36 protein-coding genes and 1 pseudogene are annotated in these 46,062 nt (G+C 52.4%); 18 read left to right on the plus strand and 19 right to left on the minus strand.

Annotated elements, in window-relative coordinates:
• Positions 1–93: 93 nt before the first annotated feature.
• Positions 94–228, minus strand: a complete 135-nt coding sequence (locus IEV97_RS20145; RefSeq protein WP_262890291.1) for a hypothetical protein — start codon at positions 226–228, stop codon at positions 94–96.
• A 325-nt stretch (positions 229–553) separates the two neighbouring features.
• On the opposite strand from IEV97_RS20145, the gene IEV97_RS10365 reads away from it, so the two are divergent.
• Positions 554–1,024 carry a YbhB/YbcL family Raf kinase inhibitor-like protein gene (locus IEV97_RS10365; protein WP_188501440.1) on the plus strand — a complete coding sequence of 157 codons (471 nt, stop codon included), beginning with the start codon at positions 554–556 and terminating at the stop codon, positions 1,022–1,024.
• Between the two features lie 14 nt (positions 1,025–1,038).
• On the opposite strand, the gene IEV97_RS10370 is transcribed toward IEV97_RS10365, so the two are convergent.
• Positions 1,039–2,340: a hypothetical protein gene (locus IEV97_RS10370; RefSeq protein ID WP_188501441.1), complete on the minus strand. Its 1,302-nt coding sequence runs from the start codon at positions 2,338–2,340 to the stop codon at positions 1,039–1,041.
• A 271-nt stretch (positions 2,341–2,611) separates the two neighbouring features.
• Between IEV97_RS10370 and IEV97_RS10375 the strand changes: the two genes are divergently transcribed.
• The gene (locus IEV97_RS10375) at positions 2,612–7,708 is read left to right on the plus strand and encodes a translocation/assembly module TamB domain-containing protein (RefSeq protein WP_262890293.1); all 5,097 of its coding nucleotides are present in this window, start codon (positions 2,612–2,614) and stop codon (positions 7,706–7,708) included.
• Between the two features lie 7 nt (positions 7,709–7,715).
• Positions 7,716–10,094 (plus strand): translocation and assembly module lipoprotein TamL, encoded by a 2,379-nt coding sequence (gene tamL, locus IEV97_RS10380; RefSeq protein ID WP_188501443.1) that lies wholly within the window; start codon positions 7,716–7,718, stop codon positions 10,092–10,094.
• 63 nt (positions 10,095–10,157) lie between these two features.
• Here the strand turns inward: tamL and arsC are convergent, their stop codons facing one another.
• Positions 10,158–10,499 carry an arsenate reductase (glutaredoxin) gene (gene arsC, locus IEV97_RS10385; RefSeq protein ID WP_188501444.1) on the minus strand — a complete coding sequence of 114 codons (342 nt, stop codon included), beginning with the start codon at positions 10,497–10,499 and terminating at the stop codon, positions 10,158–10,160.
• Between the two features lie 168 nt (positions 10,500–10,667).
• On the opposite strand from arsC, the gene IEV97_RS10390 reads away from it, so the two are divergent.
• Complete coding sequence (locus IEV97_RS10390; RefSeq protein ID WP_188501445.1) at positions 10,668–11,309, plus strand: DUF3347 domain-containing protein; 642 nt, start codon at positions 10,668–10,670, stop codon at positions 11,307–11,309.
• A gap of 216 nt (positions 11,310–11,525) precedes the next feature.
• On the opposite strand, the gene IEV97_RS10395 is transcribed toward IEV97_RS10390, so the two are convergent.
• From IEV97_RS10395 to IEV97_RS10405, 3 genes are all read right to left on the minus strand, one after another.
• Positions 11,526–11,840, minus strand: a complete 315-nt coding sequence (locus tag IEV97_RS10395; protein ID WP_188501446.1) for a DUF6122 family protein — start codon at positions 11,838–11,840, stop codon at positions 11,526–11,528.
• A 106-nt stretch (positions 11,841–11,946) separates the two neighbouring features.
• On the minus strand, positions 11,947–12,216 hold the full coding sequence (locus IEV97_RS10400; RefSeq protein WP_188501447.1) for a hypothetical protein: 270 nt from the start codon (positions 12,214–12,216) through the stop codon (positions 11,947–11,949).
• Positions 12,217–12,426: 210 nt separating this feature from the next.
• On the minus strand, positions 12,427–12,858 hold the full coding sequence (locus tag IEV97_RS10405) for an STAS/SEC14 domain-containing protein (protein WP_188501448.1): 432 nt from the start codon (positions 12,856–12,858) through the stop codon (positions 12,427–12,429).
• 299 nt (positions 12,859–13,157) lie between these two features.
• Here IEV97_RS10405 and IEV97_RS10410 point away from each other — a divergent pair, with 299 nt between their 5' ends.
• The 5 genes from IEV97_RS10410 to mscL all read left to right on the plus strand — a co-directional run bounded on the left by IEV97_RS10410 (position 13,158) and on the right by mscL (position 19,719).
• Positions 13,158–13,418: a hypothetical protein gene (locus tag IEV97_RS10410; protein ID WP_188501449.1), complete on the plus strand. Its 261-nt coding sequence runs from the start codon at positions 13,158–13,160 to the stop codon at positions 13,416–13,418.
• A gap of 350 nt (positions 13,419–13,768) precedes the next feature.
• A complete protein-coding gene (locus IEV97_RS10415; protein ID WP_188501450.1) occupies positions 13,769–16,204 on the plus strand; it encodes a TonB-dependent receptor in 2,436 nt (811 codons plus the stop codon).
• Between the two features lie 139 nt (positions 16,205–16,343).
• Complete coding sequence (locus tag IEV97_RS10420; RefSeq protein WP_188501451.1) at positions 16,344–17,093, plus strand: metallophosphoesterase family protein; 750 nt, start codon at positions 16,344–16,346, stop codon at positions 17,091–17,093.
• A gap of 411 nt (positions 17,094–17,504) precedes the next feature.
• The gene (locus IEV97_RS10425) at positions 17,505–19,094 is read left to right on the plus strand and encodes a SulP family inorganic anion transporter (protein WP_188501452.1); all 1,590 of its coding nucleotides are present in this window, start codon (positions 17,505–17,507) and stop codon (positions 19,092–19,094) included.
• 196 nt (positions 19,095–19,290) lie between these two features.
• Positions 19,291–19,719 (plus strand): large conductance mechanosensitive channel protein MscL, encoded by a 429-nt coding sequence (gene mscL / locus IEV97_RS10430; RefSeq protein WP_188501453.1) that lies wholly within the window; start codon positions 19,291–19,293, stop codon positions 19,717–19,719.
• Positions 19,720–20,421: 702 nt separating this feature from the next.
• Here the strand turns inward: mscL and IEV97_RS10435 are convergent.
• The 3 genes from IEV97_RS10435 to IEV97_RS10445 form a co-directional block, all read right to left on the minus strand.
• Entirely contained in the window at positions 20,422–21,189 is a 768-nt protein-coding gene (locus IEV97_RS10435) for a creatininase family protein (RefSeq protein WP_188501454.1), read from the minus strand.
• Positions 21,190–21,377: 188 nt separating this feature from the next.
• Positions 21,378–21,776: a hypothetical protein gene (locus IEV97_RS10440; protein WP_188501455.1), complete on the minus strand. Its 399-nt coding sequence runs from the start codon at positions 21,774–21,776 to the stop codon at positions 21,378–21,380.
• Between the two features lie 58 nt (positions 21,777–21,834).
• Positions 21,835–22,236: a hypothetical protein gene (locus IEV97_RS10445; protein ID WP_188501456.1), complete on the minus strand. Its 402-nt coding sequence runs from the start codon at positions 22,234–22,236 to the stop codon at positions 21,835–21,837.
• Positions 22,237–22,497: 261 nt separating this feature from the next.
• On the opposite strand from IEV97_RS10445, the gene IEV97_RS10450 reads away from it, so the two are divergent.
• Positions 22,498–22,905, plus strand: a complete 408-nt coding sequence (locus IEV97_RS10450) for a hypothetical protein (RefSeq protein ID WP_188501457.1) — start codon at positions 22,498–22,500, stop codon at positions 22,903–22,905.
• A 1,032-nt stretch (positions 22,906–23,937) separates the two neighbouring features.
• On the opposite strand, the gene IEV97_RS10455 is transcribed toward IEV97_RS10450, so the two are convergent.
• Positions 23,938–24,150 (minus strand): hypothetical protein, encoded by a 213-nt coding sequence (locus IEV97_RS10455; RefSeq protein WP_188501458.1) that lies wholly within the window; start codon positions 24,148–24,150, stop codon positions 23,938–23,940.
• Between the two features lie 30 nt (positions 24,151–24,180).
• Positions 24,181–24,306 (minus strand): annotated as a pseudogene (locus IEV97_RS20280) (DUF7149 domain-containing protein); the annotation flags it as partial.
• A 407-nt stretch (positions 24,307–24,713) separates the two neighbouring features.
• Between IEV97_RS20280 and IEV97_RS10460 the strand changes: the two are divergent.
• The 3 genes from IEV97_RS10460 (at position 24,714) to IEV97_RS10470 (ending at position 29,172) form a co-directional block, all read left to right on the plus strand.
• Entirely contained in the window at positions 24,714–26,267 is a 1,554-nt protein-coding gene (locus IEV97_RS10460; protein WP_188501459.1) for a S8 family serine peptidase, read from the plus strand.
• A gap of 294 nt (positions 26,268–26,561) precedes the next feature.
• On the plus strand, positions 26,562–28,799 hold the full coding sequence (locus tag IEV97_RS10465) for a PAS domain-containing sensor histidine kinase (RefSeq protein ID WP_188501460.1): 2,238 nt from the start codon (positions 26,562–26,564) through the stop codon (positions 28,797–28,799).
• Positions 28,774–29,172, plus strand: a complete 399-nt coding sequence (locus IEV97_RS10470; protein WP_188501461.1) for a response regulator — start codon at positions 28,774–28,776, stop codon at positions 29,170–29,172. Before IEV97_RS10465 ends, IEV97_RS10470 begins: the two co-directional genes overlap by 26 nt.
• Here IEV97_RS10470 and IEV97_RS10475 read toward each other — a convergent pair.
• The 3 genes from IEV97_RS10475 to IEV97_RS10485 all read right to left on the minus strand — a co-directional run bounded on the left by IEV97_RS10475 (position 29,169) and on the right by IEV97_RS10485 (position 33,208).
• Positions 29,169–30,245: a PAS domain-containing sensor histidine kinase gene (locus tag IEV97_RS10475; RefSeq protein WP_188501462.1), complete on the minus strand. Its 1,077-nt coding sequence runs from the start codon at positions 30,243–30,245 to the stop codon at positions 29,169–29,171. The genes IEV97_RS10470 and IEV97_RS10475 overlap by 4 nt on opposite strands.
• 268 nt (positions 30,246–30,513) lie before the next feature.
• Positions 30,514–30,996, minus strand: a complete 483-nt coding sequence (locus IEV97_RS10480; RefSeq protein WP_188501463.1) for a hypothetical protein — start codon at positions 30,994–30,996, stop codon at positions 30,514–30,516.
• Between the two features lie 280 nt (positions 30,997–31,276).
• Positions 31,277–33,208 carry an ABC-F family ATP-binding cassette domain-containing protein gene (locus IEV97_RS10485; protein ID WP_188501464.1) on the minus strand — a complete coding sequence of 644 codons (1,932 nt, stop codon included), beginning with the start codon at positions 33,206–33,208 and terminating at the stop codon, positions 31,277–31,279.
• Between the two features lie 219 nt (positions 33,209–33,427).
• Here IEV97_RS10485 and IEV97_RS10490 point away from each other — a divergent pair, with 219 nt between their 5' ends.
• The 3 genes from IEV97_RS10490 to IEV97_RS10500 all read left to right on the plus strand — a co-directional run bounded on the left by IEV97_RS10490 (position 33,428) and on the right by IEV97_RS10500 (position 39,715).
• Positions 33,428–33,979 carry a 2'-5' RNA ligase family protein gene (locus tag IEV97_RS10490; RefSeq protein ID WP_188501465.1) on the plus strand — a complete coding sequence of 184 codons (552 nt, stop codon included), beginning with the start codon at positions 33,428–33,430 and terminating at the stop codon, positions 33,977–33,979.
• Between the two features lie 255 nt (positions 33,980–34,234).
• On the plus strand, positions 34,235–36,427 hold the full coding sequence (locus tag IEV97_RS10495) for a catalase (RefSeq protein WP_188501466.1): 2,193 nt from the start codon (positions 34,235–34,237) through the stop codon (positions 36,425–36,427).
• Positions 36,428–37,126: 699 nt separating this feature from the next.
• Positions 37,127–39,715: a M1 family metallopeptidase gene (locus tag IEV97_RS10500; protein ID WP_188501467.1), complete on the plus strand. Its 2,589-nt coding sequence runs from the start codon at positions 37,127–37,129 to the stop codon at positions 39,713–39,715.
• Between the two features lie 75 nt (positions 39,716–39,790).
• Here IEV97_RS10500 and IEV97_RS10505 read toward each other — a convergent pair whose 3' ends face one another.
• The 5 genes from IEV97_RS10505 to hslV all read right to left on the minus strand — a co-directional run bounded on the left by IEV97_RS10505 (position 39,791) and on the right by hslV (position 43,902).
• The gene (locus IEV97_RS10505) at positions 39,791–41,062 is read right to left on the minus strand and encodes a hypothetical protein (protein ID WP_188501468.1); all 1,272 of its coding nucleotides are present in this window, start codon (positions 41,060–41,062) and stop codon (positions 39,791–39,793) included.
• Between the two features lie 246 nt (positions 41,063–41,308).
• Complete coding sequence (locus tag IEV97_RS10510) at positions 41,309–42,280, minus strand: deoxyhypusine synthase family protein (protein WP_188501469.1); 972 nt, start codon at positions 42,278–42,280, stop codon at positions 41,309–41,311.
• A gap of 113 nt (positions 42,281–42,393) precedes the next feature.
• Complete coding sequence (locus IEV97_RS10515) at positions 42,394–42,711, minus strand: DMT family transporter (protein ID WP_188501470.1); 318 nt, start codon at positions 42,709–42,711, stop codon at positions 42,394–42,396.
• Positions 42,712–42,772: 61 nt separating this feature from the next.
• Positions 42,773–43,342, minus strand: a complete 570-nt coding sequence (locus IEV97_RS10520) for a Crp/Fnr family transcriptional regulator (protein WP_188501471.1) — start codon at positions 43,340–43,342, stop codon at positions 42,773–42,775.
• A 17-nt stretch (positions 43,343–43,359) separates the two neighbouring features.
• Complete coding sequence (hslV, locus tag IEV97_RS10525) at positions 43,360–43,902, minus strand: ATP-dependent protease subunit HslV (RefSeq protein WP_188501472.1); 543 nt, start codon at positions 43,900–43,902, stop codon at positions 43,360–43,362.
• A 342-nt stretch (positions 43,903–44,244) separates the two neighbouring features.
• Between hslV and IEV97_RS10530 the strand changes: the two genes are divergently transcribed.
• Both IEV97_RS10530 and IEV97_RS10535 read left to right on the plus strand, forming a co-directional pair.
• Positions 44,245–45,078 (plus strand): FkbM family methyltransferase, encoded by an 834-nt coding sequence (locus IEV97_RS10530; RefSeq protein ID WP_188501473.1) that lies wholly within the window; start codon positions 44,245–44,247, stop codon positions 45,076–45,078.
• Between the two features lie 66 nt (positions 45,079–45,144).
• Positions 45,145–45,987, plus strand: a complete 843-nt coding sequence (locus tag IEV97_RS10535) for a 1,4-dihydroxy-2-naphthoyl-CoA synthase (protein WP_188501474.1) — start codon at positions 45,145–45,147, stop codon at positions 45,985–45,987.
• The last annotated feature ends 75 nt before the right edge of the window (positions 45,988–46,062 follow it).

Raw genomic sequence — 46,062 nt, forward strand, 5'->3', positions numbered from 1 at the left:
AAAGGTGCAGGATAAAGTCCTGCACCTTTTTTAATGGCGTAACAGTTGCGGACAATGCCCGGTCGCTGCATACACAAACAGTTTGATTCCCCCTTATACCTGGTAGCGGTCGTACTTCTTATAGCGGTCGTACTTCCGTTCACTTCGCTCTTCTTTGCCATACATGTAGTACAACAGGTAGCCTACTGCATAAATCGCCAGTACCGTCAAGATGATAAATATCTCCATAACCCATGCTTTTTTATCCGAGTTGCCTTATATACGAAAGTTAATAGGTTCTGACTAATTTTCAATTATTTACGAAAGAATCTTCAAAAAAAAATATCGGAGGATATCAAATCTGAAAATTTGAAGTGCTGAAACTTAAAATAAGTTAAATTTATAAAATTATTAGTAAATATATACTTTTTTTTATTTGAAACCCCAACCTTTATAAGTAAACAAAGTTATAATATAAATATTAAATTCAATTCTGTTCCACGCTTTTTCCTTTCCACCCCCTTCCAACCCATGAACGACAGTTACACTTTCACTTAACCGGAACTGAAACACTATGCAGCCTAGAATACAAGGAAAGCTATACCTGACAAGTCCCGCTTTTTCGCAGGGGGAGCGGATACCGACCCGCTATACCTGTGACGGCGAGAATATCAGTCCGCCGCTTGAAATCAGAAACCTGCCTAAGTACACGGAGAGTGTGGTGGTGGTTGTAGAGGACCCTGATGCACCGCGGGGCATCTGGACGCACTGGCTGGTGTGGAACATACCTCCCACCAACCTGATTGAAGAGGGTGATGTGCCAGGTATACAGGGCACCAACGATTTTGGAAGACTCCATTACGGAGGCCCCTGCCCGCCGCAGGGTTTGCACCACTACTATTTCAGAATTTATGCCCTGGACGTGATGCTCAACATCAAAGAAGGCACCGGCCGTCAGGCCCTGCTCCGCGTGCTGGGTCCGCACGTGCTGGCTATGGGCGAACTGATGGGTGTGTACAGTCGCTACAACGTGATGATGGCCTGATGGAAGCCATTATGCTATTTCGGTAGCACAAGCTCCGGATGCCACCGCTCCATATGATGAGCATGTGTATGCAGATAGGCACCTGGCTGGTAAAACTTATTATAAAAGTCCAGATCGAGGTGGTGTGCCTGCAAGTAAGGGCAAATGAAGACCGAAGGCACCGTACCGGGGAATTTACCAAAAGTATCATATACGTACTGCGCCTGCAGTGCCACGCACTCCCTAAAGTCGGCATCATGCACCTGGGCAGCGCCCCTTACGCCAGCGGTATCTTTCCAAGGGCCAGGGGTTGCCGGATGAAAGGGCCCCCCCTTCCCAAACTTTCTATCACAGACTGCTTCCACAGCAGCACGCATATCAGGATAGTGCGGCGGGCAGTACGCCTCCATCACCCCTGCCAGTCCGGTCGGATTGGGGTAGGGCCAGCGATTATCGGTGTCGTAGCGAAAACCCAGCCCCTCAGCGCCAGCTACCCCACTCGCCCCTAACACGCTAAATGGATCGATGCCGTCGTACAGCCAACCCCCCAAACCCATGGCCTGCAGCATCAGCGAGCCCGCGTAGCAGGAAGTAGACAGCTCCACGGTAACCTCGGCCATGCACAATTGCTCCACAAAGGTAATCGGCCAGGTGCTGTCCGGCTTTGCAAGGGTCTTGAAACGGTCTATACCTGGTATGGGGCGTTTGTTAATATCATCGTACAATACGAGTCCGTTCTGCAGCATGTAGCATAGCCCCAGCAGCACGTGTTGCGTCAGATCAGCCACCGGAATCACCAGCAGTGTACCCGGTTTGTTGCTTACCCAGGTGTTGTGCGCCTCTACAAAGGGCACCTCTGATGGCAGTTTCAGGCGGCCGTCCTGCAATTTGGTGATATGGCGCTGCAAGGCTTGCACTACGTCACCCAGTTCCAGCGAACCATCTTGTTTGCGATCAGCTGGGGCAGGAGCATCGCGGTTGTTAACCGCATACACACCGGTGTCATCTGTAAAAAAGGTCATGGAAGTATGAAAGCCTGCTGCCGAAGGAAAAGTGCGCCCTCCTGCTGCGGCAGCATAGTTAGAAAGGTGTGGTGCATAACGCTGCGCGCGGTAGATCATGTTGTGCCAACCTGTATTGCCGGCACAGGCTGTCACCACAAGCAATTTCTCCAGCTCTGAAAGCGGCATGGGGGCATGTTCAGATTTGTAGGCAAAGACACCATCCGGAATCTCCGCCCCCATGAAAAAACGACGGGAACGGCGACCCAGTAAGGCCTCCACCAAGCCAAATCCTAACATTTCTTCAAAACCGGGAGGTATAGCTGACAATGCCATGACTCAAACAAATTGGTTGCTATCTTTATTTACTCTGAAAGCATCCAGTTGTTTGGAAATTAGACAGTTACCTAGTCCCCTTCACTAAAAAAATGATGCAGCCTTGTTCAACTGGTAAAACAATGTAAGTATAGTATTGTCATCCTCCTGCAGACTTCTGTTTCGTGTCCGATCGCCATTAGCAAAAATTTCTATCCTTGTTAGCAATCCTGCGTAAAGTCAAACTGTAAATACGACACCTATCGCATCAGCCAAACATATCGGAAAGACCATTGCCAAGGTAATACTGTGGTTCCTTGCCATCGTAGTGGGTCTGCTATTGCTCATTATCATTGCGTTGCAGATCTCCAAAGTGCAAAACTTCGCCGCTCAGAAGGGAGCCTCATACCTGGCTGGCATGCTCGACACCCGGGTGGAGATCGGGCGCTTTAAAACAGACTGGCGCAATGCCATTGTCCTGGAAGATGTGTACATGGAGGACCAGCAGCACGATACGCTCTGGTATAGCCAGCGCCTCGGGCTAGACCTAAAGGTATGGTCGCTGTTAAGTGGCAAAGTCAATATCAGCAAAATAGACCTGCAGCAAGCCACCCTCAACCTGCACATCCGCCCTGACTCCACGTCCAACTTCGACTTTCTGATGGAGGCCTTTGCCACCGACACCACGGCAGCCCAGCCTGCCGACACGACCGGGGCCATGCAGTTGGACCTGGGCCTGATCAACCTGGAAAACGTGTACGTCAACTTCAACGACGAGGCGGGCGGCAACCACATCCGGGCACGGGTGGGCCAGCTGACCACCACCATGGAAGAACTGAACCTGGAAGAGGAAATCTACCGGTTGGATGAAATTGAACTGCGCAACACAGGTATAAACTACGTGCAGTCCAAACTGCCGCCTGAAACTGAGCCCGAGCCTATTACTTTTGAATTTGACATGAACGGCGTGGAAGTGGAGAACTTCGCCCTGAACTACGTCAGCATACCGGCAGACCAGCGCATCGAGCTGAAGCTGGGCAAATCGGAGCTGGCCGTGGAGGACATTGACCTGCCCAATGCCCGCATCGACCTGCGCAGCTTCGACCTCCACGACTCCAAGGTGCTGTATGTGCAGAAGAAAATGGTACCGACTGACTCGCTGGCGGTGAACCCGGCCGAGACGGTGCGCAAACTGGACGAATCGGTAGAGAAGACACAGGGGCAGCCGGTGAAATGGGTCCTGAACCTGGGTAAGCTCAACGTGAGCGGACTGGAAGCAGGTATGGAGAATGCCGATGCGCCCCGGCAAGCTCGTGGGATGGACTACAATCACCTGCGCTTCACTAATATCGAACTGGATGCCGAAGACATCAGGTATAGCCTGAACCAAATGGGCATGCAGCTCAACCAGCTCAAACTAAAAGAACAAAGCGGCTTCCGGATTAACAATTTCCAGTCTGACATCACGCTCGATTCCACGCACGCCAGGCTCGCCAACCTTGACCTGCAGACCGGAAACAGCCGCATCAGCAAAGATCTGGCATTAAACTATACCTCCTGGGCTGATCTGACCGATAACCTGGATGCCGTGCAGCTGGACCTCGACATCGACAACAGCCGCATTGGCATGCAGGATATACTGCTTTTTGCGCCCGACCTCGCCGAAAATCCCTCGTTCCGCAAGATCGCCAACTCCACCATTCGCCTCGACGGGCGGGCACAGGGGCCATTGGACAACATCAGCATACAGCAGCTGCAGGTAGCGGGTCTGCAAGGCACCACCGTGAACGTGACTGGCAATGTACGCAACGCCATGGACCCGGACCGACTGGCGATGAATCTCAACATCAACCGCCTGGCCACCACCCGCACCGACATCCTGGCATTGGCTCCTCCAGGCACCATACCGCCTGAGATCCGGATACCGAACAACCTGAGCATGACGGGCAGGTATAGCGGCACCCTCACCAATTTCGATCTGAACGCAGCCATCAAAAGCTCCTTTGGCAACCTGAACGCCGTCGTGGACATGGACGAGGGACCTGCCGGAGCAGAGCCTTTCCGGGCGACAGTCAAAACAGCAGGCTTCGATCTGAAGCAGCTCTTTACAGAAGACTATGGCGTAGGCCGCGTCGCTTTTGAGGCAACGGCAAAAGGCACCGGCTTAAGCCCCGAAACCATGCGCGCGGATGTGAAGGCCCACATTACAGAAGCCAACTATAATAATTACGCCTACAACAATGTGGACGTGGATGCCCGCATCGACCGCAACCTATACCAGGTGGCAGCCCGCGCCCGCGACGAGAACCTGAACTTCGATCTGAAAGGCGACTTCAATATGCGCAATGCCCAGCGGGGTGAGTATGTGTTTGACCTGGACCTGAAGGGCGTCGACCTGAAAGCACTCAATTTCTACGAAGAGGAACTCGGCGTGCGGGGGCAGCTGCGCGGTCGTTTTGCAGGCAAGGATGCCAGTGATATCAGCGGCACTCTGGAGGGCGACAATGTACGCGTGCGTCTGCAAGGCGTCTCCTACCCCATCGACTCGCTGCAGCTGACCGTGAACCAGAAAATGCCGGGTGCCGCCATCGCACTCAACTCCAGCATACTCAACGCCGACATGCGGTTTGACAATGACTTGGGAGAGCTTCCTACCGCGCTGGCCAAACACTTCTCCGCCTACTTCGACCTGCAACCCGATCCGCCCTACCCGGCCAACGTCAACCTGGGCAGTTTTGAGGCTACCATGCTCGTTCGCCGTCCGGACATCATCGCCTCCTTTGTACCCGATCTGGGAGAGCTGCAGGTGAACGGTCCGATCACGGCTTCCTACAACGGGGAAACACAGCTTTTCGCCATGGACGCGAATGTGAGTAAGCTGACCTATACCGAATACAACGTCCAGGATATGGCACTGCAGGTACGCGGCAACCGGGAGCAAATGGGCTACAACCTGGGCGTGCGCGAGATCAGGTCCCCTTCCCTGCTGCTCAACAATGTGCGCCTGAACGGGGCGGCCCGCGACAATGACATGAGCGTGCGACTGGCCATGGCTGACGCAGATAGCGCGGAGCAATTTGTGATTGGCGGGGTGCTCAACAGCCTGGGCCCCGGCTATCGTTTCGCCTTTAATCCGGAGCAGCTCGTCATCAACGGCGAGCCCTGGTCGGTTCCGCAGGATAACTACCTGCAGTTTGACACCAACCTGCTCTATGCGAAAAACATCCGCCTGGAGCGAAACGGAAATTACGTGTCGCTCAACAGCACCGGACCGGTGAGCCCGAATGCACCGCTGCAGGTGGAGTTCGGCAACTTTGAGATCGGCCACATCATGGCTTCTTTTCAGCAGCAGGACAGCGTGATGACGGGCGTGCTGGACGGAACCGCCACGCTGACGGACCTGCTGGCCGGTAATCCGGCTTTTACGGCCGACCTTACCTTGTCAAAATTCGCCTACACAGGTATACCGATCGGCGACATCGCCCTGAAAGCCAACACGGCGGGCGCCAACCGCTACAACCTGAACCTGGGGCTGACCGGCAACGGCAACGAAGTGCTTGTGAGTGGCACCTATGAAATGCAGCCTGAAACGAGTCTACTCAACCTGGATGCGAATATTGCCAACCTGAACCTGGCCTCGTTCGGCGGTTTCACCCAAGGTATGGTAGACAGACTGGCCGGCAGCGCCAATGGCAAGCTGCGCATCACAGGCACGCTGGCGCAGCCTGCTATCCGCGGTGGCCTTGATTTTAACCAGGCACAGTTCAACCTGACCATGCTCAACTCGCTCTATTCCTTGCAAAACGAGCGGTTAGAGTTTACGGAGAAAGGCATCAGCATGCGCGACTTCACCCTGACCGACACGCTGGGCAACACCCTCGACATCAATGGCAACATCCTGACGCAGAACTACACGGACTATACCTTCGACCTGCGTGCGCGAACGGACCGCTTCCTGGCGATGAACTCTACTGCGAACGACAACGACCTGTTTTATGGCAACGTGCAGATGGCCATGAAAGCCAGTATAACGGGCAATATGATGGCACCGAACATTGAAGTATTCGTGACGGTGCTCGATGGCTCCACCTTCACCACGGTCATCCCGGCCGATGGGGTGGCCGCTGCCGAGCGCGAAGGGGTAGTCGAATTCGTCACGCTCAACGATTCCCTCAACGCCATTCTCGCAAGGGCGGTCGAGGAAAACACGACTGCCGGTTTTATGGGCGCCAACATCGATGCCCAGATCACGGTAACCGATGCCACCACCGTGACCATCGTGATAGACCCGACCACGGGCGACAACCTGGTCGTGCGTGGCAATGCCTCTCCCCTCTACATCGGCATCACGCCAAGCGGACAGATCAGCATGAGCGGTCGCTATGAGATTACGGAAGGGATGTACAGCATGGACTTCTATGACTTGGTGTCGCGGAAACTCGAGATCGCGAAAGGCAGTTACATCAACTGGACCGGCGACCCAATGCAGGCCAACATGCAGATCTCAGCCATTTACCGGATCGATGCGGCGCCGATGGAACTGGTGTCTAATCAGTTGGACGTGGATGCGGGCCAACTGAACCGTTATCGAACGCAGTTGCCTTTCGAGGTATATGTGAATTTAGACGGAGAGTTACTCAAGCCTGAGATCGGATTTGACATTCAGCTGGAAGAGCAGCGGCGCGGGGCCTTGGATGGCACGGTGGAAGCACGCCTGGGCGCCTTGCGCCAGAACGATTCTGAACTCAACAAACAGGTATTCTCGCTGCTGGTGTTGGGCCGCTTCATGGCAGAGGATCCGCTGTCAAGCTCCGGTGGCGGCGGGCTGGGCTCCACGGCCCGTAACAGCTTAAGCCAGGTGATGACAGACCAGCTCAACCAGTTGACGAACCGCTACGCCGGCGGCCTTGGACTGGAACTGGGCGTTAGCTCTTACGAAGACTACTCCTCCGGCTCAGCCGAGGGCCGCACCGACCTGAACGTGGCCCTGCGCCAGCAGTTTCTGGATGACCGCCTGACCGTGCGTGTCGGAACTGACATCGGGCTGGAAGGACAGAGTGAACAGCAGCGTAACATGAGTGGCTTCGGCGGAGACGTGTCGGTGGAGTATTCGCTTACAAAAGACGGCAGGCTCCGCGTACGTGCATTCCAGCGCAACCAGTACGAGGGCTTCCTGGAAGGTGACGTGCGAGCTACCGGCGTGGGCCTGATCTTCGTGCGGGACTACGACAACTTCTCCGACCTGTTCCGCAGCCTGGAAAGCAGGGCGGTACGAAGAGAAGAACGCCGCCTGGAAGAGGCCATTAAGTTTAACCAGCGCGAGAAGCGAAAAGAAGAGCAGGAAGCCGAAGAGAAAGTAGAAGAAGTCGTAAAAGAAGAACAAGAATAAGTCCCCTATGACCACAGCCTTACGCTATACCTTGATTGCTTTCTGTCTGGCACTGAGCTGGGTGCTGCCCGGTTGCAGCAGCACGAAAACCGTACCGAAGGGCGATGCGCTGTTTGCCGGATTTGAGGTGAAAGTGAACGATGAAGAGGACAGCAGCAAGCGCGGGCCCGAACTGGAAACTGAACTGGGCAACACGGTTCGCCCGAAGCCCAACGCCTCCATCCTTGGCATGCGCCCCAAACTCTGGATCTACAACGCATTCTACACCGAGAAAGACAAAGGCCTGAAGCACTGGATTCAGACTAAATTGGGTGAACCGCCGGTGCTGCTGTCGGAAGTGGACACGGCCAGCATTAACGAAGTGATGCGCGCGCGCCTCCACAACCGGGGCTACTTTTACAACACCGTACAAAGTGACACCACCATCAAGAAGAAAAAAGCCACCATTGCCTGGCAGGCTACGGTGCACGAGCCCTACCGCATACGCAACATCGCCTATACCCTCAGCGACTCCCTGCCCATACACGCCGAGATCAGGCAGCTGCAGGCCGGCTCCCTGATCAAGCAGGAAGAGCCTTACGACCTGGACAAGATGATCCTGGAAAGAACCCGGATAGACCAGGCGCTCAAAAACCGGGGCTACTTCTTCTTTGCACCCAATATGCTCATCTTCAGTGCCGATACCACGGTGGGCAACAAAGGCGTGGATGTGGTCCTGCGCCTCAAAAACGACATGCCGGCACCCGCCCTGCGCTCCTATAAGATTGATGACATCTTCATCAACGCAAACTTTGTTCTGAATGACAGCCTGTCCGTGAGCGACACGCTGCGCTTTGAAGGTTATAACTACATTCCGAACGAAAACTATGTACGGGCGAAGCACATTGTGCCGGGCCTTTTCGTTGCGAAGGACAGCGTGTACAGCCGTCGCAACCACCTGCTGACGGTGAGCAGGCTGTCGGGGCTGAGTGCCTACAAGTTCGTGAACCTGCAGTACGAGCGCGATACTTTGAAAGAGGACCGGCTGGACGCCTTCATCTTTATGACGCCCGACATGAAAAAATCGCTTAGGGCAGAGGCGCAGATGGTGACCAAATCCAATAACCTGGCCGGGCCCGGTATGTCCGTTTCGTTTCGGAACCGCAATGCCTTTAAAGGATCGGAGATGCTGACCGTCAATTTCACAGGTCGCTTCGAGAACCAGGTCGGGGGCCAGCGGGTCGTCAGCAGTGGCGAGTCGCCCGAGGAGAACCCGGTCGGGCTCAGTTCCTACGAGCTTGGGGTACAAACCAGCCTCACCTTCCCCAGGCTGGTGGCTCCCTTCAACCTGCCCAACCTGCGCTCTGCCTTTGTGCCGAATACGCGCATTACGCTGGGGTACAATTTCCTGAACCGGGTACAGTTCTTTCAGATGAACTCCTTTAACGCCTCATACGGGTATAACTGGCGTCCAAAGCAAACGATCACGCACGAGTTCACCCCGATCAATTTGCAGTATGTGCGCCTTGGCAAACAGACGGACGAGTTTATGGCTATTCTTGAGCAGAACCCGTTTCTGAAAAGCAGTTTTGAGGAGCAGTTCATTATTGGTTCCATCTACCAGCATACCTTCAGCACCCTGAGTTTGGAGAACAAAACACACCAGTTCTTCAATGCCACCACCCTCGATGTGTCGGGCAACCTGGTGAGTGCGGTGCAGTCGCTGCTGGGCAACGACAAACGCGATGATGAAGCGGAGCCGCCAGTGCCACCGCGCACTATCTTCAATCAGCCGTACTCACAATACTCGCGGCTTGAAAACGACTTCCGCTACTACTTCAACTTTTCCAAAATGAGCCAGCTAGCGACGCGCCTGATTGCAGGAGTGGGCTACCCCTATGGCAACTCCCTGACCATGCCGTATGTGAAGCAGTTTTCGATCGGAGGGCCGAACAGCATCAGGGCCTTTCGGGCGCGCAGCATCGGACCGGGGAGCTACAATGTATCGGACGCACTTGCCTTCTCCTTTTTTGACCAGGTAGGCGATATCAAGCTGGAGGCGAATGCCGAGTACCGTTTCCCGATTTTCGGATTCTTCAGGGGAGCTGTTTTTGTGGACGCCGGTAATATCTGGCTGATCAACGAGACGTATGACAAAAACGGGGTACTGGAAAAGCCCAAGTTCAAGGCCGGCAATTTGTTCCAGGAACTGGCAGTAGGCACGGGTTTTGGTCTGCGGGTGGACATTGAGTTCTTCGTGATCCGCTTCGATTTGGGTATACCGGTGCGTGTGCCTTACCTACCAGAGGGCGACCGCTTTGTGCTCGATGATTTCCGGTTCGGCTTCAACCCCAAACCCGGTGAACACGGCATGGTGCTGAACATTGCCATTGGCTATCCATTCTAAAACAGGTATAAGGTATAGCCTTTAGCATAACACGGCTATACCTTATACCTGCCTATACCTGTGTTACAGGATGTCGAGCACTTTTTCCGGAGGCCGGCCGATGGTCGCTCTGTCGCCTTTCACCACAATCGGGCGCTCGATCAGGATGGGGTGTTCAGCCATGATCTGCAACCATTCCTCGTCGGTATAGCTTTTGCCCGCAAAGTTTTCTTTGTATACCTGCTCGCCTTTGCGCAGCACCTGTTCGGGTTGCAGGCCTAGCTTTTGGAGCACGGCTTTAAGCTCTTCGGCAGAAGGTGTGTTTTTCAGGTATTCCACTACCTGTAGCTCCTCTCCTTTTTCGCGCAGCAAGTCCAGCGTCTGGCGGCTTTTGCTGCATCTGTTGTTGTGATAGATTGTAACCATTTCTAGAAATTCATTTACTCAAAGATACGTAAAAGCCTCCGATAGGCGGAGAGGGTATCGTTGTAGCCTTTTCGCTAAAAAGCTTACCTTTGCAGAAGGATTGCCCGCCATGGGTACCTGAGGTATAAACAAAATGTCATAAACACTTCGATTTCCTAATAAACCATTATGAAAAAGACAACATTATTTGCAGCGCTGGTGGCCATGTTCGCATTCGCTTCCTGTTCATCTGACAGCAACCAGCACCAGGCGGATGCCACTGAAGAGCATGACCACGAGCACCACGACGGCATGGCGCACGGTGACAACCTGCCTGCAGCCGGCACCGTGGTTGTAGAGACGCCTACCTTTGATTCGGTGGCAGAGCCCATGAAAACCAATCTGTCGCAGCTGCTGGACGAGTACATCGCCCTGAAAGACGCCATGGTAGAATCCGACGCTGAAACGGCGAAAGAGGCGGCCACCACCATACTCAACTCAGCGAACGCGATGCCGGTTGCTACCCTGCAGGTACCGGAGCAAAAGTCGTTTGCAGAAGAGCAGGTTGAAAAAGTACGCACCTCTGCTGCTGCCATCGCCGCCACCAACGACCTCGGTGAGCAGCGCAACCAACTGGAAGACCTGTCAGAAGCCGTGTTCTCGCTGACCAAAGCTTTCGGCGCCACTGACAAGAAAGTATACTACCAGCACTGCCCGATGGTCAACAACAACCAGGGCGCCTACTGGGTGAGCACCAACTCAGAGATACGCAACCCCTACTTCGGAAGCAGCATGCTGAAGTGCGGCAGCAACGAGGAAGTTATCAATTAATTGAGTGATTGAGTGAGTTGGTGATGGAGTGATTGTAAATTAAAAATGGGTAATGAACTTTACCTAGGCAAATAACCTAGAAGAGCTGGTCAAAGATTTGATCAGCTCTTCTGTTTTTAGAGAATTGAAGATTCGCTCCATCGCTCAATTACCAACTCACTCATTCACTAACTCACTCAATCGCTCAATCACCAACTCACTCAATCCGTCACTCCATCACAAATAACAATCCATCCAATCCAGGACAATATGTATGAGCAGGCCCAGGCCGATTAGCCGGGTCTTCGGGATAAGCGCCAGAATAGCGTAAATTGGCACGATCCAGTACCGGTGCAGTAAATGAAACCCAATGCTGCACCTGTCCTGGTCGATGATGGGGGTTACCAGCAAATGGTCAAAATCAATCAGCCAGCCTGCCAACATCATCAGCGAAGCATAGCGGAATTGATCTCTGTAGAACAGCGCCGCTACCAGTACGGGCACTGCCATGTGCAGCATGATATGGATCGCGAAAGATAAAGATAAAGTCATACAGCAGGTACTGCATCCACAGGGTATAGGTTGCTGTCTGACGGGGCATAAAAAAGCCCTCCGCTAATTAGAAGCGGAGGGCTTTTTCTATCACAATGCGAGTTAACTATTTCAAAGTATCCAGGAGCATGCGCGATTTAACGCGAAGTGCAAACCATTCGTACGTGTTCTTGAGCCGCTCAAAGTGTAAACCCTCCACAATACCGTTCACGCTTGCTTCCTGCAGCGCTGTCGCCAGCACATTGTTTTCGATCGGGAAATTATCGTAAACGAGGCCCTCCCTTATAAAAGAACATTCAACATTCTTTTCCCGGTCTTTCAAAACAAGGGTATTACTGTGCCGGAGTGCTTTCTGGATTCTCTCAAGCTCTTTCATAGTCGTGAATTTGTGCAAATGATTATAACTTATTGGCAAGGTTATTACATGAACAATTCACAAAAAGTTCAGGAATATTTCATGTTATTACTGTTTTTTTTCAAAAGAATGGTAAAATCAGGCAAAAGCCATTGACAATCGCACTTGCAGCGGTCTTCTTTCCAGATAACTGAATGTGGGCTGGTTCTTAAGATTAAATTAGTAGGTTTTTCAAGTGGCATTCCGGAACAAGCCCTCACAGGGATCGCTGGACGATGCGAGCCATTGTTGTGCAGTGCAGGAATCAGCGAAGTAGGCAATCTGCAACTTGTTACCGGACATGCTGAGCAGACTGCTGCTCACTTTCTCTACAACAACCTCCAGAAAGAGGTCATCAGGTAGCACGAGCGCCAGTTTGCGAAGTTTGGTAAGCGGCAGGCTATGACCGAGCAGTTCGATCGTCCAGCTCTGATCACTCATATTGGGGCTGGTCATGTTACTGAAGTCAACCAGCCATCCCATGGCATTGCTCTTCTGTAGCCGCTTGCAGACGTTCACTAACGCCCGCCGGTACTCGGTGCTGTTCACTACCCGCAGCCACTGGCTCGAAAGCAGACCCTGTTTTGGGTTGTATTTTACCTGAATATAAGGCGGTGGTTTCATGTCTTAATAACAGTCTATTATTTACTGCTATAATCATATAACGAATAAATACGTACCCTGTTGTTACTATCGTGTGAAAATAACCTGTTTCTTCCTTCAACTCACTGTATTTCAATGCAAACGGAACTTAGACAGGAAATTTTATCTTAGAAGGCATACACTCACGTAGTTTTTTAAACCATTGACACTTAAAATGATAAGTGTCATTTTATATGATGATCACACTTGTTAGCTTTAAGCTTCGTTCATGAAAACATACAGTATAAAATAACATTATCACAATCTATAGGCAGCAAGGGATGAAGAATTTGAGACGTGCCTTGGTCGAAGAGACCGGAACGAAAGTGAAAAAGAGAACTGTCAGAAAATGTTTTTTCAAGGTATACAGCTATTTCCTCTACCAGGATACAGCCAGCCTGTGTGAAATCCTGGATTACCGGGAATCGCTGGGGCAGGAAGAACGTAAGCGGGAGCGTTATTTCGTTTTCCGGTACATGCTACGCCTGATCAAAAACAGACATCCCAAGCAGTATGTTCGTCTATGCGCAACGCCTAACTAAGGTATAGCATGGCATAGCCGTACTCCTACCTCATGCACTGACCTCCTGTTTGCCTCTACTGGCAGGTAGGAGGTTTTTTTTGTGGAGGTGCAGCTAAAAAACTTAGGTACACAAGCAACCATAGCCTTCCGCTCACCATCTATCAGCCTAAGAAAGCTTTGGAAGCGGCTCCTCCACCCCTCCTTTCTCCAAATGCCTTCCGGTTGAACTTCCATTCGTCGGAATTCTGGCGCTGTTGACGGATAATTTCTGATAGTTCATATAATAAACTAAACAGTACCTTGCATTGCAAAGTACTATAGACTAGCTTTGCCACATCCTATTACACTACATGCTAACAAAGTAACACTATGAAAAAGTTATTCTACTTATTCGCTTTCATGTTCATTACCACACTGTCACACAATACCTTAGCCCAAACTGAAGGCTGGCTGAAGGGTAACGTGCTGGACGAAAAAGGAGAAGGCCTGGGATTCGTGAATGTCGCCGTGCTCTCCCCCTCTTCTGATGCAGTCGTGACAGGTGCCATTGCCGAAATGGACGGAACCTTCCGCATCAAAACGCCGGCAAAGGGAAGCTACAAATTGAAGTTAAGCGGTTTGGGCTACCTGCCCATGGTAACGGAGGTCTTTGAAGTGACCGGACCTGACTTCAGCCGCGACTTCGGAAGGCTGCAGCTGAAACCGGACGTTAAAACCCTGAAGGAGGTGACCATCCAGACCATGCGCCCCACCATCACGAACGATGCTGAGAAGATGGTGGTGAGCGTGGAAGGAACCGGACTGGCACAGGGCAGCACGGCCTACGAGGTGCTGGAGAAATCACCGGGCGTGTGGATTGACCAGGATGGCAACATCACCCTGAACGGCAAGCCCGGCGTGCAGGTCATGATCAACGGCAAGCAGTCGTACCTATCCGGCAAGCAGCTGCAGAACCTGCTGCAGGGCATGTCGGCCGAAAACCTGAAGGACCTGGAGATCATCACCAACCCATCCTCCCGCTACGATGCGGAGGGCGCTTCCGGCATCATCAACATCAACCTGAAAAAGAACGAAGCCTTTGGCATGAACGGCAGCGTGTACGCCGGTTACCAGTACAACCGCATGAGCTCCTACAACACAGGCTTCGACCTGAACCACAAGAGCGGCAAGTGGAACACCACGGCTGGCCTGGACTTTGCACGCCGCAGGAACTTCCGCGACATGGAGATGGAGCGTATTTTCAACGATCCGGCCGGCCGCAGCTTCTTCGACCAGGAAGGTATAGAAGAGCGCGAGCGCCTCAACCCGACCCTGCGCCTGGGCACTGATTACGAGATCAACGACCGCCACAGCGTAGGCTTCATGAGCAACCTGTTCTACAACTCCAACGAGGGCATTTTCAACACGGAGTCTGACCTGCGTCGCCCGGTAGCTGCCGATAGCCGCCACATCTCCGCCACCAACGAGCACGAGAGTACCTACCGCAACGGTACCTTTAACCTGCACTACAACGGCAAACTCGACACGGTGGGCACTACCCTTTCGGCTGACGTGGACTATGCCCGCATCAAGGACGAGACCGACTTTGTGTTCAAGAACAGGCAGTATTTGCTGGGCACCAACGAACTGGTAAGCCAGGAGCACCTCACCAGCTTTAACCCCACCGGCTACGACATCCTGGCTGGTAAAGTAGACTTCAGTAAGAAACTGGGCAAAGACGGAAAGCTGGAACTGGGCGCCAAGGCCAGCCATGTGGTGTCCGACAACGAGCTGCTCTTCTACGAGGTAACGGACGGACGTAAGGTGCTGGACCCACGCCGTACCAGCCACTTTGTGTACACCGAGAACATCTATGCCGGCTATGCGAACTACTCTGCTAAACTGAGTGACACCTGGAAAATAATGGGCGGTCTTCGCGCGGAGCATACTTCATCCGAGGGCAACTCCATCACGTTGGAGGATATCAAAAAGCGCAACTACCTGGACCTGTTCCCCAGCCTGTTCCTGCAGCAGAAGGTGAGCGACGACTACCAGGTGAGCTACAAGTACAGCCGCCGCATCAATCGCCCTTACTACGGCCAGCTGAATCCGTTCATCTTCTACCTCGATCCCTATACCTGGTCGCAGGGCAACCCGAACCTGAAACCGCAGTACACCAACTCCTTTGAGATCACGCAGACCCTGAAGGAGCGCTACAACCTGATGGCCGGCTACTCCATCACCACCGACTTCATTGGGGAGATACCGACCTACAACAGCGAGGACAACACCACGGTGTTCGGCCAGCGCAACATCGAGAGCTACAAGAACCTGTATACCACCCTGGTGGCACCTGTAAAGATCTCCGGCAAATGGGAGATGAGCAACACGGCCACCCTGGCTTACCAGCGCTATACCAAAGAAGTGAATGCACAGGACGTTATCAATGACCAGGTGCTGTTCTACGTGCAGTCTAACCAGAGCATCCAGCTGCCCAAGGACGTCCGCCTGGAGCTGAACGCCGGATTCCAGGGACCAGCCGTGTATGGCCTGTACGAGATCAAGAGCCAGTGGTGGCTCGATGCCGGCCTGAAACGCACTTTCATGGACGACCGCCTGACGCTGGCTCTTAACGCAACCGACATCTTTCAAACCCGTGTGCTGAAAGTGAAAACGATGCTGGATGGCAACCTCAACGCCATCGACCAGTACCAGGGCACCCAGAGCATCCGCATCAACCTGCGCTACAATTTCGCCAAGGGCAAAGACTTCGAAGCGAAGAAACGCAACAACAGCCTGGAGGAGATCAACAGAACCGGAAATTAAATTAGATAAATAGTACTTGTTAGCCTACTCAGCCCCCGCACCACCGAGTGCGAAGGCTGTTTCCTTTAAGGACAGGTATAGCCGCCCTATCCTGAAGCGGCCCTGGCACGTAGTATTACATTCAATAAAACGAACTACGATGCAAGACGAGACTATAGAACCTAAGAAACTACGGTTAGCGGCCGTAGGCGACATACATGTGAGTGAGCAGGATACAGGCAAATGGGTTGACTTTTTCAGGCAGGTGTCGGAGGAGGCGGATGTGCTGCTGCTCTGCGGCGACCTGACCGACACGGGCCGCGAAAGCGAGGCCGAGGTGCTGGCCGGAGAACTCAGGTCCTGCTCCATACCGGTGCTGGCCGTGCTGGGTAACCACGACTATGACCACGACCAGGTCAAGAAACTGCGTAAGGTTTTTGTCCAAACCAACCTGCAGCTGCTCGACGGTGACTTCACGGTGATCGAAAATGTGGGCTTTGCCGGCGTGAAAGGGTATGGTGGCGGCTTCGATAGGTATATGCTGGGTATGTTTGGCGAGCAACTCAACAAGGACTTTGTGCAGGAAGCCGTGACCGAGGCTTTGAAGCTGGATGCGGCCCTGTCGCAGCTCGACAGTCAGCAAACTGACATGAAAAAGATCGTGCTGCTGCATTACGCGCCCATTCAGGCTACCGTGGAGGGGGAACCGGAGGCCATCCATGCTTTCCTGGGCTGCTCCCGCCTGGAGGAGCCACTGAACCGGCGCAATGTGCTGGCCACTTTCCATGGGCACGCGCACGTGGGCACGCTCGAGGGCAAAACCAGCACCGGTGTGCAGGTGTTCAATGTGTCGCTGCCCGTGCTACAGAAGTCGGGCTACGAAAGGCCTTACTTTTTGTACGAGGTATAGCGCTATACCTTCATGCCTAAGTTATTGAGATTGGTGCGCGAGCAATCCGCTATATTCTAATTGCACACACCACCGTGTTGCTTAAACTGAAAGCCAGGTATAGAACAGAACGAAGCGGCTGTTCTATACCTGGCTTTTGAATTCGCGCTGAAAAACCGTACTTTTGCACCTCTTTATGCAGCACCTGTCTATCCATAGCACCCCTACTCCCCCTTGACGCAAGCTGGCCTCTGGCCACGTTTTCATAGAGGCCTGCCTATACCTGCCCATCCGGATCAGGTATAGACTTCGGGCACTCTCTATTTTTTATAGCCTTTAACTCGTCGCTCACCTCCGCAGGTGCGACACGGTCGGCTGTATACATCACTTCAGAATAATTATAACATCATACAGTATACTTAATTACAGTACATGCAATCCGATAATTTACCGCTTCAACCAAAAATAAAAGACAGTCTGTTCTCGCACGTAAAGACCGATCTGCCCGCCGGCCTTGTCGTTTTCCTGATTGCCCTGCCGCTCTGCCTTGGCATTTCGCTCGCCTCGGGCGCTCCCCTGTTCTCGGGGATCATCGCAGGTATAGTGGGCGGCATTGTGGTGGGTTTCCTGAGTGGCTCCAAAGTGAACGTGAGCGGACCGGCAGCCTCTGTGGCACTGGTTATTTACATGGCCATCGAATCGCTGGGCTCGTTCCAGATCGTGCTGAGCGCCGTGATCATTGCCGGGGTTTTCCAGATCATACTCGGGTTTCTTCGTGCCGGTACCATCGCCTATTTCTTCCCATCTTCCATGATCAAGGGTATACTGGCGTCCATCGGTCTTATTCTGATCATCAACCAGATTCCGCATGCGTTCGGGTACTCAGGCAAGGCACTGTTTGGCGGCATGGAAGGTGGTTTCAGCGCCAATATTTTTCGCGAAATCGCAGGGATTGTAAACTACATCAGCATTGGGGCGACCGTTATCACGTTCCTATCACTGCTCATCATTTTTGCCTGGGACCAGCCCGCCCTCAAGCGCTATACCTTCTTTAAGTTTGTGCCCTCTGCCCTGATCGCCGTGCTGGCCAGCATTGGCATCAACCAGCTCTTTATCTCCTACTTTCCGGAGCTCGCCCTAAGCGGCGGACGATTGGTGCAGTTGCCGGCGGCTGGTAGTCTGGGGGAGTTCTTCTCGTTTTTCACTTTCCCGGATTTCTCGCAGATCACAAACCCGCAGCTTTGGACGGTAGCGCTGAGCGTCGCCTTTATCGCCTCCCTTGAATCGCTGCTCAGCACAGAGGCTGGTGACAAACTGGACCCTTATAAGCGCAAGTCCTCGACCAACCGCGAACTGAAAGCCCAGGGCATCGGCAACATTGTTTCCGGCATGATTGGTGGCCTGCCGGTTACCGCCGTGATTGTGCGCACCTCGGCCAACGTGTCGTCAGGAGGCCGTACGCCACTCTCCACTATTACCCACGGTACGGTCATGCTCATCTGCGTGATGGCGATTCCGCACCTGCTCAACCTGATCCCGCTGGCCTCGTTGTCGGCTGTGCTGTTTGTGGTAGGTTACAAACTAACGTCCGTCTCCCTGTTCCGACGCATGTGGAAGGCGGGCAAGCGCCAGTTTGTACCTTTCTTTGTGACCGTGGTGGCCGTGATGCTCACCGACCTGATTACGGGTATCGTGATCGGTGGTGCCGTATCAGTGTTCATGATCCTGCGCGATAATTACCGCACTCCGTTTTTCGTGGACCGTGAGGCGCATTACGAAGGCGAGCATATTGAACTGGTACTGGCACAGGAGGTTACCTTCCTCAACAAGGCCAGCATCATGCTAACGCTGGATCACGTAGCCCCGAACTCCACCGTGCGGATAGATGGCTCCCAATCCGTGCACATAGATGACGACGTGCTGGAGATCATTGAAGATTTTAAGGCCACCGCCGCCTACAAAAACATCAAAATGGAAACGATCGGTCTTGACAGGTTCTATGCGCAGCGCCAGCTGAGCTAGTTATGGCCGGCTCCCTGCTCAAGCCTTTCTTAAAAGCCCGTCGCTATACCTGTTACAAGGGACAGCGGCGGGCTTCACTTTTTATAGAAACCAGCAACTATGAAGGTATAGGGCACTTGCTTTATACTTTCAAATGATTATATTTACATATTAAAACCAACAACCCCCTCACTCTAAAACATCAGCGCTTATGGGCATGATAAAAGAATTCAAAGAGTTTGCCATGCGTGGCAACGTAATGGACCTCGCCATTGGTATTATCATTGGTGCAGCGTTCAGCGGATTAGTAAATTCCGTTGTAAATGACTTGTTCATGCCGCTGGTAGGTGCAGCCCTTGGCGACATGGACTTCTCGAACCTGTATGTGCCGCTTGCCGATGCCGTGCCAGAAGGTCTGGCACTGGAGGAAGCGCGCAAACTAGGCGCCGTGTTTGCCTGGGGTAACTTTGTGACGGTGGCGCTTAACTTTCTGATACTGGCCTTCATCATCTTTCTGATCGTGAAAGGAATGAACCGCATGATGCGGAAAAAAGCCGCTGCCCCTGCTGTGCCGCCAGCTCCGACCAAAGAAGAAGTGCTCCTCACCGAAATGCGCGACGCCCTGCGAACCATCGCCGCGAAATAGTATTTCCCCAATTCATAAAAACCATGCTGTACGGGGGCGGACCTGCCTGGGTACAGCATGGTTTTTTGTTTTGGTGGTTGTGACCTCGCGGCGTGCGCAGCTCCCGCGAGTGTTATAGGGTGTCGGCTATACCTATACGCACCATTCTTTGGGATTTGCAAATCCAGATCAGCATGCATTTGGTTCGTAGGGACAGGTCGCGACCTGTCCGAATCTTGCACGAATCGCCAGTTGGGTATATCACGAATCGCATGTTGTAAAAATACAGCACGGTCATTTGCAGTACCGGTCACAAGATGTGCGGACAGGTCGCGACCCGTCCCTACGAGTATGATGTCGCTTTGATATGCTCTTCGGGACATCCATGTCCCAAAGCTTTATCGAGGGCCCTAACCCCACTGCCGGGGATGTCCACATTCCCGGTAGTAGGTCTGCAGGTATAGGGGGATCAGGAAATCCACTATCGATTGCTTTCGGATTGATAAATCCGAAAGAGCCTGTGAACCTGGTTGCCATGGACGGTTTGATTTTGTAGGTATACGGGGACAAGGATGTCCCCTCCAGAAATGCTTCCGGACACGGATGTCCGGAAGAGCGGAAAGATTGGCCCATGCACGAACGACGTTACAGTGTAACGTCGCTACATGTTAACTCCCCAACTCCCAAAATCCTAAATTCTCAAACTCCCAAACTCTCAAACTCCTAAACTCTCTTATACCTGTCTTTCGGGTCGATGGCGGCGAGTTCCTGCAGGAGCTGGGCGATGTTGCGGGTGGTGGCTTCGAAAAAGGCTTTGCCTTTGGCGGGTGTGGCGGCCGCCGGGTTGCCGATGCCGGTGTCGTCGCTCACCTGCGACCACAGGCGCTCTGCCCAGGCCCAGCCTTCGCGTATACCTGTCAGCCTGGACTTGTGCTCTTTGCCCTCCCCCGCTTCGCTGAGCGGCAGTACCAGGTCGGGGCGCAGGTGCTGCATGATGCTGGTTTCCATTTCGTCGGCGTGGTCGCCGGGGCTGTCGAAGAAGGCTTTGCGGTCGGCAGCCAGAAACCAGTTGCAGGTGAGCAGGAACACCTCCGGAAACTTCAGGCCCAGTTCGCGCAGTATCGGTTTAAAGTCGTTGCCGCCGTGGCTGTTGAGAACCAGTAGTTTGCGGATGCCCTGCCGGTTGAGCACCTCTACAATGTCGCGCAGGATGGCCAACTGCGTGCTGGGGTTCAGGTTAATGTCGAGGGTGATGTCGGCCTGGCCGGTGTTCACGCCAAAGGGGATGACCGGAAGCACCGATACCTTCACTCCCGCCTCCCAGGCCAGCCTGGCCGCTTCGGCGGCCACAGCCTCGGCTTCGAAGTTGTCGGTACCGTAGGGCAGGTGGTAGTTGTGGGCTTCGGTGGCGCCCCAGGGCAATATGGCAACCTCCACCTGCTGGTCTTTGATAGCTTTCCAGTTCGATTCGGCAAGAATGTAAGGGCGCATGGGAGTTTAAGAGTTTAAGAGTTTGGGAGTTAAAAATTGCAAAGGCAGAAAGTTAAAAAACTATAGGTTATGAAGTAATTAAGTTGCTGTATTGTAAACGCCTATCCATATACCTGGATTAATTTCAAATGAGTCCTGGCTCCCGAACTCCCACAATCCAAACCTCTCAAACTCCTAAACTCTCAAACTCATAAACTTTCAGTCAGCCAGGCAATGGCCTCGTCTATGTTGTCGAAGCTGCGATAAGCGACAGAACCTACCACCAGCGCGGCAGCGTTAGAGGAAATTGCTTCACGGTCAGCATCTCGGGTGTTCAACTTAGCAAACTTCTGCAGCCGCGTAGTGGCCAGCTGCAGCGCCAGCTGATTGACAACTTTGGCGTACTCCTCCAGCGGCACTGTCACCTTCGACTGACGCGTGTCAGTGAGGATGCGCTTGACGTCGTAGCTGCGTACAGCGTCTATCACCTCGTCAATGATGTAGCTCACCTCCGGCATGGTATAATCATGCATGTTGGGCCATTCCACAAACAGGACATCGTAGGTTGGGTTATAATCTAGCTTCAGGAACTTGTTGGGAATGATCATCTTCAGGTATAAGGTGCCGTTTTTTTAAGTGCGGTGCAAAGGCAGCGCGTCCGGAAAGTCAGGCCAGTAGCCAGTTGCGGGCCTCGCCATAGAACTCAAACTCCATCAAACCGTACTGGAACTGGCTGTAATCGAGGTACCTGAACATGTTCTCGGAGCTGATGCGGGCTGAGATGTCTGTTGACCGGACACGGGCTATTTTCTCCAGGCTCTTCACCTCCTGAAAGAACAGGGGCGCCCACTCTTCTATCGTCCACTTCTGATCCGAGAGACGCACCACCCGAGCCTGTCGATGATCTTCCAGCCAGCGTTTTACTTCGTACTTCCGGAGCGCCTCAATGTATTGTAGCATTGCCTCGCGGTACGCTGCGCTGGCGGCATAGGCCAGCCACGTAACTTCGAGCAGTTTTTCCGCCTCGTAGTAGGCAATGCTTATATAGTCTTTCTTGTATATTATCATTGCAACTCAGTCTATGGGAGCAGGTATAGGCACTTCGAATAGCAGTATACCCGATTCGGGGATGATGCCCCGAACAAGCCTAAACCTAGCTGGTTCGACTAGGGTTTGCAAGAAAGGACTTACAGTTTTAAAATCAAAACCAAGATATGCATTTAGTATATATTTGTGATATTACTCAATTTTTGCTTGGTGGGGCTACTACTGTTTTGTATATTAATGCGCCGTTTCATACCCGATATCCCTAAGCATACTTCCCACATCATGATTCTTTTGCAAAACAGCATACTGCGACTGGAGTACGACCCTGCTACCGACATTTTGCAGGTGCGCTACCCCGATCTGCAGCGCTATCATATGTCAGAGATCAAACACAGTCTGCAGATTATGGTTCAGACGATCCGGAACTACGATGTGCGCAAATTGCTGTTGGATGCCCGCACAACTTCCGTAGAGATTGATGATGAGGAGAACCGGCAGCTTACCATGGAACTGACGGCCATGCTGTCGGCCACGCGGCTGGCTAAAGTAGCACGGCTGCAGCCTTTTGACCCGGAAAACGAGGCGCGCGCCCAGCGCAACATCGAAGAGGCCCGCAAAACGGGGGCTATAGCTTATGAGGTGGCAACCTTTGCGACTCCTGCCGCCGCCCTTGAGTGGCTTAAAGCTTAATACAGGCGCATAAAAAAAGCGGCCCCGGTCGTTCACCCCCGGAGCCGCTTATACTTTCACAAAATGAGCTTTCGCTAAGCTTTCTATATATACGCTCACCTATATTAAAAAGTTGTTATCCTTTTTGAATTTATTTTTTCGAGGCGAAATTAGCGATGTTGCCCTGACCTCGAGGTGTGCGCAGCTCCCGCGAGCGTCTAACAGATCGGCTGATGCTAATCATGTATAGGTATAGAATAGGCGATTGCGAAGATTAAGCTTCTAAAATTTCAGTCTCACGAAAATCGCGATTAAGCTCGTAGGTCATGAAATAATAGTAGAAGGCCGCTTGCAGCTGTTGGGTAAGAGGGCTGGTGCCGGAGAGCAAACCTCCTATCGCTTCTTTGGCTATACCTAACTGCTTGCTCAGGTCATTTCTGGAAAGTTTGTATGCCTTTTTGCTATCCGCTATCCAGAGGTGGTCGATTTCGTCGAACTTAGGTTTGAATGAAAGTACTACATAATGTTTTTTTTACTGGTCTTTTATTGGCGCTAACAAAGCTCCTGCTCTTTTAACAAGCTGCCGCTGACTAAGGATGCAATTATTTTTAAGCTCGGTTTACTCAACCCGAACCTGCAGTACACCTTCTTCCAGGTCAAGTATATCGACCTTTATACCTGTATAGGCCAGCAATTTATCTCAACTGGTTCTGATTTCGTCCTGCACAGACTTCTCGATCGGCAATAGTTCTAGGTTTCTCATTTCTAAATCTAATGTGAGGCTCTCTCCTATGTTCTTTGTAGGGACAGGTCGCGACCTGTCCGAATCGTGCACGGACTTTGACTGCCCGGCTATACCTGATTAATTGCCTGCTGGAACTGCCTGTATCCAAACTGCTTCGTTGGCCGGCCTGTCGCGCGGACAGGTCGCGACCTGTTCCTACGAAGGGTGCTATACCTGAGTGGCTGCCCCCAGACCTCGCGGTGTCTTCAGACCCGCGAGTGTCTCACAATGCTGCGGTGGAAAATCAAGTATAGGTATAGCCACGGCCGTTACGTTAGACACTCGCGGGAGCTGCGCACGCCGCGAGGTACTGGTGCGGCCGCTTCATACTCCTCCCGGGTCATGGCAAAGGCCGGGTCCACGAGGAGCACTTCATCGTAGCTGAGGTCGTAGAGTCGGTATATCTGCAGATCGATCTCCGCAGCCAGCGCTGAGGCGTTCGCGCCCAAACTGCTTTTGATCGTCGGCCCGTTGTGGATCACTAGATCGGTGCGCCCGCTGGTGTTGATGCTTTAGCCGTTGTAAAATACCGCCTTCAGAAAGTCGCGCAAATGGTTTTTGGCGTGCACCTCGGTTTCGTGCGGGTTAATGCTGTCCAGGAGCGTGCAAAGTGCCGCCTCGAAGCGCTCCATGTCGTTTCGGGCCGTTTCTGGCGCAGATAGGCCTAGTTGAGTGCCTGTCGCAGACGGAGGGTGCTGTGCTGCATGTGCTCGGTTTGTTTGCTATTACAAGGGACTTAAGCACAGCCAATATCCATTAGGCTGCTCCATTGCGATTAAAAAAAAAACATGCTATATAGTCATTTATAAATATAATTTAATTAAAAATAATTATAACAATATAAAAGAGGCGCCGTATTGTTATAATCTTATTTTCCATAACAACCTATAAATCATTGGTAAAGTAACAGTTTCGCTGTGGAATCTGCCCTTACAGGGCTTAATGTGGTTCTGCACACGGAATTGTATTGCCAAACAGAGCGGGTCTGTCTGCACAGGTCATCAGGATGGTGTTTTTAACTATTACTAACCATAAAACCTTTAACATGACTAACAAATTCTTTACTCGCAACAACCTGCTCGTTGCAGCGGCTTTTGCCTTTTTAGGCTTAACAGGCTGTAATCCCGAAGAAGACGTGAATCCGGATGGCGTTTTAAGCGCCTCTGAGACAAATGAAGCCGTCGCTGCAGCTGCATCTGGCGTTAAGTACCGTGGCAATCATTACATCGTGCTTTCCAACACCGAAACGCTTCCGGCTGGCCTGGGAAACCAACTGGCCTCTATAAATGGCAGGATGACGAACATATGGTCAGAAGCTGGCGTGGCAACCGTCTATTCCGAAGACCCTGCCTTTCTGGCAAAAGCCTCTAGAATACAGGGTGTGCGTTCTGTTGTGCGCGACCTGGAGATACAATGGATCAAGCCGGATAGCCGGGAGGTCGTTCTACATGAAGAGGTATATGGCAATCCGCCTAACAGCGGCGATAATGATACCCGGTTTGATCTCCAGTGGGGACACGCTGCCATCAAGGCGCCAGCCGCCTGGAACGCTGGTGTGCGTGGCAAGGGTGTAAAGGTAGCAGTCCTGGACTCAGGCTTTGACCTGGACCACCCCGATCTGGCACCAAACATTTTGATGAATGACAGCAAAAGCTTTGTTGTCAATGACAAAAATGAAGACTTGTGGTATGCTTTGGATGATGCTTTTAGCCATGGCACCCACACGGCCGGCACCATTGCTGCGGCTGACAATGCCTATGGTGTGATTGGTGTGGCGCCCGAAGCTAAACTCATACTCGTTAAAGTGCTGAGCGATCATACAGGTTCAGGGGCCTTCTCCTGGATTATGGCTGGTATTGTACACGCGGCAGACAAAGGTGCTGATGTGATCAATATGAGTCTGGGTGCTGCTATACCTCGAAACGGCTGGTTTGTGAATGACAATGGCACGCCAACCAACCCTTCGGACGATTACCTTGAAAAAGGTAGCACCAGTGCGGTACAGGAGCTGCTCATAGCACTTGACCGCACCACCCAGTACGCTAATAAAAAAGGGGTGACCGTCGTAGCGTCTGCCGGCAATGCCGCCAACAACGGAAACAAAGACGGCTCGCTGGTACACGTCCCCTCCGCCTCCTCGCAAGTGATTTCCGTTTCGGCTACAGCCCCCTTTGGCTGGGCATTGAACCCGTACGGCGTGTTCATGGACAACTTTGCCTCCTATTCCAATTACGGCACACCGGACATACACTTTGCAGCCCCAGGTGGTGACTCCAGATTTGCGCGTGAGCCACAGGGATTCCAGCCAGTCAAAATCGGACCAGTCACTCAGGTTGCCTATGCTTTTGACCTGGTATACAGTACAGGAAATACCCGGGTTCCGAATGCCGGTGCGTTCTACTGGTCAGCTGGCACCAGCATGGCCTCTCCGCACGCGGCGGGCGTGGCCGCCCTCATCATCAGCAAAAACGGGGACAAGATGGACCCCGCCCAGGTGCTGGCCAAAATGCGCGACACTGCCGATGACTTAGGAAAACCCGGCCGCGACCCGTACTACGGCTACGGCCGTGTAAATGCCTTGCGTGCTGTAACAGAATAAGTTATACCTGCATTCATAACAAAAGCCGGACTGTGGACAGTCCGGCTTTTGTTATTTGATTACTGTGCAATTTTTATTACACAGTAATCATTACTATAATCCAAATAGGAATTTACTATCCACGACTTAAACTAACTTGGGTATTAAAACAAAATTCGATAAAAGAACCGGAATATAGGATATAAGAAAGCCATTTTTCAACAATTAAAACAATTTAATAAATATTGTTTAACAATTGAACCCATATTGTCTAATTACAATTACATTCAGGAAGTTTTTAGCCAATACACCTCTATGAAGGTAAATTTTACGCAGCCTGAAGCGCTGGCCCTGACGCCAGATTTCTATACCTCAATTGTACGGCACGGATCCGAGCTCATCACTGTGATTAACTGGCAGGGCAACTACCAGTATGTTTCTGACTCGGTCGGCCCCGGGTTGGGGTATGCCCCTGAAGAGCTGCTGGGCACCCATGTACTCGAACTCATCCACCCGGATGATGTGCCCATAATCGGAGATGAGCTTTTGAAGCACACGACCGGCCAAACAAAGCAAATAACGCTTGCACCTTTCCGCTTCAGGGCAAAAAACGGCGACTGGCACTGGCTGAGCTGCGTATCCACCAACATGCTGGACGATCCGCATGTGCGGGGCATTGTCACCAATTCGCGTGATATTACCGCTAAGATGGTGGCGCTGCAGCAGAAAAAAGAAAGCCGGGCTTATTATAAGGCACTCTTCTTCAACAATCCCGATCTCGTATTCACGCTGAGCACAAGCGGTCGGGTCGAAGCCTGCAACGATGCTGTGGTGGACCTGACCGGCTATACCCGCGAGGATTTCCCTGAAAGCCATTTTGCTGATTTCGTGCTGTCAGAGTACCACGCGGCAACATTTGAGGCTTTCCACCAGGCTTTGGCTGGCAAGTCCTGCACGTTTGAGTCCTGCATCAGGCACCGCAATGGTCAGAAGCGCCACTTGTCGGTCACGCTGGTACCCGTGGTGCTGGAAGGCCGTGTGCTCGCTGTACAGTGCATTGCCAAAGACATTACCAACGAAAAAGAAGCCAACCTGCTGGTGAAAGCCCAGTCCCAGAAGTTGCACAACATCCTGGAGGCGATGGTAGAAGGCTTCTTTGCCCTGGACACAGCATGGCGCTACAGCTTCGGCAATACGGTCTTCGCCAATTTCCTGGGCCGCCCCCTCAACGAACTGATGCACCGCCAAATCTGGGAAGAATACCCCTTCCTGGTAGACACCCTTTTTTATCAGAAATGCCTGGAGGTAGACAAGACCAGAAAGCCCGTCCAGTTTGACCAGCGTTTTGATGATCTGAAAGCTGTGCTGCGCTTCACACTGAGTCCCTTTGAGGATGGCATTCTGGTATCGTTTGTAGACATTACGGAGCAGTTAAAAGCGCAGGAAGAGCTCCGCAAGCTCTCGCTGGTGGCCAGCAAAACCACCAACGGTGTGATCATCACCAACAGCCAGCATGAGATAGAATGGGTGAACGAGGCTTTCTGCAACGTGACTGGCTATGCGCTGGAAGAAGTCGTTGGCAAGCGTCCGGGTGACATTCTGATCTCTAATGATACGGATTCGCGTGAACTCACCTGGGTAAGGGAGCAGCTGGCACTGGGCATGCCGATGCGTAAAGAAATGCGCAGCTACCATAAAAATGGCGAGATGGTCTGGGCCGATGTCACTATTTCGCCTGTTGCCAATGAGCGGGGGGAGATCGAAAAGCACGTCTACATCCACACCGATATTACGGAGCGCAAGCTGGAGCAGGAGCAATTGCTCAAAACCACTGAGCACCTGTACCATCAGAACGAGGACCTGCAGCAGTTCAACTACATTGTGTCGCACAACCTGCGCGCGCCTGTGGCCAATCTGGTCGGCCTTTCGACCATGTTGCAGAAGCTGGACCGCAACAGCGGCCGCTTTATGCAGGGCCTGCAAAACCTGGAGACATCCGCCCGTCGGCTCGACGATGTGATCGGTGACCTGAACAAAATACTGGCCGTGCGTTCCACTAACCTGCAGGCTTCCCACGAAATGGTCAGCCTGGTCGAAGTGGCGGCCGAAGTGGCACTGAGCCTGCAGCACCTGCTTACCCCGATCAGCGGGCGTATCGTCCTGAACCTGAAACAGGAGGACCTGCTTTGGGCCAACCGCGCCTACGTTTACAGCATCCTGCACAATCTGATCTCGAACGCGATCAAGTATAAATCCGCACAGCGTGACTTACTTATTGAGTTAAATAGCGTAAGGAAAGAAGACAGTCTGCAACTACATATAAAGGACAATGGCAGTGGCATGGACCTGGAGACAGTACGGCCGCAGCTGTTCCAGCTCTACAAGCGCTTTCATGCAGGACCTGATGGCAAAGGCATAGGGCTATACCTGGTGAAAATGCAAATGAACGCCATTGGGGGAGAGATTGAAGTAGAAAGCAAACCCGAATCAGGTACAACCTTCACCTTACATTTTAAGCAAGCAGCCTATGGTCAGCAAGGTTTACATAATTGACGATGATGACATCAGTGTCTACCTGACCACCATGGTGCTGGAGGAAGCGGGGTTTGCCAAAGAGATATGCACCTATACCTCGGCAGATGATGCGTTGGCTGACCTGTCTTTCACAGTGCCCGCTCCCCTGCCGGAGGTAATCCTGCTCGACCTGAACATGCCTTTTAAAAGTGGCTGGGATTTTCTGGATATTCTGCGTCCCTATGAAGCAACACTGAAAGGAAAACTGGATGTGTTCATCCTGACCTCTTCCATTGCTGTCAGCGACAAGGAGCAGGCACGCAACTATCCGCTTGTGTGCGGGTTTCTGCATAAGCCCCTGGACGAAGAGAGTGTCGCCAGTATAAAGCGCGCGTGTACCCGTCGCACCTAAGCGGCATACATGGGTAGCCTGACCGTAAAGCGTGTGCCTTCCTGATCCCGGCTCTCCACACTGATGGTGCCACCCTGCAGCCGCACCAGTTCATACACAATGGAAAGCCCGAGTCCGCGCGACTCCTCCCCGTTCAGCCCCGGTCTGGAGGCCCCCCGCCGCTCAAAGACTTTGGGTAGCAGGTACGCCGGTATACCGATGCCATTGTCGGTATGCACCATCACAGCCTCTCCCTTTTCCTGATAAGCCCGGATGGTGATCGTGCCGGAGGGAGGAGTGAACTTGATGGAATTGGAAATCAGGTTATTCAGTATCTGCGAGAATTTGATCGGATCCAGTTCCACCATCAAAGGCTCTTCCGGTAGCTGCAGCACAAATTGCTGCTGCACCATCTGGCCTTTCTGGTAAAACTCCACTACATTCCGGATCTGCAGGCTCATATCCAGCCGGGTTTTGTTCACGTATACCTCCGGCGATTGCAGGTGCTCTTCGCTTAGCAGGTCCTGGATAAGGTCTGTACACTGCAGGCAGGCCCTCTCTATGATGTCGGTATAGTGCTCCAGTTCCTGCTTTTTGTCATCTTGAATATCCTGGCGGATCAAGGACGACACACTTTTGACGATGGCCAGCGGCCCCCGCAGGTCATGCACAACCATTTCGAGCGCGCTGTTCTTCCGCTGTCCGAACTCAGTCAGGTAGTTGATAAAATCCCGCTGCTGGGTTACGTTCTCGGCCATACCTGCCACGGATACCACCTGTCGCGCACTATCAAAAATCGGGTAGGCCACGTAGCGGATGTAGCGTTTAAGGCCATTATGTTCAATGCACGCCACCTCGTCCACATGGTCACCCTTCAATACCCTTTGCCAGCAGCGTATCACGGCTGGGCGGTCATCTTCTACTACGGAGTCAAACAGCAGTTGCGGGTTTTCCTGAAGCCGTGATTCCCCCATTTCCCATATCTCACAAAAGGCTGGCGACAAATAGACGAACTTATTTTGTGTGAGGCTATATTGGAATAAGACTTTGGGACTCTGCTGTCCTATCTGGTGTATGACGTCTGATTGGTTCATAGTAAGGTGCTTGTTTGCGCTGTTCTTGATACGGCGCACCGGACAGGATGTTAATGCAGGCGCATTACTTGCACAAATCCCAGCCGGGCTTAAGCTATACCTGGCTTATATTGTCTCACTAGCGCCCGGCCTTAGGAGCTAACAATCCAATACGTTTTGCCGAATTAGCGCACAGCAAAAAGAGGAACAGCACCATGCATGGTTCCGCCTCGCCTATTTGGCGATACCCAGACACAAACCCTGATCGCTTAAAAAGGAGAACCGCCTGTCAGAAAGTAAAGACCAGCGAGGCCCGGTTATAGGCATAGCCAACACGAAGATCTTTATCCGGACGTTTGGCATAGCGCAGCCCCTCGTTGTACACATAGATGGCTTGGTGTCCCCGTTTCATTTTGGCGCCGGCAAAAGGGATGCTGAAAGTCAGCAGGCTTGCCCCCGCCCCGGAGACCAGCCAGTTAGGTTGGTAGCCAGTCAGTTTCCTGCTCATCGGATAGCTTATGAGGAGACCACCTGCATACGTGAGCGCCGTGGCTGGAAATGAATTGCGCTGGCCTTTCTGAAGTTCCTGCCGCGCTTCCGGATGTTGATCCAAAATGTGCAACAGTTGTTTTTTACTGATTTGATTGCCATGCTGGTAGTAGGCAAATCCGAGGCCTTTTTTCTGTACAATAATTTCACCGCCCGCCTGCGCAAAGGCAAAATTAAGCACACTGCTTAAACCAAGCAGTAACAACAGTAGATAAGTTTTCATAGACAAAAGGTGCGTATCGGGAACAAAATAGCAAAATTGCAATTTATATCAAAGTGCAATTTTGCTATACGTATATTTTTGCATTGAAGTACAGGGCATTGAAGTTGCTTTAACATTAAAGATCAGCCTTATACCCAGCGAACAGCACAAAAAAAGCAGCAAACCCATGGCTTGCTGCTTCAATTTTAAATCCCATTACCTGTTCCTAACCGGATTACCTCGGTATTTCAGGTTGTATTTCAAACTTTTTAACTATCTAACTTTTTAACTTTCTAACTTTCTAACTTCTAAGCTGCTCCTCCAACTCCTCGGCCTCCAGCATCATGTTCTCCCACTTCTGGTTGACGGCATCCAGTTCTTTCTGCACCGCTTCAAACTTCTGGGAGGTTTCCTGCAGCAGACTTGGGTTCCCGTATACCTTCGGGTCGGCCAGCTCCGTTTCGTACTGGGCGAGTTCCTTCTCCAGTTGCTGCACCTGCTTTTCCAACTCACTTATCTGCCGGTTTACCTGCTTTAGCTGGTTGTTCAGCGCGTTGAACTCGCTGTTGTCACGTTTCGGCTTCGGTTCGTCTTTCTTAGGAGCTGGCGCAGCTGCGGCTTCACGTTTAGTTTCCTTCTCGCGCTTCTCCTGAAACGTCTCAAATTCGTGGTACGTGCCGGGGTATTCCTTCAGTTGGTAGTCTTCGATGTACCAGATCTTGGTCGCCACATTCTCCACGAAATAGCGGTCGTGCGAGATGATGATGAAGGTGCCCTCGTACTGCTCCAGCGCCTGGATCAGGATGTTGACCGACTGCATGTCCAGGTGGTTGGTAGGTTCATCGAGCATCAGGAAGTTGGCCTCCGAGATCAGCGTTTTGGCCAACGCTACGCGGCTCTTCTCCCCTCCCGACAGCACCTTGATCTTTTTGAACACATCGTCGCCGGTGAAGAGGAAGGAACCCAGCAGCGTGCGCAGCTCTACCTCCGTTTTGCCGGAGCCCGCCTGCTGCAGTTCCTGCAGAATTTCATTTTCCACGTTCAGAGCTTCGAGCTGGTGCTGCGCGTAAAAGGACATGATCACGTTATGCCCCATTTCGCGCTTGCCCTGTATGGGCTCAGTGCCGGCAATGATGCGTAGCAGTGTGGACTTACCCTTGCCGTTGGCACCGATGAGCGCAATTTTGTCGCCCCGTTCGATGTGCACGTTCGTATCCCTAAATATGAGTTTGCTGCCGAAGCTTTTGCTCATGTGCTCCAGCCGGAAGATGTGACGGCCCGGCTGCACATTGAAGCGGAAGCTGAAATTCACTTTCGCAGCCTCTCCTGCCACCTCCTCGATGCGCTCCATGCGCTCAAGCTGCTTCATGCGGCTCTGGGCCTGCTTGGCTTTGGTCGCCTTGGCCTTAAAGCGCTCAATGAAGCGCTCCGTCTGCCTGATCTGGGCCTGCTGGTTTTCGTAAGCGCCTTTCTGTATCTCGTTGCGCAGGGCTTTCTCTTCTACATAGAAGCTGTAATTGCCAGGGTATAGGTTCAGCTTCGCGCCCGACACTTCCACCGTGATGTTGGTGGTTTTGTCCAGGAACTCCCTGTCGTGCGACACGATCACGACGGCACCTTCAAAGCGGTCCAGGTAGGATTCGAGCCACTTAATCGAGGGCAGGTCCAGGTGGTTGGTCGGTTCGTCGAGAAGCAGCAGCGAGGGTTTCTGCAACAGGATCTTGGCCAGCATCACGCGCATGCGCCAGCCACCTGAGAAAGAGGCCAGCGGTTGTTTCAGTTCCTCGGTCGTAAAGCCCAGGCCCTCCAGGATCGACTCGGCCTCGGCCTGCATGGTATAGCCGCCAAGCGCCTCGAACCGTTCCTGCAAAGCCGCTAGCTTGTCCACCAGCTTGTCATGGAAATTATGCTCAAACTCTACCAGCACCTGGTCTATCTCTTTTTGCAAGGAGATGGCCTCATCAAAGGCCTGCATGGCCACCGACAGAATGCTCTCGTGCGTTTCGTAGCTGAGCAGGTCCTGGTTCAGGAAACCGATGGTGGTGTCCCGGCTCATTTGAATACTGCCGCCGTCGGGCTTATATTCACCCACGATGATGCGCAGCAGCGTCGACTTGCCGGTACCGTTGAGGCCGATCAGGGCAATCTTGTCTTTGGGTTTGATGTGCAGGTTGGCATCCTCGTACATGGGGCGGCTGCCAAAATGAAAGCTAAGGTTATTGATAGAAATCATAGATTCGGAAAGCTGAACTGCAAAGGTACTTATTTTGGGAAACATCCCCATCTTAAAGGGCCACAGACCAAAAGTCGCCCCATACGTAAAATGAGACGTTGCCCACCGCAAAAAGCCCTGCACAGGCAAACATTATCACATGTGCCCCGTTCTATAGCTTTATGCTTTTGATAAATGTGTGCGCGAGACGTTGAGAACAGCAATAAAAAATAACCTTTTATGATCGCAGTTACATCCCTGCTCGACCCTTCCCATTCTGCACGTGTCACCGAACTGACTGAGTTACTCGACTCCCAATTCGGACTCAATGAGGTGAAGATGACGCCCTACCCACATCTGACCCTGCTAACGGCCGAGATCCCGGATATGGAAGAGCTGCAGCAATACCTGCAGGAAACCAGCCGCGAGACGGAGCCCTTTACGATCCGTACCACCGGCCTGGGTGTGTTCCCGGGTGAGAAGCCGGTCATCTACATCCCCGTGCTCCGCACCGCCCCGCTCAATCAGTTGCACGACCGTCTGCACCGCGATATATCAGAGATGAGCAGCGAAATGGGCATCTACTACAATCCCAACATGTGGCTCCCTCATATTTCGCTGGCACTTGGTGACACCTCACCCGAAGTGCTAGGACCTGTGCTCACCTTTCTTTTCAATTACAACTTCAACTGGGAGATCACGATCGATAACCTGACCATCCTGCAGAAATGCGGCGATTATTACCTGAAGGAAGACGAGTACAGCTTCGGCCGTAAGGAACTCAGCCTATGATATCCGGGCGTTAATCATTTGCCCATTTCCTTAGAATACTTCTAATATAGCTGGCGCTATACCTGTGTTTTATATAAACAAAGCACAGGTATAGCGGTCTTGTCTATTCTTAAAGTCTTATTTTAATTCCATTTTAATCTTGTTTAGTTTCACTTTTTCTTAACCACTTAAAATACTAACCCGTATGGTTGGAGTGAATTCCGCACACGAATATTAAAAGCTATACCTCACCTACATCCAAAAACAAACAAAACCATGGAAGAGAAAGACAAGCACAAGGCCAAGCCTACCCACGTCGACGAAAACATCAAGAACAAACAGCTCGAACAGTTTCGGGAGGATGGCAAAGGCCAGTATATGACGACTGATCAGGGAGTACGGGTGAACCATACAGATGACTCCTTAAAAGCCGGCCAGCGCGGACCGACACTAATGGAGGATTTTCACTTCCGCGAGAAGATGACCCACTTTGACCACGAGCGTATGCCGGAGCGCGCGGTGCATGCCCGCGGTGCCGGAGCCCATGGGTATTTTCAGCCTTATGAGTCGATGGCGGCCTACACCAAAGCCAAGTTTCTGAGCGACCGGAGTGTTAAAACGCCTGTTTTTGTGCGTTTCTCCACGGTGGCGGGTTCTCGCGGATCGGCTGACACGGTGCGCGATGCCAGGGGTTTTGCCACCAAGTTCTACACCCAGGAAGGAAACTACGACCTGGTGGGCAATAACATCCCGGTGTTCTTTATCCAGGACGGCATCAAATTCCCGGATCTGGTACATGCCGTGAAGCCAGACCCTGACAATGAAATACCTCAGGCCTCCGCCGCCCAGGACAGCTTCTGGGACTTCATTTCCCTGATGCCGGAGTCCACGCACATGATCATGTGGTTGCTGTCGGACAGGGCCATCCCCCGAAGCTTTAGAATGATGGAAGGCTTTGGCGTGCATACCTTCCGCTTTGTAAACGAGGCTGGCAAGGCCCGCTTCGTCAAGTTCCATTGGCGTCCGGTGTTGGGCACGCACTCGCTTGTGTGGGACGAGGCGCAGAAATTAGCCGGCAAAGATCCGGACTGGCTGCGCCGCGACCTCTGGGACGCTATTGAGCAGGGCAATTATCCGGAGTTTGAGCTCTGCGTGCAGATGGTGGACGAGGCAGATGAATTCAAGTTTGACTTCGACCTGCTCGATGCGACCAAGATCATACCGGAAGAGCTGGTGCCGCTGAAGCCCATCGGCAAGATGGTGCTGAACCGAAACCCGGACAATTTCTTTGCTGAAACTGAGCAGGTGGCCTTCCACCCCGGCAACCTGGTGCCCGGCATCGATGTGACCAACGACCCGCTTTTGCAGGCGCGCCTGTTCTCATACCTGGACACCCAACTGAACCGCTTCAACAGCACCAACTTCTCTGAGATTCCGATTAACCGACCGGTTTGCCCGGTGCATAACTTCCAGCAGGACGGCTTTATGCGGCAGACCATCAACAAAGGCAAGGTAAACTACTGGCCTAACTCCCTGGCCAATGGCTGCCCGATGATGGCGCCCGAAAATATGGGAGGCTACGTGCACCACGCCGAGAAAGTAGAAGGCCACAAAATCAGGGCCCGTAGCAAGAGCTTCGACGATCACTATTCGCAGGCTACCCTGTTCTGGAACTCACTCACAGAAGATGAGAAAACCCATCTGGTCGACGCTGCCCGCTTTGAGCTTGGCAAGGTAAACACCAAAGCCGTACGTGCCAGGCAGCTGGCCAACTTCCACAGAGTAGACCCGCAGTTTGCCGCCCTGGTAGCCGCAGGCATTGGAGTTGAGGTGCCAATAGGCGATGACTCCATCCCAACCGGAAACTTTGTAGCAGATGATGCCTCTAAAAAGATGGCGAACGGCCAGTCTGTAAAAGACTCTCCGGCTGTAAGTATTGACAGAAACAAGAAGGAAGTAGCCAAGTCCAGAAGAGTCGCGATTCTGCTCGAGGATGGTTATGATTACAACGAGGTGATGCAGGTAAAGGAAGCACTGGAAGCGGCTGGCGTTACAGTAGAGGTTGTATCCAAGTTCCAGGGCAAGCGCCTCTCCAGCACCGGTCAGGAGATGGAGGTGGACAAGAGCCATGTAACCACCGCTTCCATTATGTATGATGCCGTTTACATTCCGGACGGAGAGAAGAGCGTGCGCAAAATGATGGGACTGGGTGACGCCCTGCACTTTGTAGCCGAGGCCTTTAAGCACTGCAAGCCAATCGCGACCTCCGGTTTTGGCATCAACCTGTTGGAGAAGGCTTTTGTGGTGGGCGTGAATTTCGCTGACAAGGAATCTGGCAAGGTAGTTTCCCACTCCGGTGTGATAACGGCCGGAGCCAACGCCGACGCAGGTGAATTTGCCAATATGTTTGTTGAGGCCATTAAGAAGCACCGCCACTGGGATCGGGAGAAAAACATGACGCCAGCTTAAGCATTTAGATGTTTGTTATTGATTGTTTGTTTGGAGCAAGAGCCGCGAGTTTCGTGGCTTTTGCTTTTTATGGGGTGGTAAGGTTTGTCTGAAGCAGGATTCTGGTGCACGATTGTCATGCCCCTACCCCCAAGCGGGGAATCACCTCCCCTAACCCCTCCTAAAAACAGAGGGGGACTTTCTGCTGCTACCAATTCACAGGTATAGGCACTGTAGTTCCTGTTTTGCAATACCGGGTCCAACCACCCCTGCCCCTCCTTGTCTAAGGCGGGGAATGTGTAATTGCCATATTCAGGGTATATGCACTGTAGTCTCAGCTATCCGTGCACGATTGTCATCCCCCTACCCCCTTCAAAGGGGGACTCGTGCCATTGCCAGTGTCAGGTATAAGCGTTGTCGCTCCTGCCACGCACCCCTGGCAGGTATAGCAAGAGTAACTAGCACTGAAACTACGAAGTATATAGCTAAGACAAGTGCACAAACGACGATTTTTTGTTTGAGCGTTCAGCGAGTTCAAAATCGTCTTGACTTTTTTGCCTACTTTTTGTGTCAAGACAAAAAGTAGGGCCCGCCCGGCTAGGGCAAGCTACACAGCAAGGCAGGTTGCCATACCTGCAACAAGCTATTACTACAACGCCAGGTATAGGCATCCCCGCTTCTCAAAATCCCTTATATTTACAAACACCCTCAACACAAACTATGTCCAAACACAGCTATACCTTTAAAGCCGCCTCCCTGGCTTTGTCTCTGGCAATACTGAGTGGCTGCAGCAAAGGCCCTGCAACCAGCGCCTATACCTTGCCGGTAGAGACCGGCGTTTCTCGCGAACTGGCGGAGCACCGCAACCAGATGCTGCGCAACGTGCAGTATGAAATCAAACTGCAGATCACCGCTGGCAAGGACGCGCCTATACCTGCTTCGGAAATCATCTCTTTTAACCTGCTTAGCAAGGCGCAGGCCCTGCAGATCGATTTTAAGGAGCAGCCCGACCAACTGCACGCCGTACGGGTGAATGGAAAGCAGATACCGACCGTGTTTCAAAACGAGCACATCGTCATCGAGCAACGCTACCTGCAAAATGGCCCGAATCAGGTGCAGCTCGACTTCACGGCCGGCAACCTCTCGCTCAACCGCAACGAGGACTACCTCTATACCTTGCTGGTGCCGGACCGAGCCCGCACCGTGTTTCCCTGTTTCGATCAGCCGGACCTGAAAGCGGTCTTTAAACTTACACTCACGTTGCCGCAGAACTGGAAAGCGCTGGCTAACGCTCCGCTGCAGGACTCAGTTGTAACGGGCGCGACCAAGACCTATACCTACCAGCCTTCCGACACCATCCCGACATACCTCTTCTCGTTTGTGGCCGGAGAATTCAGCAAGGTGAGCAACAGCGACCGGAGACGGACCATGCACTTCTACCATCGCGAAACTGATCCGGACAAACTCAGGCTAAGTGTTGACCCGATCTTCAGCATACACCGCGATGCGCTTGCTTTTATGGAGGATTATACCAAAATCCCCTACCCTTTCCGGAAGTTTGACTTTGTGGCTATACCTGATTTCCAGTACGGCGGCATGGAGCATGTAGGCGCAATTGACTACAAGGCCTCTACCCTGTTCCTGGACGAGGGCGCAACCAAGGACCAATTAGTGGCACGCTCCAACCTGATCGCGCACGAAACAGCGCACATGTGGTTTGGCGACCTCGTGACGATGCGCTGGTTCAACGACGTGTGGATGAAAGAGGTGTTCGCCAATTTCATGGCCGACAAGATTTCCAAGACGACAGTAAAGGACAGCAATTATGACCTCAAGTTTCTGATCGACCACTTCCCGGCGGCCTACAGCGTGGACCGCACAGCAGGCGCCAACCCGATCCGGCAGGATCTGGCCAACCTGCAGGATGCCGGCTCGCTTTACGGGCACATCATCTACCACAAGTCCCCCATCATGATGCGGCAGTTGGAGCGGCTGATGGGCGAAGAAGCCTTTCGGGAAGGGCTGCAGGTATACCTGAAAACCTACGCCAACAGCAACGCCACCTGGCCACAGCTGATCGAAATACTCGACGCCCGCACGCCTGCGGACCTGCAGGCCTGGAACCAGGTATGGGTGAACGAGCCGGGACGCCCGGTTTTCAACAGTACGCTGGATGTAGAAGATGGGAAAATCAGCGTTTTTTCTATTTCACAAAAGGGTGAGGACGGGTCAGATCGCTTGTGGCCTCAGCTTTTCGAAGTTGCGCTGGTTTACGATGACCGTGTAGAAGAATATACTGTGAACATGGACCGGCCCTCCATCGAATTTCAGGAGGTGGTTGGGAAGGAATGGCCGCTTTATGTTTTGTTCGACTCCTCCGGACAGGGCTACGGGACCTTCCCCATTGATGCCCGCGGCATAAGCTACCTACCCAAACTGCAGAACCCTGTGATGCGCGCCTCGAGCTACATCAACCTGTATGAAAACATGCTTAACGGGGTAGATATTACACCTGACATGATACTATACATTGCTCTTCTGCAATCACCTAACGAACAGGAAGAGCTGAACCTAAAGCTATTGACAGGCTACCTGAGTGACACATTCTGGAAATTTACCAGCCCGGAGCAAAGAGCTACACTAGCACCTGCATTTGAAAAAAATCTGTGGGAGGCGATGGAAAAACAAACGTCCGGCAACAACAAAAAGCTCTTCTTCAAAACCTACCAGAACATTGCCATGACCAAAGAGGCGCAGGACAGGCTACACCAGGTATGGCGAGATCAGAAAGCACCAACGGGCGTCACGCTCACCGAAGATGACTATACCTCCCTGGCTCTTTCACTGGCCGTGCGCGACTATGCCGATTCGGAAGGCATATTGCGGCAGCAACTAGCGCGTATCAAGAACCCGGACCGTCAGAAGCGTCTGCAATTCCTGATGCCGGCCCTGTCGGGCGACGAACAGGTGCGGGACGCCTTTTTTGCCTCGCTCAAGGACCGCAGCAACCGCGACAAGGAAGCCTGGGTAGGCACCGCCCTCTCCTATTTGCACCACCCACTGCGTACCGCTTCCTCGGAGAAGTACCTGCGCGAGAGCCTGGAGCTGGTAGAGGAAATACAACTCACCGGCGACATCTTCTTCCCTACCAACTGGCTGCAGTCCACCTTCGGCTATTACCAGACGCCAACGGCCGCCACCACCATCCGCACGTTCCTGGCCGAGCACCCGGATTACAACCCCAAGCTAAAGGGCAAGATTCTGCAGGCCGCGGACCATGTGTTCAGGGCGGAGAAACTGGTGAAGTAAAATTTGCCAGCAACGACCATTATCAGAAAGCGTTGCCTGTTTAGAACCGGCAGCGCTTTCTGAGAATAGCGGATTTTACTTTAATTTATAGCCCAGCCGGACGGTTACTGAATTATTGGCAGTTTTCACTCCCTTCGCAGCCGAGAAACCATTTCCGTTTTCAAGCCTCACCTCCGCCTGCACGTTCCTCCATTCTCCTCCTATACCCAGCAGCAGTGCCTGCTCATGCTTCCGCATGCTACTTGCCATTGGATTACCTTCTTTGTTGTTAACCGTTGAACTGGATGGGGTATAGGTCAGCTGCCTGCTTTTATCATTTAAGATGAAACTGTTGCCAATGCCCAGGCTAAGGTATGGCTTTATGCCCTTGTCCAGGAGCCGGTAGCGGCCTAGTAGGTTGATAGCCATTTGGGACATCTCAAAGGTGGTGGTATATTCTGTGTATACCTGCTCCGTATGCGGGTTCACATGTTTGAAGGTTCCCTCCGTCCAATACGCTTTGTAGAGCAGTTCCCCTATCAGGGCATATTTGCCATGGCTTCTGGGCAAAGTGGCCATAAAGGAGGTGCCGAAGGTATAGCCCATACCTGTGAACTCCGGTTCGCTCAGCGCCCTGTTCGGATGGCCATGGATGTTCAGGGAGGTATACGAAACGCCTCCTATAGCATAAACATTGAACTTTATCTTCTCTTCAGCGGCCACATAATCACCCTCGTTGCCGCCGGCGCACATGTTGTATTCCTGCACCAGACTTTTCAAAGCAGACGGCTTAAAAGCTACCTTGCTTATCTTGTCGGCCAAATCCTGGCAGTCCGTCATTCTGGCGGTCAGCGTTCCCCTGTAAACCGGCAGTTTCACAATACCTGATTTGCCGCCTGTCCGCTTCATAATGGACCTGTACACCAGTTCAACGGGAGCTTCGCCTTCTTTCTGAATGTAGATGCGCTCCTGGGCATCCGGTTCATTCAATGTGTACAAACTCACCCTTCCTTTGACCAGGGCACGCAGAAACACAGTGTCCCGCACCATGCTGGATTGACTATCGTAGAGGTAAGTGCTGCCTAGCTTTGTCACGTTCTTTTCTTTATCCACGGCGTGCACCTCGTACCTGTCACCTGAAGCAAGCAGGAAGCCTTTGATATCTCCCACCCCGAGTCTTTGTGTGTTGAAGCTGGCCAGGTCCTGCTTCACTTCAATAAAGGTGGGACTCCTTTTCCAGTTCTGGTCGTTGATGTGCGCCTGCACGGTGTCTCCCTGGTGCGTCACGTACTGGCCCGCCACAAACCTCTTCTGCCCAAAGGCGAGCGCACAGGTGAGCAGTAAAATAAGTGTAAAGGTTGTTTTCATGTATGACCTGTTATGAAAATATAATGGAATTAATATACTAGGTAAGCTTGGTTTAAGATTCAGTTCTAGTATTTTATACCTGTTCCCGGACCAACACCCGGCTTAACTTTCAAGGTCTGTCACTAAGGGACTTCTATCGTTCAGAACCGATGCCAAACAAAAAGCCCGCTGCATCAACAGCGGGCTTCTTCCTTATAAATATCAATAGTCTATTGTCTTTTGTCAAATAGTCCTTTGTTTCAAAACCTACATATCCAGCACAATCGCAAAGATAAGCGGCGCTACGATGGTGGCGTCAGACTCGATCATGTACTTCGGCGTGTCTTTACCCAGTTTGCCCCAGGTGATCTTCTCGTTTGGCACAGCACCTGAGTACGAACCATAGCTGGTAGTAGAGTCAGAGATTTGTGCGAAATAGCCCCACAGCGGAACACCTGTGCGCTGCAGGTCCTGGTGCAGCATCGGTACCACGCAGATTGGGAAGTCGCCGGCAATACCACCGCCAATCTGGAAGAAACCTACTGTAGACTCCTCTTTCGCGTTCTGGGTATACCAGTCGGCCAGAAACATCATGTACTGTATACCTGTACGCATGGTGTGCACATTCTTGATGTCGCCGCTGATCACGTGGCCGGCATAGATGTTACCCAGCGTAGAGTCTTCCCAGCCCGGGCAGATGATCGGCAGGTTCTTCTTGGCAGCCTCCAGCATCCAGCTGTTCTTCGGGTCGATCTGGTAGTACTGCTCCAGCTCGCCAGACAGCAGGATCTGGTAGAAGAACTCGTGCGGGAAGTAGGATTTGCCTTCCTGGTCGGCTTTCTCCCAGAACTTCAGCACCGTGTGCTCGATACGGCGCATCGCCTCTTCCTCAGGTATACAGGTGTCGGTCACGCGGTTCATGTGGCGGCTCAGCAGTTCTTCCTCGTCGGCAGCTGACAGCTCGCGGTAATGCGGCACGCGCTCATAGAAATCGTGCGCCACCAGGTTGAAGATATCCTCTTCGAGGTTAGCACCGGTACAAGAGATCGCGTGCACCTTGTCCTGGCGGATCATCTCGGCCAGGATGATACCCAGCTCAGCAGTAGACATAGCGCCTGCCAGCGTGATCATCATTTTGCCCCCGTTGTTGAGGTGCGTCTTATATCCTTCTGCAGCGTCGATGAGCGAAGCAGCGTTGAAGTGCTTGTAGTGCTTCTTTAAAAAATTAGATACTTCCATTTCCTTGTGTTTATGCTTTTACTAATTCGTGTTTATACTCCTGCAACTCTGTATGAGTTAAGAAAAGATGATTTCCGGCAAAGATAAGCTTTAAATTGACATCCCTCCCCTTCCTACTTCGACACCAGCTTTAGCCCGATAATGGAACCGATGAGCAGGAAGATGAAGAAGAGGCGCCAGAAGTCGGCCGGCTCCTTGTAGAGGATCATGCCGACGATCACCGTGCCTACTGCGCCTATACCTGTCCAGACGGCGTATGCGGTGCCCATCGGGATGGTCTGAATGGCTTTGTTGAGCAGGAAGAAGCTCAGGGAGATGCACAGGAAGAAGCCGACTGACCACTTCAGCACACTAAAGTTGTTCGATAACTTGAGACAGGTGGTAAACCCGATCTCAAACATGCCCGCAATGATTAAGTATATCCAGCCCATTTTTCCTTTTTTACAAAGGTCGGGACTGTGGGGCAGAAGAAATTTAACAAATGTTAAAAAATCACCGGACCTGCGCCCGGATGCGGCTCAGGGTAACCTGTGTAACGCCTAGGTAAGAGGCGATCTGGTTGAGGGGCACACGCTGTATGAGACCGGGACTCTGCTCCAGCAGGGCTTTGTAACGTTCGGTGGCCGACTGGAACTGAAAAACCATGAACCGCTCCTCTGTCTTGATGAGTTCGTACTCGGCGAGCTTGCGGCCCCAGTTTGCCAGTTCAATATTGTTCAGGTATAGGTCCTGCAGACGGGCCAGGTCTATGGCGTGTACCACCGCGTTTTCGAGTAGCTCCACGGTTTCGTAGCCGGGCTTGTTGGCCACGTAGCTGTAGTAGGAAAGCAGCATCTCGTTTTCGGCACCAAACCAGAAGGTCACCTCCTGGTCGTTGCGGTAGCAGAAGGCGCGCGCGATGCCACGCTCAATGAAAAACACCTTGTGGCTCACTTCCCCCTCCCGGAAAAGGATACTTCCTTTGGGCAATTCCTGCCGCTGCATAAGCGCTGTGAGCTGTCCAAAAGAAGTATCAGAAATGGGGTATAATTGCCGGATGGCCTGTTCGATGGTCTGCACCATGTGCGCTATACCTGAGGTTATTTGGCCGGTTTTTCCAGCACCAGGTTGTGGTTGGTGTAGATGCAGATGTCGGCGGCAATGGTCAGACTCTCGCGTACCATTTCTTCTGCGGTAAGGTGCGGTGCGTGCTTCTTCAGGGCCAGGGCCGCCGCATGGGCAAACATGCTGCCCGAGCCGATGGCGGCGATCTGGTTGTCGGGTTCCAGCACGTCACCGGTGCCGGAAATGATGAGCAGTTCCTCTTTATTAGCCACGACCATCATAGCCTCTAACTTGCGCAGGTACTGGTCTTTTCGCCAGTCCTTGGCCAGCTCGATGGCGGCGCGTTTCATGTTACTCTGGTAAGTGTTAAGCTTCTCCTCGAAGCGCTCCAGCAGGGTGAAGGCATCGGCGGTGGAGCCGGCAAAGCCCGTCACGATCTTGCCGTCGAGCAGCTTACGGATCTTTTTGACATTGCTCTTGGCAATGTGCTTGTCCATGGTGGCCTGTCCGTCGGCGCCCACGCATACTTCTCCGTTGTGGTATATGCCTACTACTGTAGTCGATCTTATTTTTGCCATTGCTGTGTGTTGGTTTATGTGAAGGTATACGGCTGTTTCAGGACAAAAGAATTTTAGACAAAGGACAAAAGACCTAGGATGTACAGCCCATAGCCCATACCTCGGTAAAACTCCTGACTCACCTGCATTTCCTACAAATGATTCTGCCTTGCTGCTTGCCGTAGCTAGCTTGTGCTAAAGCTACAGTTTCTGCAAACAAAAAGCCAAAGGTATGGCAGCCGACAAAATGGCTGGTTGCCGTACAACAGGGCTGTATATTAATGAAAGAAGCCTTATCTTAGCAGTGCAAGAGCCTTTGTGTCAGGTATACGCTCTGCCAGTCACGTTATAACAGCCACCCGTATGCTGACAATTTTCAGGTTATGGAAACTTGCCTTCAGCCGACAGCACACACAGCTGGCAGGGCGATTGCGTACCTTTTATACCCTGCTCCACATCCATACACAGGCCAAGCTCAGCAAGAAGACAGGCGGACTAATTCCATTAAAACTGGAAGGCTTTACAATAGCAGGGTATAGCTACGTAACCTTAACAGAGCTTTACACCGATATTTTCATCAAGCAGGTATACCGGTTCGAAACAACTGCCAAAAAGCCTTTCATTGTTGATTGCGGTGCTAACATTGGCATGTCGGTGCTTTATTTTAAGCAGCTATACCCTGAAAGCGAAGTATGGGCTTATGAAGCGAATCCGGATGCCTTTGCCCTCTTGCAACATAACGTAGAGGCCAATAAGTTAAAAGGCGTGCACTTGTTTAACTACCTGCTATCGGATACGGAAGACGAAGTTGACTTTTATATACCTGCCGCCACAGCCGGTCTGAACGGCTCACTTCATCCTTCCATTGCCAAAGGCAAAAAGCAGCGAATGAAGGCTTACAGGCTATCCGGCTTGTTGCCTGAGCATAAAACAGTTGATTTTGTAAAGGTGGATATAGAAGGCGCTGAGTTTAACGTTTTGGGAGAGATCAGCCAGTCAGGACGTATGAAGGACATACGCCAGCTTGTAGTAGAGCTGCATGCCAGCAGGGAGAGCGCACAGCTGAAATACAACGAGTTACTGGCCATCTTCGGAGCGGCCTACCGGCACGAAGCTGTAGGTGACCAGTATACCCTGGAATTTCCACACCTCGTAAAGTTCACCAAACAAGACCCGCTGACAAGCACGCATTGCTAAGAGCCTGCCGACGATGTTTGCTGCAAAGCTGAAAATGCGATAATTTTACATCAAAAACCGACGATAATGAGCAAAGCAAACTGGGTAACAGTTAAAGAATACGAAGACATTACCTACAAGAAATCCAATGGCGTGGCCCGCATCGCCTTCAACCGGCCGAACGTGCGCAACGCCTTCCGCCCGAAAACAGTGGGCGAACTGTTCGAGGCTTTCCTGGATGCGCGCGAAGACACCTCGATTGGGGTCGTGCTGTTATCGGCTGAGGGGCCTTCTACGAAAGACGGGGTATACTCTTTCTGCAGCGGCGGCGATCAGAACGCCCGTGGACACCAGGGCTATGTGGATGAGGCCGGCATGCCGCGCCTGAACATCCTGGAAGTGCAGCGCCTGATCCGCTTTATGCCGAAAGTGGTGATCGCCGTAGTGCCGGGCTGGGCCGTGGGCGGCGGACACTCGCTGCACGTAGTATGCGACCTCACATTGGCCAGCAAAGAACATGCGATCTTCAAGCAAACGGATGCCGACGTGACCAGCTTCGATGGCGGCTACGGCTCGGCTTACCTGGCCAAAATGGTGGGTCAGAAACGTGCCCGCGAGATCTTCTTCCTGGGCCGCAACTACTCGGCGCAGGATGCCTACGACATGGGCATGGTGAACGCCGTGATCCCGCACGCCGAACTGGAAGACACGGCTTACGAGTGGGCGCAGGAGATTTTTGCCAAGTCCCCTACTTCGATCAAAATGCTCAAGTTCGCCTTTAACCTGACCGACGACGGCATGGTGGGCCAGCAGGTGTTCGCCGGCGAAGCCACCCGCCTCGCCTACATGACCGAAGAAGCCAAAGAAGGACGCAACGCCTTCCTTGAGAAGCGCAAGCCAGACTTTAAGGATATTAAATGGATTCCGTAAGGAATAGCCTTCAGGTTGAATCGTCCTGAAATAAGTTGACAGATTTAACAAGGTCCCGGTTTGTTTAGGCAGGCC

Origin of the sequence: Pontibacter amylolyticus (assembly GCF_014638845.1) — a bacterium.
GTDB lineage: Bacteria > Bacteroidota > Bacteroidia > Cytophagales > Hymenobacteraceae > Pontibacter > Pontibacter amylolyticus.

Coding starts and splice junctions, on each gene's coding strand:
- IEV97_RS10535 (WP_188501474.1), top strand. CDS start 45,145: ATGAGCAAAGCAAACTGGGTAACAGTTAAAGAATACGAAGACATTACC.
- IEV97_RS10500 (WP_188501467.1), top strand. CDS start 37,127: ATGTCCAAACACAGCTATACCTTTAAAGCCGCCTCCCTGGCTTTGTCT.
- IEV97_RS10445 (WP_188501456.1), bottom strand. CDS start 22,236: ATGATAATATACAAGAAAGACTATATAAGCATTGCCTACTACGAGGCG.
- IEV97_RS10365 (WP_188501440.1), top strand. CDS start 554: ATGCAGCCTAGAATACAAGGAAAGCTATACCTGACAAGTCCCGCTTTT.
- IEV97_RS10370 (WP_188501441.1), bottom strand. CDS start 2,340: ATGGCATTGTCAGCTATACCTCCCGGTTTTGAAGAAATGTTAGGATTT.
- IEV97_RS10470 (WP_188501461.1), top strand. CDS start 28,774: ATGGTCAGCAAGGTTTACATAATTGACGATGATGACATCAGTGTCTAC.
- IEV97_RS10515 (WP_188501470.1), bottom strand. CDS start 42,711: ATGGGCTGGATATACTTAATCATTGCGGGCATGTTTGAGATCGGGTTT.
- tamL (WP_188501443.1), top strand. CDS start 7,716: ATGACCACAGCCTTACGCTATACCTTGATTGCTTTCTGTCTGGCACTG.
- IEV97_RS10485 (WP_188501464.1), bottom strand. CDS start 33,208: ATGATTTCTATCAATAACCTTAGCTTTCATTTTGGCAGCCGCCCCATG.
- IEV97_RS10415 (WP_188501450.1), top strand. CDS start 13,769: ATGAAAAAGTTATTCTACTTATTCGCTTTCATGTTCATTACCACACTG.
- IEV97_RS10520 (WP_188501471.1), bottom strand. CDS start 43,342: ATGGTGCAGACCATCGAACAGGCCATCCGGCAATTATACCCCATTTCT.
- IEV97_RS10435 (WP_188501454.1), bottom strand. CDS start 21,189: ATGCGCCCTTACATTCTTGCCGAATCGAACTGGAAAGCTATCAAAGAC.
- IEV97_RS10450 (WP_188501457.1), top strand. CDS start 22,498: ATGATTCTTTTGCAAAACAGCATACTGCGACTGGAGTACGACCCTGCT.
- IEV97_RS20145 (WP_262890291.1), bottom strand. CDS start 228: ATGGAGATATTTATCATCTTGACGGTACTGGCGATTTATGCAGTAGGC.
- IEV97_RS10390 (WP_188501445.1), top strand. CDS start 10,668: ATGAAAAAGACAACATTATTTGCAGCGCTGGTGGCCATGTTCGCATTC.
- IEV97_RS10495 (WP_188501466.1), top strand. CDS start 34,235: ATGGAAGAGAAAGACAAGCACAAGGCCAAGCCTACCCACGTCGACGAA.
- hslV (WP_188501472.1), bottom strand. CDS start 43,902: ATGGCAAAAATAAGATCGACTACAGTAGTAGGCATATACCACAACGGA.
- IEV97_RS10510 (WP_188501469.1), bottom strand. CDS start 42,280: ATGGAAGTATCTAATTTTTTAAAGAAGCACTACAAGCACTTCAACGCT.
- IEV97_RS10420 (WP_188501451.1), top strand. CDS start 16,344: ATGCAAGACGAGACTATAGAACCTAAGAAACTACGGTTAGCGGCCGTA.
- IEV97_RS10460 (WP_188501459.1), top strand. CDS start 24,714: ATGACTAACAAATTCTTTACTCGCAACAACCTGCTCGTTGCAGCGGCT.
- IEV97_RS10465 (WP_188501460.1), top strand. CDS start 26,562: ATGAAGGTAAATTTTACGCAGCCTGAAGCGCTGGCCCTGACGCCAGAT.
- IEV97_RS10395 (WP_188501446.1), bottom strand. CDS start 11,840: ATGACTTTATCTTTATCTTTCGCGATCCATATCATGCTGCACATGGCA.
- IEV97_RS10475 (WP_188501462.1), bottom strand. CDS start 30,245: ATGAACCAATCAGACGTCATACACCAGATAGGACAGCAGAGTCCCAAA.
- IEV97_RS10490 (WP_188501465.1), top strand. CDS start 33,428: ATGATCGCAGTTACATCCCTGCTCGACCCTTCCCATTCTGCACGTGTC.
- IEV97_RS10405 (WP_188501448.1), bottom strand. CDS start 12,858: ATGAAACCACCGCCTTATATTCAGGTAAAATACAACCCAAAACAGGGT.
- IEV97_RS10505 (WP_188501468.1), bottom strand. CDS start 41,062: ATGAAAACAACCTTTACACTTATTTTACTGCTCACCTGTGCGCTCGCC.
- IEV97_RS10440 (WP_188501455.1), bottom strand. CDS start 21,776: ATGATCATTCCCAACAAGTTCCTGAAGCTAGATTATAACCCAACCTAC.
- IEV97_RS10400 (WP_188501447.1), bottom strand. CDS start 12,216: ATGAAAGAGCTTGAGAGAATCCAGAAAGCACTCCGGCACAGTAATACC.
- IEV97_RS10425 (WP_188501452.1), top strand. CDS start 17,505: ATGCAATCCGATAATTTACCGCTTCAACCAAAAATAAAAGACAGTCTG.
- arsC (WP_188501444.1), bottom strand. CDS start 10,499: ATGGTTACAATCTATCACAACAACAGATGCAGCAAAAGCCGCCAGACG.
- mscL (WP_188501453.1), top strand. CDS start 19,291: ATGATAAAAGAATTCAAAGAGTTTGCCATGCGTGGCAACGTAATGGAC.
- IEV97_RS10480 (WP_188501463.1), bottom strand. CDS start 30,996: ATGAAAACTTATCTACTGTTGTTACTGCTTGGTTTAAGCAGTGTGCTT.
- IEV97_RS10410 (WP_188501449.1), top strand. CDS start 13,158: ATGAAGAATTTGAGACGTGCCTTGGTCGAAGAGACCGGAACGAAAGTG.
- IEV97_RS10530 (WP_188501473.1), top strand. CDS start 44,245: ATGCTGACAATTTTCAGGTTATGGAAACTTGCCTTCAGCCGACAGCAC.